Here is a 56,454-nt window from a genome sequence, read left to right on the forward strand (position 1 = left end):
ATGCTCGGGAGGAGCCGGACGGGCTCCCGACTGGGGTGGCTGCGCTGTGCTGGTCACGTGTAACTCCTCGGGCCACCCAATTCAGGGATGCGTCAGGGGGACGACGACTTGACGGACAGTGGTGGCGCTCACCCGTAGGAGACAGCGTCCGTACCGTGGTTGTGACACCGTCACACCGTCTCAGCGGTCTCCGCCACGCTCGACTGCCGATGTCACAAACGAGATGCCCGTCCGGTCAATAGGACGAAGCCGAGAGAACGGAGGACGCCGTGCGGGAGATCCTGATCGTGGGTGGCGGTTACGCGGGTTTCTACGCCGCGTGGGGCCTGGAGAAGAAGTTGCGCCGGGGCGAGGCGCGGGTCACCGTCGTCGACCCGCGGCCCTATATGACGTACCAGCCCTTTCTGCCGGAGGTCGTGGCGGGCTCCGTCGAGGCACGCCACGCGGCGGTGTCGCTGCGGCGGCACCTGCACCGGACGCGGCTGATCGCCGGCACGGTGACGGGGATCCGCCACCAGGACCGCACCGTCACCGTCCGCCCGGACAGCGGTCCCGACTACGAGCTGTCCTACGACGTCCTGGTGGTCACGGCCGGAGCGGTCACCCGTACCTTCGCGATACCCGGACTCGGCGAGGAGGCGTTCGGACTCAAACACGTCGAGGAGGCCGTCGCCATCCGCGACCGGCTGCTCACCTCGTTCGACCGCGCGGCGACGCTCCCGCGAGGACCCGAGCGGCGCAGGCTCCTCACCGTCACGTTCGTCGGTGGTGGCTTCTCCGGGGTGGAGGGTTTCGGGGAGCTGCTCTCCCTGGCGACCGCCCTGCTTCGGCACTATCCCGAACTGTCCGCGGAGGAACTGCGGTTCCACCTCGTCGAGGCGCGCGGCCGCATACTGCCGGAGGTCGGCGACGGGCCCGGCGCCTGGGTGGTGCGCTCACTGCGCAGGCGTGGGGCGCAGGTGCATCTCAACACCCAGCTCGTCTCCGCGGAACACGGACACATCGTGCTGTCGAACAGCGAGGAGTTCGACTCCGGTCTCCTTGTCTGGACTGCCGGCAACGCGGCCAACCCGATCGTCCACAATCACACGGACCTGCCCGTCGACGAGCGCGGTCTGCTGACCGTACGCGCCGATCTGCGGGTGGGAACGCAGGACGCTCCGCTGGAAGACGTGTGGGCCGCCGGTGACGACGCCGCCGTACCCGACCTCGCGGCGGGCCGCCCAGGGGCGCACACGGTCCCCAACGCCCAGCACGCGGTGCGCCAGGGCAGGCTGCTCGCGAAGAACATCCTGGCGACCCTGCGAGGACGAGCCGTCAAGGACTACGTGCACCACGGTCTGGGGGTGGTCGCGACCCTGGGCCTGGGGCGCGGCATCTTCCAGTACCGGCGTCTGGTCATCAAGGGCTTCCCCGCCTGGCTCATGCACCGTGGGTACCACGTACTCGCGGTCCCCACCTGGGAGCGCAAGGTCAGGGTGTTCGCCGTGTGGGCCACCGCCGTGCTGTACGGCAGGGATGTCGTGTCCCTGGCTTCGGTACAGCGGCCACGAGAGGCCTTCGTGGCCGGTGGCAACCCCCGCCGCGGGGAGCGGTCGGCCGACGTGCCGGTCCGGTGAAGCGGCCGGGAGCGACGCGGGCCTGGCCTCGACACTGATCACGCGCTGGAGGGCCATGCGCTGATCACCACGTCGACGGCGGCCCATGACCGGCGCGGCGTCGACGTGCTTGAGGTCCTCACGGCGCAGGAGGGGCAGATCGCCCGGCCGGCAGCCGACGGAATGACGAACTCCGAGATCGGTACCGCGCTGCCCGACCTCTGACGCAGGCAGTTGTGCACGGGGTTGGGCAACGCCTGGTGCGTGCAGTTCTGCCGGGGCTAGCGGGCGTCGCGCCGTCGGCGTGCGCGCTCGAACTCGGCGACATCCGACATCCAAGGGCCGTGCTGTTCGAGTGCGGCGCAGCCGCCGCGGACGAAGATGCTCACCAGCTTCCGGTACCCGCCGATCCCGTCGACCAGGCTGTACTCGACCCGGTACTCGGGATCCGACCCGCCCTCGCCCTCGCCCTCGCCCTCGCGCAGCGTCGTGATCCGGGCGATGGAGTCCGCGTAGAAGTGGAGTTGGATCCCTTCGCCCCTCTCCTCGTCCTCGATGGTGAACACTTCGTTGTCCGCGGCGGAGCGGTTGCCGACGAACTCCCAGAACTCCGCGGCGGCAGTGCGGGCACTGTCCCGTTGCCACTTCTTCTCGGCGCCCTTGTCGTCGGTGAACGACAGGGCCGTCTTCCTCGCGCTGCCGCCGAAGTCGGCGCGGTGGCCGGCGGTCTCCTCGTCCTCCTCCATGGGTGTGTTCCTGGCGCGGTCCGCGGCCTCCGAGCACATCAGGAAGCTCACGGTACGTACCGCGTCATCGACGAGTTCAGGGTGTGCGCGGCGCACGGCCGCTTCGACAGTCGTCTGCATCCGTTCCCAGTCGCGTTTGTCCGTGGCGCGGTGTCCGCGTCGCGGATCGCGGCTGATCCGCATCCCGGCGCACGCCCGCTCCGCGGTGGCGATCACCCGCATGACCTCGGGCAGCAGCACGGGGTCGACGGCATCGGGCAGCCGCTTCGGAACCGTCGCGCCGTGCAGATACTGGCCCGTGTACCGCAGGATCGCGGCGTCGAGTGGACCGAGTACCGTTCCGCGCTCGGCGCGACGGCGGTCCGCGTGGTACTCCTGAGCTCGTTTGCCGTTCGACGTCTCTGTCGCCGCGCGCATCGAGGCGCATATCCGGCCGCGCTCAAGCAGGCCGATGTCGGCCCCGTGGGCTATGAGCCGGCTCCTGTCCCACGGGATGCGCCGGAAGAGCGCGTCGACGTCCGCGGGGGCGGCGAGGAGGATCGGGTCCAGGAGCGCGGCGGCAGCGTTCTCGTCGAGCCGGCCCCGGGTTCCGGCGGCGTCGCACAGCGGAAGGACCGCACTCCACAGGAGCAGGTGTCTGGCCAGGTCCTCCTGGATCACCGCGAGATGGGCTTCGCTGATGGGGAACGTGAACGTACGGGGCTCATGGTTGGCGTCGGCCCCGGCGCCGAGTGTCAGCTTCAGTTCGCCGTCCTCGCGGATCACGTTCGGGATCCAGCCGCTCATGCGCGTGAAAACGATGTCGCTCATGGGTTCAGTCTTTCCTGGAACGGCTCCGGCCGGCATGACGGCGAGGGTGCGGCTGGTGCGGCCCCGTCCCGCACCATCTGTTCACGACCACCGTGCGAGTTCGACGTCGAGGCGTGTGTCGGTGCGTATCCAGACTTCGCCCCCGGCGGCCCCGGCCGGGGCGTCGACGCGTTCGACACCGAGGAACTCGATCAGCTTGAGCAGTTCGGCTCGTTCGGCTCGGTCGTCGTCGACACCGTGCGAGTCGAAGAACACATAGAACCGGTCGCTCGGGTCGACGCAGCCCGAATCCGCCCAGATCCGAGCGACCTCTTCGACCGCCTCGGCCTCCGTGGTGATCGTGGCGGCGCGGGCGGCCCCGCGAGTTTCCGGTGAGGCGTCGAGGTCGGTGAGGCCGGAGAACCACTGGCCGAAGCGGTCGAGGCCGGCATATCCGTTCTCGAAGAACAGCATGGCGCTCGGAAGGTAGCGGTTGGCCCTGTCGACCCGGAGATGTTCCGACCGAGGTGGGTCGGCATCCTCGATCCGGGAGATCACACCTTGCCCGGGCATGAGCACCAAGCTCTGCCGCGACGCTTCGTCCCTGATGGTGCAGGTGTCAGAAGCTCGACCACGGAAGAACGCGGAGAACGCCACGTAGGCTTCCTGCGGGTCGCTCACGGAGACCTGTTGGTCGTTGCCATCACCGGCAGCGAAGACGAACTGTTTCGGTCCGGGGTTGTAGGGGCGAGCCATATGCGTCCTTCGTTCACGTGAGATGGCCCCACCACCGTAGTCGAACGAGAGCGGACGGGGACCTGCCGTTCCTGACGAGCTCATCAGCTCTGCCGCGTCATGTGGTCGGGGTGCGCGGAGCTGACGTCGTAGTGCCAGAACGGTCGGACGAGCAGCGCTGCGCCGAGGACGACGACGAGGCAGAGCAGTGAACTGCCGCTCCATGCGAGGCCGAGACAGGTGGCTGAGGCCATCGCACCGGCACGCAGGTCACCGAGGCGCGGCCCGCCCGCGACGACGACGGTGAAGACACCCTGCAGACGACCGCGCAGGGCATCGGGTGTGCAGGTCTGCAGGATCGTCTGGCGGTAGACCGCGCTGACCAGGTCGGCCGCCCCGGCCGCGGCCAGCAGGACCACGGCGGCCAGGAGATGGTCGACCGTGCCCGCGAGGGCGACGGCCGCCGACCAGACGACCACCGCGAGGGCCAGCGCCCGCCCCTGACGGCGTACCCGGCCGATCCATCCGCTGAAGAGTCCGGCTGCGACCGAGCCGATCGCGATGGCCGAGTACAGCAGGCCCGCTCCGCCGTGGAACCGCAGTTGGGCGGCTTCCGGGAACAGGGCGGTCGGCATCGCCAGGGTCATGGCCGCGATGTCGACCGCGAAGGACATCCACAGCACGGGGGCGGCCGCGATGAAGCGCAGCCCGTCCAGGACCGGCCGCAGTCCGCCGGCGCGGATCCGGGGGCCGGTCGGCTTGACCGGAGGGAGGCGGAAGGCCGAGTACAGCAGGAGGGAGAACAGCAGGGCGTCGGCGCCGTACGCCCAGCAGTAGCCGTTCGGCAGGGAGATCAGCACGCCGGCCACCAGTGGTCCGGCGATCTGCCCGACGTTGCCCGCGGTGAAGTACAAGGTGTTCGCGGCGGGCACCAGATGGGTGGGGACGACCCGGGGGATGATCGCGCCCCGGGCCGCGGACGACATGGCGAACGCACCGGCCTGGACTGCCACGAGAAGCAGGATCAGCGGTACCGATCGCAGCGCCGCGACCGCCTGCACCAACAGCGCCAGCGTCGTCCCCCAGGTGACGAACGCCGACGCCAGGTACAGCACGCGGCGGTCGAACCGGTCCGCGACGACACCCCCGTACAGCCCGAGGACCACGAGCGGTACGAGTCCGGCCAGTCCGGTCAGGCCCACGGCCAGGGACGACTGCGACAGCGCGTGGACCTGCACGGGAATGGTGACTCCCGTGACCATGGTCCCGATGTACGCCGCGCTCTGCCCGATCAGCAGACGCCGGAAGACGGGATGCGCCAGCGGACGGGTGTCGAGCGCGGCGCCACGCAGACCGGAGGCGAGCCGTGTTCTCAGTGAGTGAGGGGCGACGGCGGATCGGCGGTCGGAGGGCGGGGTCTGCGGCGTCGTGGGCATGGTCGTCACGCTCGCAGGGCCGTACGGTGTGCCGCTTCCGTTAATCTGCCGTCGTATGTCGGAAAACGGTCAGACAGCCGAAAGGGACAGGGAGCCCAGGGATTCCACCCACGCACATCTCGCGGGTGAGGTCATCGGGCGTCATCAGCACGGCTATCACCAGCTCCTGTACGTCAGCGCCGGTGTCCTGGCGGTCCAGACGGGTGAGGCGTCCTGGGTGGCCTCAAGCGCCCGCGCCATGTGGATCCCGGCAGGGACCTGGCACCAGCACCGGGTGCACGGACACAGTTCCGTGCACACTCTCGGCTTCCCCGTCCATGACGTCCTGCTCGACGCCGGGACGCCGGCCGTCGTGGCCGTGGACGCCCTGGTCCGCGAACTGATCATCGCGTGCAGTGAACCGTCCCTGCCCGTGCCGGAGGCGAACCGCCTCCGCGCCGTCCTGCGGGACCGGCTGCGGCGCGCGCTCATCGAGCCGTTGACGCTGCCCATCCCCGCCCATCCTCTCCTGCGGCAGGCCTGCGCACTGGTGACCGACGATCTCCGGCACCCGCGCACCGCGGTCTGGCTGGCCCGGCGCATCGGTGTGAGCGAGCGCACCCTGGCCCGGCTGTTCAGAACCGAACTGGGCATGACGTACCCGCAGTGGAGGACCAATGTGCGGGTCTTCCACGCCATGGTGCTGCTGGCGGAAGGAGCCAACGTCAGCGAGGCGGGACAGCGCTGCGGATGGGCGACGACCAGCGCCTTCATCGACACGTTCAGCCGCACCATGGGGCAGACGCCGGGGACCTACCGCATCGCGTCCGGCGCCTGAGGCACATGAGACGGGGAGCGGGTGCGCCAGGGCCTGTCTGACAATTCCCGTCGTCGCCCGGCAGACGGGAATTGTCAGACAGGCCCTGCGCCGCAACCGGTAAGTGAGCGGGGCCCGAACCGGTGGGTGCTCGGGACCGGTGAAGGCGGGAGAACTTTGGCCTTCGTGTGGACAGAGTATGGACGAGTTCGGAGAAAGTCCCTACTGTGTCCGTCGCGACGGCACGAGATCTCATGCGTCCCGTACGCCACTCTCCGTATCCGGTGCGACGGCGCGCACCGGCAGCGGTGGATCTTCTCACTCGTCCATCTGCGCTCCCCCATGCCGGGAGCGAACAGGAGGCCACGTGTATCCACGGCTGTTATCAGGGCGACTCGGCAGACGCCTGGCCACGACCGTCATCACTTCGCTTCTGGCGCTGGGGCTGTCCGCCCCCGCGGGCTCGGCCGCCCCGACCGACCGTTCCGCCGACGCTCTTCCCCCGCAGGAGCCGGGTGTCACCCTGCGTGTCTTCGACATGCAGGTGCCGCTTGAGAAACTGTGTGAACTCAAGCCCGGTCAGACACCGAACGTCGACAAGCTGATGCCGGTGATCGACTGGTCCTCCGACGCGGACTTCGGCTTCAGCGCCAACTTCGTCTCGCAGACGATCGCCAATCTGAACGTCCCCACCGCCGGGACGTACACCTTCCGGCTCACCACCGACGACGGTTCCCGGCTGCTCGTCGACGACCAACTCGTCATCAGCCACGACGGGTTGCACGGCGCCGACCCGAAGGACGGCAACGTTGTCCTGACGGCCGGGTACCACTCGATCCGCATCGACCACTTCGAGAAGGACGGCGGGCAGCAGGTCACTCTCGCCTGGAAGCCGCCCTCCGCGACCGCCTTCACCGTGGTACCCAACTCGGTGCTCAGCACGGACGCCGACGTCGTCCGGGTCACGGCTCCGGGACGCAAGGAATGCGAACTGGCCGGCGACTCACCGGGCGACGGCCTGCCCCTGACCGGTGTGCACCCGAACTACACCCTGACCAACCTGCGGCCCAGCGGATTCGAACCGCAGGTCTCCGCCATGGACTGGCTTCCCGACGGCAGGCTCGCCGTGGCCACCTGGGGCGGCTCGGAGAACACGACCGGCGAGGTCTACCTGCTGAGCAACGTCACCGGAAACACCGGGCCGGACAAGGTGACGTACAAGAAGGTGGCCTCGGGGCTCAAGGAGCCCATGGGCATCAAGTACGTGGACGGCAAGCTGTACGTGTCGCAGAAGCACGAACTGACCGAACTCAACGACACCAACGGCGACGAGGTCACCGACACCTACCGGCGGGTCGCCACCTGGCCCTACGGCGGCAACTTCCACGAGTTCGCGTTCGGCCTGCTGTACAAGGACGGGTTCTTCTACCTGAACCTCTCCGTGTCCATCAACTACGGCGGAGCGACGACGAACCCGCAGCCCGCACCGAACCGCGGTACCACGATCAAGGTCAACAAGGCCACGGGGGCCGTCAGTTACATCGCCGGTGGGCTGCGCACCCCCAACGGCATCGGGTGGGGCCCCGAGGGCGACATCTTCGTCACCGACAACCAGGGCGGCTGGCTGCCCTCGTCGAAGCTGGTCCAGGTCAAACAGGACCGCTTCTTCAACCACTACACCAACCCGGCGGGCCCGTTCGACTCGAAGAACGTGACCAAGCCGGTCCTGTGGCTCCCCCAGAACGAGATCGCCAACTCCCCCAGTACACCACTGCAGTTGAACGACGGGCCGTTCGCCGGCCAGATGCTGTTCGGCGACGTGACCTACGGCGGCATCCAGCGCGGATACCTGGAGAAAGTCAACGACGAGTACCAGGGCGCCGTGTTCCGCCTCACCCAGGGCCTGGAGGTCGGTGTCAACCGGATCAGTGTCGGCCCCGACGGCGCCCTCTACATCGGCGGCCTCGGAGCGGACGGCAACTGGGGCCAGGAAGGCAAGCTCAAGTTCGGCCTGCAGAAGCTGACACCGTCCGGTACCAGTGCCTTCGACATCCGCCAGATGCGTGCCGTCAACGGCGGCTTCGCCCTCGAATACACCCAGCCCATATCGAACGAGACCGCCGCCGGTCTGGCCGCGCGCTACAAGGTCAAGCAGTGGCGCTACGTACCCCGGGTCGACTACGGCGGCCCCAAGGTCGACGAGGAGACGCTGACCGTCCAGTCGGCCACCGTCTCCAGCGACCGCAAGACGGTCACCCTGGCCATCCCCGGGCTCAAGCCCAACCGGGTGGTCCACGTCCGCTCGGCCCGCCCCTTCAGCTCGGCCGACGGCAAGCAACTGTGGAGCACGGAGGCCTGGTACACCCTGAACCAGCTCCCCGGCACACCGTCCCGCACAGGAGAGGTGAAGGGCCTCAGCAAGTGCCTGGACGTGGACAACGCCAACACGGCCGACGGGACCAAGGTCCAGTTGTGGACCTGCAACAGCACCGCGGCCCAGGAGTGGTCCCTGCTCGGCACCGGTGCTGTTCGCGCGCTGGGCAAATGCCTGGACATCGCCAACTCGGGCACTACCGACGGCACGAAGGTGCAGCTGTACACCTGCAACGGAACCGCGGCCCAGGTCTGGCAGCCACAGACCAACGGCACACTGCGCAACCCGCAGTCCGGTAAGTGCCTGGACGTCACCGGCGGGGCATCGGCTGACGGCACCGCGGTCCACCTGTGGACATGCGGCAGTCAGCAGAGCCAGAAGTGGGTCCTTCCGTAGAGGTCCCACCTGTTCGTGGAGATCCGCCTGGCGGCACCGCGGGAAGATGACGGTTCCACGGCGCCACGGTCGCACCTGCCAGGGCACCGTGTCCCTGCAGGCTTCTCCGGTATCGCGACCAGGTACGGCCGCTCGCATGACCTCGCCGGCTGGGCCGAGATGGCCCAGCCGGCGAGGCAGCGGAGGGAGCGGCGATGTCACCGTCGGCGACGGCACCAGCTTCCCCACCACTGCTTTCCTGGCCTCCTGGCCGGCCTCGACCCGTCCAGGAGTTCCTCACGACGTGGGCTCTCCAGTGAGGAGAAAGCCATGGACAGTCAGTCACTCGTCGCAGCGATTTGGTGAGGTGGCTCGACCTAGAAGAAGTGCTTGCGTCCACCGACCGCACGGCCGGACGCGCCCAGGACCCACAGGATGACGCCCACGAGAATGAGGATGCCGCCGATCGTCGTGAGCAGCCCCATGCCAACAAGCAAGCCGATAAGCAGCAGAATAAGCCCAAGGATGATCATTTCAAGCTCCTGTCGTCAGGTCCGACTCAGACGCATGTGCGTATGAGCGTCACAACGGCCCAAATTTCGCTGGACTGATAGGTCCCGGCTCCGAACCACACCAGGACCTCGGTGCGATAGCCCTAGTGCCCGGCGACGCGCTTTCCACGCACCTCCTCGAAAATTCATCGGGAAGCGGCTGCGCAACCGGGCCACTCCCTCCGGCCTCCAGCTGCCGGCGCGTACGCGGACATCGCCGTCAGGCTGTTGACGGGCTGGGTGCAGGCCTTGCTGGCACTGGCGCGCACGACGCGCAGTGCGCGCGGATTGCCTCGACCATGCCGCCACGGGCCTTCGGGGCGCCATTGCCGCAACCGGCGAGCCCCGGCCGATCGAGCCGCTCCGCTTCTTTTCCGCCTGCTTCCTGTCCCCGTCCACACCCATTCCCCCACCCTCCCGCTTCTGCAGCGATCGCTACAGAAGCGCTGGGCGCGCACGTGATCGGCTCATCGGCGACCGCGGTGACCGCGGTGACCGGCGACATCGCGGACCTGGACGACCTGGACCGGGTCTACGAGGCTGTCCGCGATCGGGGCCGCGGCCTGGACGTACTGTTCGCGGACGCCTCCATCGCCTCGCTGGTACCGCTTGAGGAGGTCACCGAGGAACACGTCGGCACGCTGTTCACCGTGCAGAAGGCGCTGCACCTGCTCAACGACGGCGCCTCGGTCATCCTGAACGGCTCGACCAACGTCGGCGACGAGGCACTCGGCGTGTACGCGGCGACCAAGGCCGCCACCCGCTCGTTCTCGCGGGCCTGGGCCAACGAACCCAAGGGCCGCGGCATCCGGGTCAGCACCATCACCCGTATCCGCGCATCGTTCGTGGTGTGTTGCGAGTCCTGTTCATTCCGTGCCCAGTTCGTGCGTGGGCAGGAAATACGCGCCGTCGGCTGAGGAGCCCTTCGGCGTACCCGGAAATATCCAGTAGCCGTTCTCTTCGCGGGGCTGGTGGAATCCGAGATATCCGACGACCAACTCGTCGCGGCCGTCGGCGTTCAGGTCGGTCAGGCTGACATCCCAGCCGAAGAAGTCGCTGTCCGCCTCGTGCCCCGGTCGGCCCGGCAGTTCGAGGACATGGCGGTCGAAGGTGCTCTGTGCAGCGTCTTGGAGTCCGAGCCCGCTGCCCAGGTGGACGGTGACCGTGCCGACCTGATGCCGGCGTCCGTAGCGCGCCTCGACCAGGTCGTCCCGGCCGTCGCCGTTCACATCGCCCACGGCCGCCGCCTGGATCTTGGGTGCCCGGCCGGTACGGCCTCCGCCGGCCAGGAAGCCCTTGCCGCCGAACCGTACGGCGGTGCCCTGCAGCACGTCGTCGGCTCCGTCCCCGTCGAAGTCGCCCACGGAGAGCGGACGGCCGGAGATCAGGTCGCCCCACGGCTTGATGCCCGGCGGCGGACCCGCGTGGGCGAAGCCGTGGGTCGTGCCGACGTACAGCTCCACGTGATCGGAGGTGGGAGGCTCGTCGCCCTCGTCCGACGGATCGGGGTCGCCGACGACCGACTCGGCGAGCAGATCCGTCAGGCCGTCGCCCGTGAAGTCACCCCACACCACCTGGCGAGTCGTCACCGTCTCTTCGAGGGACATGTCCACGGCCGTCACCCGATTCGGATCGCCGTTGTCGCCGAACGGCCCGCGCAGCACGAAAAGAGTGTCGCAGTGTGTCTCGCCCGACTGATCCCACAGACTGTCGGGCGGCCGGAAAGCGAGTACGTCACTGATTCCGTCGCCCAGCAGGTCGGTGGCTCCGGACATGTCGAAGACGGGCAAGGAGCGGGAGAGTACGGTCAGATCCCGAAGGCCCCGCTCACTGCCCCGGGCGAGATACTGGACGATCCGCTCGCGCCCTCCGTCCTTCTCGGTTCCCTGGACGATCACGTCCGCATACGTGTCGCCGTCGATGTCCGCGGCGGGCAGTGCCCCACCTGCTCCCGTACGCGGATTGCCGGGGCTCACCTGCTTCACCTCCTGGCCCTCATCAGTGAGCGAAGTCCCGTCGGACGGTTCGACCTGCCCGTTGCGTGTGCCGCGCAGAGCGGCAAGGTTCCGGCGCCAACCACCGCCGTCGACCGGCCGGTACCAGCCGTCCACCACGAGGTCCTGTACGCCGTCCCCGTTGACGTCCCCTCCAGCCACCGGCGCGGTGCGAGGGGTCTTGGGCGTGCCGGTCTCGGCCCGGGTGGCCTTCGGCGGCGACACGCATTCCTTCGGCACGGTGCGCGCGGCGTCGTCCGTCCCGTCCCCGCCGGTACAGGCGGATACACCGACCGTGAGGACGGCGGCGCTACAAAGGGCCAGGAGACGCAGAGGCGGTCGCATCGCAGCATTATCGTGCGGTTCGGCCCGGCCGCCCGCCACCCCGTGCCCGAAGCCCTTCACCTGCGGTCAGCACCGGGAACCCGTACCGCCTCGGTCCGCCCGTCCCGGCGAGCGCCCCATGACCTGAGCGGCGTGCCGCGACGCCCGGTTCCGTGCCCGCTCTGCCGGCTCGGCGAGCCGGACGGGCACGTGCGCCGGCCAGGGCGCTGCTCAGGCGGCGGGTGGGTGGTCCGGGAGGGGGACGGCGTACTGCGGGTCGCGGTTCGTGGTGATGCGGGCGTGGCGCAGGAGTTCGCGGATGATGCCCGCGTTGCCCATGGCCCAGCCGGTGGCGGGGGCGAGGTCACTGGGTATGTCACGGTGTTCGACGTTGGACCAGCGCACGCCCTCGGCGTCGGCCGTCGCGCGGGCCGCGAGATCGGCGACGAGGAGGTCGGCGAAGTCACGGCCGTCGCCGCGTTCGACCTGGCGGTCGCAGGCGAGGGCGAGGACGCCTGCGGTGCCGCAGCAACGGCCGTTGTTGTCCCAGAAGCCGGGGCGGATCCGTTGCGGGATGCCGGAGGTGACGAGGGTGTGCCAGCAGCGGTCGGTGAGGGCGGGCCAGGTGGGATCCTCGGGCTGGAACTGGGCCAGCAGACGGAACGCCTGGGCGTCGCCGGCCGGGCCGTGGCACCAGCCGTAGTTGTGGCGCTCGATCCGCTCGTGCTCCTGTTGCGGATCGGAGTACGGGACGAGGAAACCGTCCGGGCCGCCTTCGTTCCGGGAGACGACGTCGGCGGCACCGGCCAGTGCCAGGTCGACGAGGTCGGGGCGGTCGGCGGCCCGGCCGACGGCAGCGAGCGCGTAGACGATGCCGAGGGTGCCGTGCGACATGTGGAGCATGCGGTGGACCCGGCCGGTCTGGACCTCCCACTGCACACCGGCCGGGGTGGACTCGGCCGTGCGCGCGTAGCGGTCGACGGCCAGTTGGGCGAGGTCCGGATCGCCGCACTCCAGCGCGGCGAGCGCGATGCCGGCGTTGCCGACGACCAGCTCGAACCAGTCGTTCCACCCCGCGCCGTCGCTGTCGTAGCGGGACCGCAGGACGTCCAGCGCGCGGTCGGCGGACGCCCCCGCCGCGGTGTCACCGAGCACACGGTGCACGCCCCGCAAGGCGACGGCCATACCGGCCACCCCCGTGTAGAGGCCGCTGTCCTCCCAGCCCTCGACGGCGGCGGCGATGCCGCGGGCACCCCGCAGGGCCATGTCCGCGTACCGGTCGTCGGCGAAGTACCGCCATGCGTCGAGAAGAGTTGGCAGCACCCCCGAACTTCCGTTGTACAGAATGGGCGTGACCTGTTCGTCGGCAAGAGTGTTCGGCCAGGCCATACCGTCGCCGGTGTCCCGCGCGGCCTTCATCAGCCATGTGAGGGCCCCGACCGCGAGAGACTCCGCGTCATCCGACGCAATGGTGATCATCTGTTCAGCGTTCCACAGCCCCGAGCCGCTCCACGACCTACATCAAGCCGTCTCCGACGGTTACGACGTGGGACCCGCGCCCACCCGAGGCCGGCAGCTGTCCCGGCTCAGCTCGCACGAGCCGGGACGGGCCGTCAGGTCAAGGGGTTGGTGCACCCCGACGTCCAGAGGTGGGAGCTGATCACGTTGTTCGCGTTGGTCGACGTACTTCCCAGTTTGAGGACGTTGTCCCGCAGGTCGTCGACGTAGAGCTCGCCCCGGGCAAGACAGCCCCTCACGCCCTCGTGGCTCGCGTCCGCGTAGAACATGACGTTGTTGACGCCGCCGGCGTACGTTCCGGTGTTCAGCAGGGAGGTGGCCTTGTCGTTGGCCGGCTTCCGGAACGGGCCCGAGGCGTCGTTCCAGTTGCCATCGTCACCCTGGGCCTCACCGAGTCGCTCGTAGCAGTCCACCGCGTCGTACGCCCGCACGTATCCGTCCTCCTGATACGACCGGTACAAACTCGCGCAGTTGGGTCCTGCGACACGGTCGGGAGCGGCCTGTGCGGGGCCCGTGAGCAGCGTGCCCGCCGTCACGGTGAGGATTGACGCCGCCAGGGCCGTTCGGAACTTACGCATGTGTCTCCTTCGGTTTCCTAGTTTTGGTTTCCTTGTCTTGGTTTCCTGGTCCGGTTTCCTGGCTTCGGTCCCTGGCTGTTGGGCCAGGTGCCGGTGCAGGTGGATCAGTCAGGGGCACCGATGTGGTCGGCCCGCCGGAGGGCGGCCAGCTTCATCCGGTTCCTGGTGGCGATCTCGTCGGCGTATCGCTCACGCACGGGATCGCCGTACTCGCGGTCCAGTCGGGAGAAGATGCCGCGCAGCGAGGTCCGCCGGGCGCAGGTGGCATCCGCGACGGCGATGTCCGCCTCGATGGCCCGCGCCTGTGAAGCGCCGAAGCCCGCGGCCCGCTTGCGTACGTCGGCACGGGCCGCGTCCGAGTCGGCGTAGCTGCCGCCCGTCAGGTCGCGCATGCACCGGGACCACGCCTTCATGGCACCCGTGAAGCGCGGGTCGCGCATGACCTTGGGGACGTACACACCGGTGAGGTCCGTGGCGACCTTGTCGGCCCGGAAGAACGCCTCCGCGTCGCCGTACAACTCGTTCCGGGCGGAGTGCGTGCAGCCGCCGCCCGGGCTGCGAACCGTTCCTCCGGACGGCAGCGGAGCAGAGAGCATCGGTGTGTCTCGGCCGCCCTGAAGGGCGGTGGTGTAGCGGTCGCGCTCAGTCGGCGACAACCCCTTCTGGTACGAGAGGTTCCTGTCGCGCTTCTTCGCCTCGAAGAACGCCTGCCGCAGTCGCTCGCCGTAACCGTGCTCGCGCGACCACTCGACGTCGTCCTGGACGAAGCGGTAGGTGAAAGCGCGGAACGTGTCGGCGTCCACACGCGGAAACACCCAGTAGCGAAAGCCCTTGTCCGCCATGCACCTTTGGATCAGACGCTGTTCGGCCTGGTCCACCCGGCCCTGCTCAGCGGGGCTGAGTTCACGGGCCGGGCCCGCGGTCACCGTCGACGCCGTCGGTCTCGCCGGATTCGGCGTGCAGCCCGGCAGTACGGTGAGAGCGGATATCACCGTGGCGATGGTCATGGTGGTGCTCTGTCGCCCCCGTGGCACGCTGTTTCATTCCCTCCACTGTGGCTGCGCCTGAATGAGGGCTGGTTCCCCTCGTTCCACAGAAGAGGATGCGCGCCGTCCTGCGGCCTGTCGTTATGGGTGAGCGCACACGCCTTTAGTCTGCGCGCACTGTCGTACGCTGCCGGTGGAATTGGCTCGGGGAGGGACCACGGGCGCCGCGGAACGCCTGCCTGAGGGCCGGCAATGCACAGCGGCTGGGCGAACCACTGGTCCCCGCTGCCGATAGCACAGGCGTCGGTCCTTGCCGAGGTGGCGGGGTAGCCGCGATCCTTGACGTATTGCACGCGGTCAGAGGTCCTGGCCTGAGCGGCCGGAGCGACCAGCGCAACTCCCGTGAACACCATTGCGGATGCCGAGAGTGCAACCGCCGCTCTCTTCACTACGAACACTTTCTTGCCCTAGCACAGCCGGCCGTCACGACAGGTTGGTTTGATAGCCTGCGGCGATGGATGAGGTATTGGACGAGGGGCCGTTCTTCCATGGCACGAAGGCCGAACTGCAGGTCGGAGACCACCTCACCGCTGGTTTCCGTTCCAACTACCGGCCCGAAATCGTCATGAACCACATCTACTTCACCGCGTTGCGCGACGGCGCGGGACTCGCTGCCGAACTTGCCGCCGGTGACGGGGCTCCGCGAGTGTATGTCGTCGAACCGACCGGGGAGTTCGAGAACGACCCGAACGTCACCGACAAGAAGTTCCCCGGCAATCCCACTCGCTCCTATCGCAGCCGGGAACCGCTCCACATCGTTGGCGAGGTCACCGACTGGACGCGACAGACACCCGAAGCTCTCCAGATGTGGCGGGACCGGCTGGCCGCAATCCGTCTGGACGACCGCGCCGAAATCATCAACTAAATCTTCCGGACAGTGGCGCCCCGTTGCCTTCCGGGGGCCAGTGCCTCGCCGGCACGCTCGCCTCCCACCTGGTCGACCGCGGCGTACGCAGACTGCTCGTCGCGGGCGGCGAGGCCTCGGGCGCCGTCGCCATCGCCCTGGGAGTCCGGACCGTCCTCGTCCTGCACGCCGACGACAACGGCATCGCACTTCTCCCGAACACCACGTAGACGTCGACGACAGCACACCTACGGTCCGGGGCACACGGGCCCAACTCACGACGGGGTAGCCAGTGGTTCTGTAGACCTCCGGCTGATCGTTCGCGGTCACCGCGCTCGGCCTGATCGCCGCGATCCTTCTGGTCCTCCGTCCTCCGTCCGCCGTCCGCCGTCACACGGCACTGGAGGCCGCGGAGGGGTTGACGTCCTCAGTTTCGGCCCCTGCGGACGCATGAGGTAGGAAGACATCCATGACCGAACCGCCCCAGGCCGCCACCCAGCACGCGTTCCTCGCCCTCGCGCCGCCCGACGACGCGAAGAACGAGCTGGCGCACGCGCTGAGCCCGGCGTACGCCGCCTGTCCCGACCTGCGCTGGAACCGCATCGAGGACTGGCACATCACCCTGGTCTTCCTGGGCGAGCTGCCGGTGCAGGCCGTCCAGCGGCTTCGTTCACCCCTCGCCGACCTGGCGGCTGCTCGCCCCTCCCTCGAACTCGCACTGCTCGGTGGCGGACACTTCGACGAGCGCGTGCTGTGGAGCGGCATCGAGGGCGATCTCGACGAACTCCACGAGCTGGCCGAGGCAGTGCGGGCGCGGGTCAGGGACTGCGGCATCGCCTTCGCCGAACGTCCGCTGCGTCCCCACCTCACGCTGGCCCGCGCCCGCCGCTACGACAACGCGTCCGTGACGGCGGCGGCCGCCTGCCTCGAAGGCTTCACCGGCCGCCCTTGGCAGACCGAACGCCTTCACCTGGTCGGCAGCACGGTAAGCGGCCACCCAGGTCCGCGGCGCTACCAGGACATCGACGCATGGACCCTGACCATCGGTCGAAGGCATCCCGATCCATGCTCAGCTGACCATGCGCCAGCGCCAACAGCACAAGGCGGGAGCCAGGCTGATCCGTGTCCGTAGAACTACGCAATCGGCTACGGAATTGCCCTGCACGGAGCTGCGTGGGCGGGCGCGGGTCCGCGGTCTGTGTGACTCTGTGGCCGGCAGCAGTCTCGACGCAGGCAAGGTAATAACTCATGCGAATTGCAGGGAAGTTGTTCGTTCCGGCCGCTGCCGCAGCGGCGCTGGTCGCCGTCTCGGGGTGTTCGGACGATGAACCGGCGAAGGACAAGCCGGCCGCCCGGTCCTCGCCCTCTGAACTCGCTCAGTACACGGCCGCCCCCGACACGGCCACCGCGGCGCAGAGCCCGACGACGGACACGCAGACGGAGTGCGTGAAGACGGCGGGCATGAACGTCAAGAAGCTGACCGAATATCTCAAGGAACTGCCCAACAGCAGCGGTGCGTACCAGTCCCAAGGGCTGACCCTGGATTCCGACGGCCTGAACTTCACCCCGGACCCGACCCAGAGACCCTGCACTGCAGTCAAGGTGAAGCTCGCCCGCTACTGGGTCGACCTCAAGCAGACGAGGGAGGAGACAGCCGTCAGCCCGGCCCGCTTCGAGTACGAGTACACGCTGATCGATGTCACTTCCCGCAAGGCAGGCCCACAGGACGGGAGGGTCTCCAATTCCGCACCGCCTGCGGGCTCCGACTGCCAGGGCTCGGTCTCGGTGGTCTATCTGGGCGACGACATTCCTCTGCGATCGCTGCCGTCCGACTTGGAGCTGACCGACACGACTGCCCCGGTCCCGGTCGAGGTTAACGAGGACGGAGTGTTGTCCGCCCTCTACGTGTCCCCGGTCAGCGTGGTGTCCTGCTGACCGGCGATGTGCCGCCCTGGGGAGGCGGCTACGGAGGCGGAGGCGAGATGCGTGTCGGCGTCGGTGTCGGGGAGGTCAGGCGGGCTCCGTCGTTCCGGTCGTCGTGTCGCGCAGCTCCGACCTGGTCTGGAGGACCGCGAGGGCGGCTCGTGAAGTGACGCCCGTCTTGCGGTAGATGCGGCCGAGATGGGACTCGACCGTGCGAGGGCTGAGGAAGAGACGCGCGGCGATGGCCGGGGTGGTCAGGCCTGCGGCGACCATGGAGGCGATCTCGCGCTCACGGGCGGAGAGAGCCGCGAGTGGGGGCTGGGCCGGAGGCTGGGGCTGGGCCGGGGGTTCGGCGTACACGAGGGGATGGATCATGTCGGCCAGGCCTGTGAGCTGACGCGCGCCGCCGGTCGTGGCGAGCTGCCGGGCACGGGTCCACATGACGCGGGCGCGGCCCGGGTCTCCGACGGCCGCCAGGGGTGCGCCGAGCAGCAGACTGAACGCCTCCCACAGCACCGCTCCCCCGCGGACCGTCTTGTCCACAGCCTTCTCGAACAGCTCGGCGGCCGCTGCCGTGTCGCCACCGGCGGACAGACAGTGGGCGGTACTGCGCAGTGCCGATGCCTGCTGCGACGGCAGGTCCAGCCGGTCCGCCTCCTGCCGTGCGCGCTCCGCCCAGGCCACGGCGGCAGCCGTGTCGCCGGTCAGGACGGCGGAGTTGACCAGGATCTCCAGGATGAGCGGACGCATGGACGGGTGGAGCGCGTTCAGCTCCTCGCCTCCGCCACCACGCAGCACCGCGGCCCTGGCGCGCTGCGGATCGCCTGCGTGGAACGCCGCCTGGGCGAGTACGCACCAGGCGATGGAAGCCCACCAGTTGGTGCGCGTGCCTGCTGCCGCGACGGCTTCCTCGGCCACCGCCAGTGCGGACGGGTCGGCGGGCGGGAGCGCGAACAATTGAACGTACGCCTTGTTGGTCAGGACGAAGGCCAGCAGTTCGTCGCTGCCGATGCCGCGGGCGATCGTCTCGGCCTCGTCCGCGAGCTCCATGGCCGTCTCCAGCCGCAGGGTCTGCAGATGCACGTAGGACTTGCACAGCAACAGGTGCGGCAGGACGTAGAGCATGCCGCCGCGCCGGGCGATGACCAGGCCGCGATCGGCGTGCCGTTCGGCATCGGTGTACCGTTCCAGGAACGCCTCCGACCAACCGAGCCGGGCCAGCGGCTCGCACAGACCCGCCAGGTCGTGATCGGTCAGGGCGTCCACCAGCGCGGCGGCCCGGTCGGTGACCTCACGCGCGGCCCTCATATTGCCTTCGTACGTCTCCCCGAGGGCAGCGATCGCCAGGGCACCCGCCTGGGCGACCTCGTCGTCCAGGGACCTGGCCAGGTCGAGCGTCGCGACGACGTCGGCGCGCAGCTGCGGGTAGGAGGTGGCGTGCGGCGCGGACGAGCCGAGTTCCAGGCCGAGCTCCACCCTGTCGGCGTCGTTCGGGCCCGGTGTGCGGGCGAGTTCGCGGCGCAGCAGGGCGACCGCCTCCGCGTACCGGCCGAGGTGGCGTTCCATCACCGCGCACAGTGTCACCGCGGAGGCGCGCACGCTGTGCGCCGCGCTCTCCTCGTCGGGCGGTGACATGGCGATCACCTCGTGCAAGAGGTCGCGGCTCTCCCGTAGCCCACCGCACACCCCCAGGGCCCGTGCCCGTCGCAGCATCAGATCGCGGCGCAGCAGGGCATGCTGCGGCTGGTCGGGCAGGTGGGTGAGGGCGATGCCCAGCCAGTGGGCGCTGCCGGCGGGTGCGGTGGAGGCGAACCGCTCGGCCGCTTCGGACAGTACGGCGACGGCCTGCGGGTCCCAGCCGGTCAGCGACTGCTCGACGTGGTGGGCGCGTTCCGTGGCGGGGGCTCCGGCGGCGGCCAGCGCGTCCGCGGCGAGGCGGTGCATGCGCACGCGCTCCACCGGGTGGGTGTTCTCGTGCACGACCGCCCGCAGCACCGGGTGGCGTAAGGTCCACCGCCCGCCCGGCTCGGGGCGCAGGAGGTCACGGTCCGTCAGCACGGCGAGATCTGCGTCGACTTCGGCCTCGTCCCGGGTTGTCACCACGGCCAGCAGCGAGGTACTGCCGCGGTCGCCCAGGACGGCCACTGCTTCAGCGGTACGGCGCTGCGCCGCGGTCAGCGGAGTCAGTTCGTCCAGCAGGACGGAGCCGAGTCCGGTGGAGTGCGCGGGGACGTCCTGCCCAGCGTTCCCCCTTGCTTTTCCGGCTGCATGTCCGGCTGCTTGTCCGGCTTGCAGCAGAGCGAGAAAGTACAGCGGATTGCCGTCGCTCTCGGCATACAGTTCGGCGGCCCGCGCCGGCTGTACGGCGGGCGCCAGTCGAGGGGCGAGGACCTCGACGCAGGCCCGCTCGGGGAGGGGGCCGAGGTTCAGCCGCAGCACCGTGCCCAGGTCGATGCCCCGGGTGAGGGCGGCGTCCAGGGAGGCCGTGGTCTGACGGTCGCGGCGGGCCACGACGATGACGACAGGGGCGTTGGGGGGATGGCGGACTACGTGGTCGAGGAGCTCCAGGGACGCCGGGTCCGCCCAGTGCAGGTCGTCCATCGCGAGGAAGAGCCCCGGGCCGGTCCGGGCGATCCGCACGAACAGCTTCGCGATGGACCGCTGCAACCCGAACCTGTCGCCGCGCGCGTCCTCGACATCCGGTTCCGTCCACTCCATGTCGTGATCGGCGAGTGCGTCGCTGAACGGCCGGTACGGGATGTGCTGTTCGTACTCGGCGGCCCTGCCCCGCAGCACCGTCATGCCCCGGGCCTGCGCCCGTCGGCAGAACTCGGCCATCAGCCGGCTCTTGCCGATGCCCGCGGCCCCGGCGAGGTCCACGACGCACGAACCGCCGTTCTCCCCCGGAGTCCGGTCGAGCACCGCGTCCAGACGTTCCAGCTCTGTCGCCCGGCCCACCAGCGGAATCACATCGCCACCCATCTGCTCATGTCCCGCATCTGTCCCTGCCCCTGCCCCTGCCCCGTGCGGCCGTCCGGGGCATTTCCGTGACGATCTTACGTAAGGACGAGGCACGATTCTGCTGGCAGAGCTTGCCCCGTGGCCGGACGCCTCGGTGTGGATGCAGGGCAGCGAGTGTGCGGATGGAGTGCGCCCTGGAACGGGGCTCCGCCGGGCGGAGGTCGTGTCCGCCACCCGCCCGCGCGACTCGACGTGCGGAGGAGCGGCGGCTGATGAACAGTCGTACCAAGTCCCCCATCAGAAGGAGATCCTCATGCTTCGGCGTATCTCACTCGTTGCAGTCGGTGTGCTCGCGGTCGGCTTCCTGGCCGCGGCCCCTGCCGCCGCTCACCCGTCGGACGTCGAAGGCTGCTGGGCGTCCGGCGGCCATGTGAGGGTCGACGACGTCAAGGTCGCGGACTTCGAGGCCACCTGCTGGTCCGTCGACTGACAACGAACCACCGACGGACCTGGACCGGTGACCTTCCGCGTGTACACCTGCGGCAGGCACCGGTCCCAGTCGTCAGCCGCCCTCGACGTCGGTACCGTCCGCTGCCGCACAGCGGTGCGAGTCCCTCGGACTTTGAAACACCCCCGCAGACCTGCGGCCGAACCGTGCCGCCACAGCCGAGGGCTGTGCCCTGTGCTCTGTGCCCTATGCCCTGTGCTCTGTGTACGGCGGACGGTGCGGTCCGCGTGCCGAGCCGGGGCGCCGCTCGTAGGCTGGGGGGGGTCTCGGGGCCGTACAGGAGGTTCGTCGTGCCCCGAACTGTCTGGTCAGGTGCCATCTCGTTCGGCCTGGTGACCGTGCCCATCCACGTGGTGTCCGCGACCGAGAACCACGCGATCCGCTTCCACCAGTACCACCTCGAAGACATGAGCCGTGTCCGCGTCCGCAAGATCTGCGAGATCGAGGACCGCGAGGTACCCCAGGACGAGATCGGCAAGGCGTACGAGATCAGCAAGGACACCCTCATCGCGATATCCGACGAGGAACTCCGGGAGATCCCGCTGCCCACCGCGAAGGCCATCGAGATCGCCGCGTTCGTCCCCGCCGCCTCGATCGACCCCCTGCAGATCGGCGACGGCTACTACCTCCAGGCCGACGGCCCGGTCGCCGCCAAGCCGTACAAGTTGCTGCGGATGGCCCTGGAACGCAGCGCCAAGGTCGCCCTCGCCAAATACGCCTGGAGCGGCCGCGAACGCCTCGGGCTGCTGCGCGTGCGTGACGACGCGATCGTCCTGCACGCCATGCGCTGGCCCGACGAGATCCGCTCCCCCAAGGAACTCGCCCCCGCCACCGTGGAGGTGTCGGACGACGAGATCGAAGGAGCGCAGGCCCTCATCGACCACATGACCCGCGACGACCTCGAAGGCAGCGAGTTCGAAGACCACTACACCGACGCCCTCGCCGAAGTCATCAAGGCCAAACGCGACGGCCAGGCCCCTCCTGAGACACCGGCGTCCGAAGCACCGGCCGGGAAGGTCGTCGACCTCATGGCCGCCCTGGAAGCCTCCGTGAAGAAAGCCCGGAACTCCCGCGGCGAGGGCGACGCGGACGTCCACGAACTGCACCCGAAGAAGAAGACCCCGGCCAAGAAGACAGCGAAAAAGACGGCCACCAAGAAGACCACCGCGAAAAAGGCAGCCAAGAAGACGGCGGCGAAGCCCAAACGCAGCGCCTGACAGGGCGGGCCGCTGTCGCGCTTGCGCGGGACGCGGCCTCCGGCGCACTCGGGGTCGCTCGGATCACCCGCCAGTTACGCGACTGGGCCGTTACCTGACCCCGGCTGGTCCCGACTGATCCCGACGGGACGATCTGCTGGGATCCAAGCCGCTTGGTTCAGTCTCGGCGACGCCGAGCGGCGGCGCCTTGCGGCAGCGCCAGGCAGCGGCACCCGGCACGCCAAGGCGCGAACGGGTGACCGCAGCGGCACGTTGACCACTGATTCCGCGGCTGCGTCGCACTCGCCTCCTCAGGGCCCGCGGCGCTGCCCTTCCCCAGTTTCCCCAGCCTGCCGGGCTACGGCGACCCGCATGGGAAGTCCGTGGACGGTACGGCTTGAATACGGTCATGGACTCCCCTGTCTGGGCCAGACTGTCGGCCGCCGAGCGCTCCGCAGTGGACGGTCTGATCCAGCGGAACCACCGGATCGCGGCAGTCGCCCGTGTGCGTGAGGCATTCCGAGCCGAAACCAAGCCGGACCTGCATGAGACGCTCGATGTGGTGGCAGAGCGCTACCGGGAGCTGGGCCGACGGTTCGAGCCCTACCCGACGCCGCCACTGAACCTGGCGACGCTCACGGAGAGAGTTGCGGCGCTGCCCGGCCCGGCGGTGGCCATCGAGGCGCTGTGGGACGGTGACACCGACGGGTGGTACGTGGACCTGATGGCGCTCACGGATGTCCCGGTCGCCGAGCACTGGCTCGCCACCATCCGGCACGGTGGTGACCTGCGCCTGTTCAACGGCGCGGTGCCGCCATGGTCCGAGGCACAAGAAGCGGGGACGGTCGGCCGTGCCCTGGCCGAGCAGTTCGGCGTGCTGTTCCATTTCGCCAGCCCCGATCAGCCCGACGACGAGGCCCCGCGCTGGCGGGCCACCCAGGGGGCCTCTCACTGGGAAGAGCCTCAGGCGCAGTCCCAGCGATGAGTTTTCGAGGCGGCGCCGGTCCACCATTACAACGCACGCCTACCTAGGAGGAGGAGTCTGATGGCAAGTCTCATGGTGGACTTCATCATCTCACTCGACGGATACGCGTCCGCTGCCGGCTGGCCGGGATTCTGGGGCATGGAAGGGCCCGAATACCTCGCCTGGCTCGACAGCGACGGCGAGAAGCAGCACGTCAGCCTGATGGGCGCCACAACCTACCGGCTGATGTCAGGATTCGCCGCCCAGGCACCCGAGGACCAAGGCTTCGCCGAGCTGAACAACATGCCCAAGACCGTCTTCTCGTCGACCCTTGAGGCACCCCTGAGCTGGCAGAACACCGAGCTGGTCAAGGGAGACGCCGTCGAGGTCGTGCGGGATCTGAAGAAGAACACGGCGCAACCCCTGCGCACCCTCGGTAGCCTCACCCTGTGCCGGTCACTGCTCGCGGCCGGTCTCGTGGACCGCTACCGCGTCGTCGTCTTCCCGGTCATCACCGGCGCCACGGGCAAAGAACGGATCTTCGACGAGTACCCCGACGTCCGCCTCGACCTCGTCAAGAGCCACACCTTCGACGGCCGGATCCAACTGCTGGAGTACGAACCCACTGTCCTCGACGGACCGCCCGTCACCAGCAGCTGACGGCGGCGCGGGGCGCGCTGCTCACAGGTGGTCCAGCCCGGCGATGTGTCGGGACGTGGTCTTCGCGATGGCCGCGGCCAGCCCCGTCGCCTCGTCGGCCCGGCCCTGGTTCTGCTCGCCGGCACAGAGCACCCGTGACTGGGTGAAGTGGGCGCGCAGCGCGTCGGTGAGTATCCGGTCGAACGGCCGGCCCTTCGTGGCGGCTGCCTTGTCGAGGGTGTCGAGGCTGACCATGCCCGGCATGTTGTGCCCTTCGTGGGGGCGTGTGTCCGGTACGCCCGACAGTTTCAGTGCGGCGCGCAGACGGCGTAGGTCCGTACGCAGTGTCGAGCCGGTATTCGCCGCCAGCGTGACCACGGCCGGGTCCGCCGAGCGGGAGGGTGCCAGGTCGGTCAGCTGCCGGGCACGTTCGGCCATGGGGATCATCAGCAGGATCCAGGCGGTGTCGGTCGCGTTGAAGGGCGATGGGCGCGACGCGGTGGCTCGCGGCGGCGTACCGCTGGTGGTCGGCTGCGCGGTGCAGCCGACCACCAGCAGCGCCACAGCCGCGGCGCACACCGACCACAGGGTCAGAACGTGCCGGCGGAGTTGCACTTGGCCTTCTGGGTGATGCAGTCCTTCACGCGGTGTCCGAGAGCGGCGTTGTCCCAGGCGTTGAAGAAGTCGCCGTGGATGGACGACGCCATGCCCGAGGCCAGCCGGAAGCCCGCGCTGCTGCCGCTGGTCGGGTAGCTGACGACGAAGGAGAGGTTGGGGATGGCGACGGGGTAGGCGCCGCTGCACCTGCCGTCGTAGGTGAACGCCACGTGCGACTTGTGGTCGGGGCTGTCGAGGTTCTTGCCGTCCCAGCAGTCGGGGAAGACGAGTTGGTGGGTGAGGTGGGCCTTCGGGGCGCAGAGCGGCCAGTTGCCGTCGGCGCTGCGGCCGATCTCACCGCCCTCGCCGGAGCACCAGTACTGGCCGGTCGACCCCGCCGGGGTGGGCGTCTGCGCCTTCGCGTCACCCGCGATCATGCGGAATCCCTCCGGGAAGGGCACGGTCGCCGAGGGGTCGGGGAGCCGGGAACCGTAGTAGACGATCATGCCCTCGGCCTCGACGGCCCGGTCGCCCTCGTAGAGGGAAGGGATCCAGTACGCCGAGAGGTCCTCGGCAGGAGTGCAACTGGTCGGCCTGCTGGACAGCAGCGACTGGGTCGTGGTGAATGCGTCGGTGCTCTTGTTGCCGAAGAAGCTGTGCATGTGGGACGCACCGGGCAGGCCCGGCAGGACGATCGGGTCGTCCGGCTTGGAGTGACTGTAGGTGCAGGTGGCGTTGAACTCCGGAACGCGGACCACACCGCCGGGCACCGGTGCCGGTGTCATCGCACGGAACTGGCTCAGCTGGGCGTTCCACTTGGCCTGGTCGACGGGGACCCAGCCGGGCGCCGCACCGCCGCCTTCGCCGACGAAGGAGAACCAGTTGATGTTGACGAAGTCACCTGACCCCGTGCCGCGCAGTACGGCGAACACCGTCTGGGAGCCGGTGGGGTGGCTGGAGACCTCGGTCTCCCGGGTCGCCCAGGTCTGCCAGCCACCGGTCGGCGCGACCGGGACAACCGCGAGCAGTGGCCCGGTGAGGCTGCCGGTACGCAGCTCGACCGTGCCTGAGCCGACGGCGGAGGCGATCCGGGCCGACACCGTGAGCCGGCCGGCCGTCCCGAGGTCGACGTTGTCGAACCGCATCCAGTCGCCGTCGGCGAGGAACGCGGCGTTCTGCCCGCCTCCCATGTCCGCGGTCGCCTCCAGCGCGACGCCGGACTGGGCCGCGTAGGACTCGGCCTGGACGGTGACCGTCGCGGCCTGCGCCCGCTGGGTCGACACGGTCAGGCTCAGGGCGGCAGCCAGTACGACCACCAGGGCATTCACCAAGAGTGTGTACAGGGGGACGCGATATCTGCGCATCTCACTTCCTCAAGAACATCGGGGGGGAAAGCGGTCTCGGGCTTGCGGCTAAGGGCTCGCGACTTGCGGCTTGGAACCCAGGGCTACTGATAGACCCGTACGAAGTCGACGAGCATCTTGGACGGGAACGGAGTGCTCGCGTCCGTCGGGCCCGGCCAGTCACCGCCGACCGCGAGGTTGAGGATCATGTAGTGCGGGTGGTCGAAGATCCACGGCCCGCGTGTCTGCTCCACCTGGGCCTTGTCGAGGGAGAAGACCGTCCGGCCGTCCAGGCTGTAGGTGATGCCCTTGCTGTTCCAGTCGGCGGCCCAGGTGTGGAAGTCGTCGGAGAAGTCGGCGTTCCCGGGCAGGGTGTATGGCGAACCGATGCCGCCTCCGCCGTTGTAGGCGGGCGCGTGGACGGTCGAGTACGCCGTCTTCACGTCCTTGCCGAGGACCTCCACGATGTCGATCTCGCCGTTGTACGGCCACGGCCGGCCCGTCAGGAAGTCGGCGCCCATCATCCAGAACGCGGGCCACAGACCGTTGCCCTTGGGCACCTTGATGCGTGCTTCGACGCGCCCGTAGGTGAACTGGAACGTCGCTCCGGTGTTCATCCGCGCCGAGGTGTACTGGCAGGTGGTGCTGCCGCTCAACGGGTCGCGCGGGCACGACGATCCGGCGGTGGCCTCCTTGCGGGCCTCCATGACCAGGTGTCCCGACCCGTCCAGCGAGGCGTTGCGGTGGTCGGTGTAGTACTCCAGCTCGTTGTTCGGCCCGGTGCCCGGGTCGGCCCGCCACTTCGAGGCGTCGGGTTTCCCGCCCGCGGCGCCGTCGAACTCGTCGCTCCACACCAGCCGCGGCGGGTTCGCGGGGTCGCTCGGCAGGGGCGGTGGTGTGATCGGGGCGCCGCCGGTGCCGTACACCTGGAACTCCCACAGCGAGTAGCCGTAGGGCGTGGCGCGTTCCGTGCCGTACATGCGCACGTGGCGGCCGGAGCCGGAGACGGTCAGTGTCTGTTTGAAGCCGGTGCCGGACGTCGTCGAGTAGATCGGCGTCCAGTCGGTGCCGTTCGGTGAGACCTGGATCTGGAAGGACTTGGCGTAGGCGGGGTCCCACTGCAGGACGACCTTGTCGATCTGTGCCGTCGCGCCGAGGTCGATCGAGATCCAGCCCGGGTCGGTCCATCCGGTGGTGGAGCTGGTGGCCCAGCGGGAGGCGGGGTCCCGGTCGAACGCCCTGGCCGGTGTGCACTCCCAGCAGTTGCCGTCGCTCTGGGAGGAGGAGGCCGCGCCCGGCCTGCCGTAGGAGAGCAGTCCGCTCGGGTCGCCGCCTGAACCGCCGGCGGTGCCGTACACCTGGAACTCCCAGAGCGAGTAGCCGTAGGCGGTGGCGCGTTGTGTTCCGTACATGCGCACATAGCGGCCGGTGCCGGTCACCGTCAGGTTCTGCGTGCCGCCCGTGCCCGTGGCCGTCTGGTGGACGGTGGTCCATCTCTGCGCGTCGCTCGACACCTCGATCCTGAAGGCAGTGCCGTACGCGGCTTCCCAGTTGAGGACGACCCGGCTGATCTCGGCACTTGCCCCGAGGTCGATCTGGATCCACTGCGGATCGGCGAAGGCGCTGGACCATCGGGTTCCGGGGTCTCCGTCGACGGCGCTGCGAGCGGTGAAGTCCCCCTCGGTGCTTGAGGCGGTGGCGGTCTTCCCCTGCGAGAGCAGGATCTCCGCAGCCTGTGCGGAAGGTGCGGGCAGAGCGATGAAAGTGAGTAGTGAGGCCGCGAGTGTCAGAAATAAGGCCAAGCGACGCAACTGCGCATGCATGGGCGACTCCTCAGGCGGGGGGTGAGGTGAGGGAGCGCTCCCTGAAGGGGAGAATGGAGGCGTGCGTGACGGCTGTCAAGGGCTGTTTCACCTTGTAAAAACAGCGATGTAACGCGTGCGACTCTTTCAGGGAGCGGTCCCTCACGACGCTTTGGCCGCGCGTCGTGGCCGAGGGCGACACAGGGGGCGAAGGGCTCTTGGGCATGCTCATGACGCCCCGGCCTGCGGATACGCTGCTCACAACGTCATGACGCTGAGCCGGAGGTCGCCCTGATGAGAAAACCCGCCCCGCGCACGAACCCGGGCGGCGGCACAGGGGACGGACAGGGATGAAACGCCCCACTCTGGAAGTGGTCGCCGCCCGGGCGGGCGTGTCCAAATCGAGCGTCTCCCGCGTCATCAACGGCGAGACGACGGTCGCCCCGGAGATCCGGGACGTCGTCATGCGCGCGGTCCACGAACTGGGTTACGTGCCCAACGGGGCCGCCCGCAACCTCGTCACCCGGCGCACCGACACCCTCGCCGTGGTGGTCTCCGACCCGCCGCAGGGAGTCGTCTCCGACGACCCCCTCTTCTCCTCCGTGGTCCGCGCCGTCAGCAGAGAGCTGGAGAAGGCGGGCAAACGGCTCGTCCTCATGCTCGCGGAATCGGACCAGAGCCGGACCCGAGTGGTGCAGTACATCGCCGGCGGGCACGTGGACGGCGTGCTCCTGGTCGCCCTGCACGGTACGGATTCCCTGCCGGCCGCGCTCGCCCGGCAGGGTCTGCCCGTCGTGTCCTTCAACCGCACCTCCGCACAGGACGTCCCGTACGTGGCGCTGGACAACGCCGGCGGAGCGGCACTGGCCGTACGTCACCTTCTGGAGCGCGGCCGGCGCCGGATCGCCACCATCACCGGGCCGCTCGAACTCTTCGAGGCGCGAGAGCGCCTGGACGGCTACCGGCAGACGCTGCGTGACACCGGCCGTCGATCGATCGTGGCGCTGGGCGACTTCACGAGAGTCTCCGGCGCCGAAGCCATGCGCCAGCTCCTGGAGGACGATCCCGACCTCGACGCGGTGTTCGCGTCCAACGACCTGATGGCGATCGGGGCTCTGCGCACCCTCCAGAAGGCGGGCCGACGCGTTCCCGAGGACGTGGCGGTGATCGGCTTCGACGACATCGAGGCCGCGTCCTACACGAGCCCCGCGCTCACCTCGGTACGCAGCCCGATGGCGGACCAGGCGACCGCGGCCGTCCACCTGCTCCTCAATCTGATCGACGGCGGCCCCACGGACCCGGTGATCATGCCGAACGAACTGGTGGTACGGGAGTCGACCTAGCAGTTCGCTTCGGCAAAGGCTGTGGCTGTGGCTGTGGCTGTGGCTGCCGAAGCGATGACACCGAGCGGCGCGGCGGCTGTCGCGACCGTCAGTCCGTCGTGGCTGCGCTCAGTCGATACAGAATTCGTTGCCCTCGATGTCGAGCATCGGGATGCATGACTCGTTCTCCTCATCGGCGTACAGCGTTTGCACGTGCGTCGCGCCGAGCGCGACCAGCCGTGCGCACTCGGCTTCGAGGGCGGCGAGGCGCTCGTCCCCCACGAGCCCGGTGCCGACCCGGACGTCGAGATGCACGCGGTTCTTGACGGTCTTGCCCTCGGGGACGCGCTGGAAGTACAGACGTGGGCCCACGCCGGAGGGATCACTGCAGGCGAACCACGCATCCTGCTTCCCAGGGGGCAGGGTGCGGTTGACGTCGTCCCAGGTGGTGAACCCCTCCGGCGGCGGCGGTGTCACGTACCCCAGCACCTCGCACCAGAAGCGTGCGACGCGCTCAGGTTCTGCGCAGTCGAAGGTGACTTGGAACTTCCTGATCGCTGACATCGGCGCACCGTATCGCGTACCAGGGGGCTCCGCCGCTCAATTCTTCAGGCGGAGCCGCCCGTCGCCCCTCGCGCCCGGGGCCGACCGCGGACTCGGCGCCCTGCCATCCGCTCCGACGGCGTCGTGGCCCGGGCCGGTGGGCCCTCCCCCGACAGCGAAGCATGCGGGGAGGCCGCCACCTGCTGGTTCGCCGGCCCTGAGCCACAGAGCCACTGGCACGCCGCCCGACCGGCAGGCCACCAAGCCTGACTGTTACTTATCCGCGCACCCCTGGGGTGTGATTGTTTCGCGTTCGTAGGACGAATACTCTTTTCCGGTCTTGTGGCGTTGAGCTACGGCCGCTGCGAATTTCTGCCGGAACGGGGAGACGGGGAGACGGGGAGCAATGAACTCACTGTTGTTCGACAGCGACGACTTGAGCCTGACGGAGGACTTCCTCAGTCAGGCCTACGCCCGCCTGCACATCGGCCACAGCGGAAGCAGTGGCATCCGAACCCGTATGCGCCGCGGCATCATGCCGTCCGTCACCGTGGACGAACTCGACTTCAACTACGAGATGAGCTACGCGGTGACGCCGCTCGGCAGACTCAGTCTGTGCACGGTGCACGAAGGCACGGTCGCGGACAACACGTTTCACGGTGTCACCGACACCTACGGGCCCGGTGACATCGCCGTGCTGGCGCCGCCGGACCTGCCGTACTCGGGCCGCATCCGCAGTACCCGCTACAACGTGACGATGCTGGACACCCATCTGTTGAACCAGGTGGCCGACCCCGGGCAGTCCGGCGCCCCGGTACGGCTGACCAGTCATCGGCCGCACTCCCCCGCCGCCGCAGGTCAGTTGAAGCGCTTCATCGTGCACCTTCGCGATCACGTGCTCTCCGACCCGGCCCTCTGTGAGGAGCCACTGGTCGTCTCGGCCGGCAGTCAGATGCTGGCCGCCGGCATTCTGGCGGCTTTCCCGCACTCGACCCGTACCGACGCGGCCGCGCAGGACCGCAACGACGCGCACTCCCTGACCCTGCGCCGAGCCATCGCCCACATCGACGACCACGCCGAAGAGCCCATCACCGTCGCCGACATCGCCGCCGCGGCCCATGTCACCATTCGTGCTCTGCAGTACGCCTTCCGCCGTCACCTCGACACCACACCCACCGCGCACCTGCGCGGGGTGAGGCTGGCGCACGCGCACCGGGAGCTGCGTTCGGCGGACCCGGGCACCGGCGCCACGGTGACGGGTATCGCCGCCCGCTGGGGGTTCCATCAGCCCAGCCGTTTCGCCGCCGCCTACCGTGCCGTCTACGGCGTCCTGCCCTCCCACACCCTCCGTACGTGACAGCCACCGGGGAGTCACAGCGTCTCGCGCATTTTCCCGTTGGCTCCATGTCCCGTTGTCTGTAACCGGGCTCGTACCGCCGACAGCACGAGCCCGGCTGCATGTCCACACGACGTCGGTACGGACCCTGTGCTCGACGGGCGGCAGGGTCCAGGTCGCCCCGGGCCGAGCACTCCCGACCGGCAACATGATGTAGGTCGCCGGCCGAACGGGTCGCCGTACGGACGCCGCCGGCATGAGGTCAATGCTTCCTGCCGTACGGGCGTTGCGCTGCACAGCAGACGAAATGCGGGGCGAGGAAGGTCCTTTGAACGAAACCGGTGCGCGCCGGCTACGGCGCCGTCGTACCGGCGGGCATCAGGAGCGGCGGCCGAAGAAGGTCCTGATCTCGCGCAGGATGCGCCGGAGAACTGTTCACGCCACGCGACGAGGGCGTACGCGACGGCGCCGCCGGCGTCGTCATGGGCAGGTCGATGGCGATCACCGTATGACGGTGGTTCTCCTTGTCATGCCGGAGGTGGGCGCGGTCAGGCGTGCCGATTCAGGCGCCGGTGGTGAAGGAACTCCGGGCCGAGGCCAGGAACACCGCGGCGGCGACTTCCTCGGGGCGGCCGATGCGGGCCAGTGGGATGAGACTGCTCATCCGGTCCCGGACCTGCCGCCGCCCTGCGGCGTCGTGGGCTCCGGCCGAGACGTAGGTGGCGGGGGTGTCGACGGGTCCGGGGCTCAGGACGTTGACGCGGCTCCCGCGTTGACGAAGAGGGTGTCCAGCCGACCGTGGCGGTGCGTGATCGCGCTGATGACCTGGTCCACGGAGTGTGGGTCGGCGACGGCCGCATACGCGAATGCGACCGTCGAGCCGCCGGTCAGGACCTCCGGCTGATCCCCGCCGCCGGAGTGCCCTGCCCGCTTACCGGCGGCCGTCGCAGCGCACTCAGTCGCGGATCGGTCGGTCGTCGAGCACTCAGTCGCGGATCGGTCCGCTTCGCGGGCGGCCGAGCGCCCGGTACTCCCAGCCGGCCGCGCGCCAGCGGGACGCGTCCAGGGTGTTCCGGCCGTCGATGATGCGCTGCCCGGCCACCGTGACGCCCAGGGCGCGTGGATCGATGTCCTCGAACTCCGGCCATTCGGTGAGGTGGAGCAGGACGTCGCTTCCGACGGCCGCCTTGGTGACGGAGTCGGCGAAGGACAGCGCCGGGAACACCTTGCGCGCGTTGTCCATCGCCATGGGGTCGTAGACGACCACCTCGGCACCCTCCCGCTCGATGAGGTCGGCCACCGCGAGCGCCGGTGAGTCCCGTATGTCGTCGGAGCCGGGCTTGAAGGCCGCCCCCAGGACCGCGATCCGCCGCCCGCACAGGTCGCCCCCGCTCAGCTCCCTCGCCAGGCCGACCACCGCGTCACGCCGCCGCAGGTTGACCTCGTCGGCCTGGTGCAGAAACCTCACGGCCCGGCCGACGCCCAGTTCTTCGGCCCTGGCCGTGAAGGCGCGGATGTCCTTGGGCAGGCAGCCGCCGCCGAAGCCGACCCCCGGGCGCAGGAAGCGGCCACCGATCCTGGGGTCGTGGGAGAGTGCCTGCGCCAACGGCAGGACGTCGGCTCCCGCCGCCTCGCAGACCTCGGCCATGGCGTTGATGAAGGAGATCTTCATGGCCAGGAAGGAGTTCGCGGCGACCTTCACCAGTTCCGCGGTCGCCAGGTCGGCGACCACCAACGGCACCGGCTCGCGCTCTTCGGCCGGTTCGAGCAGCGGTGCGTAGACCTCGCGCAGCAGCCGCTCCGCCCGGTCCGACGTGACGCCGAAGACGAGCCGGTCGGGCCGCAGGGTGTCCTGCACCGCGAATCCCTCGCGCAGGAACTCCGGGTTCCACGCCACTTCCGCGCCCTGTCCCGCCGGTGCGAGCTGTGCGAGCAGCGCCTCCAGGCGGGCGGCCGTGCCGACCGGGACGGTGGACTTGCCCACCAGCAGGCAGGGGCGTGTCAGGTGCGGGCCGAGTGCCTGAACCGCGCCGTCCACGTACCGCAGGTCGGCGCCCGGCCCGTCGGTGCGCTGCGGGGTGCCGACGCACAGGAAGTGGACGTCGGCGAAGGCCGCGGCCTCCTCGTAGGACGTGGTGAACCGCAGTCGTCCGGTGGCGAGTTGGTCGCGCAGGAGGTCTTCGAGGCCGGGTTCGTAGAACGGGAGCCGGCCGGCCGAGAGGGCGGCGACTTTCTCGGCGTCCACGTCCAGGCCCAGCGTCTCGAAGCCGAGTGCGGCCATGCAGACCGCATGGGTGGCTCCCAGGTATCCGGTGCCGATCACGGAGAGACGGCGGGCACGGGGTAAGGGGGGTGCGGCAGTGACTGTTGCGGTCCTGCTCTGCGCGGACGCGGACTTGCTCTGCACGGACTTGCTTAGCACAGGGGGCTCCATGGTGTCGTCGGTTCGGCGGCGTGTCAGTCACTCTTCGGGGGTACGCAGTTCCGCCCGGACGGGCTGCGCGGCGGGCGCGCGCTTCCTGCGCCGTGCGCTCTGCCGGTCCTGCTCGCGCAGCGCGTCGGTGCTCAGCAGGGCCAGCGCGATCCAGATCAGGACGAAGCCGCTCCACCGCGAGGCCGGCATCTCCTCGTGGAACAGCACGACGCCGATGAGCAGTTGCAGCACCGGCGTCAGGTACTGGAGAAGCCCGATCGTGGCCAGCGGCATCCGCCGGGCGGCTGCCGCGAACAGGAGGAGCGGGGCGACGACCGTCACGCCGCCCGCGGCGAGGAGCACGGCGTGCCAGGGGGCGTCCTGGGTGAAGGTCCCGTGCCCGGTGGCCGTGTAGAAGGCAAGTCCGGCCGCGGCGAGGGGGGCGAGGGTGAGTGCCTCGGTGGTGAGCCCGGCGAGCGCTTCGACGTCCTCGCCGACCTGTTTCTTGATCAGCCCGTAGAGGCCGAACGAGGTGGCGAGGATCAGCGCGATCCAGGGTGGCCGGCCGTAGTCGATGGTGACGACGAGCACGGCCAGGGCTCCTGTGGAGACCGCCGCCCATTGCAGAGGACGCAGCCGTTCCCGCCGTACGAGCACGGCCAGCGCCACGGTGACCAGCGGGTTGATGAAGTAGCCCAGCGACGCCTCGATGACGCGGTCGGCGTTCACGGCGTACACGTAGCAGCCCGAGTTCACCGCGAGTACGGCGGCCGCTCCCGCGAGCGCCGACACCCGCCGGCCCCGGCGCAGCAGCGCGCGCAGCCGGCCCACGGTGCCGGTGGCCGCGACCACCAGCAGGCAGACCGGCAGCGTCCACAGGAGTCGCTGCAGCAGTATCTCCAGGGTGCTGGAGCTTTCCAGGAGCCGGAAGTACAGCGGGAACAGGCCCCACAGCACGTAGGCGGCGACCCCGTACAAGCCTCCTCGGCGTGTGTCGTTCACCGTGCCCCCGGCCCGCTTCTGTCCGCCTCCACGAAGTCGCCCACCACGAGGCCGCCGCGGGGCCGGAAGCGGCGTATCCGCCGGCAGGCCTCCTCGATGACCGCGTCCTCCTTGGCGAAGCAGAACCGCAGCAGGTTCTCGCCGGTCGTCCCCTGGTAGAAGGCGCTGCCCGGGACGGAGGCCACGCCGCCGTGTTCCAGCAGTGCCGTCGCCGCGCCCCGGGCGGTGCCGAAGCCCCACTGCGAGACGTCGGCCAGGACGTAGTACGCCCCCGTGGGGACGATGGGCGACATGCCGGCCGCGGCCAGCGCGTCGCACAGCCGGTCGCGTTTGCGCTGGTAGTCCGATCGCATTCCGGCGAAGTAGGAGGGCGGCAGGGCGAAGCCGGCGAGGACGCCGTGCTGGAGCGGATTGGGCGCGCAGACGTAGTACAGGTCGTTGACGAGGGCGATCGCCCTGGCCAGCGGCTCGGGTGCGAGGGCGTACCCGAGACGCCAGCCGGTGATGCTGAAGGTCTTCGACAGGCCCGTGATGGTGACCGAGCGCGGCCACAGGTCCCCCACCGTGGCGGGCGAGAGGTGCGGGCAGTCGTCGTAGCGGATGTACTCGTAGATCTCGTCGCTGATGACGAGCAGGTCCCGCTCGTGCGCGACGCGCGCGACCGCCTCCAGCTCGGCCCGGTCGAACATCTTGCCGCTGGGGTTCGACGGCGTGCACACCACGATGGCCCGGGTGGTGGGCCGCACCGCCGCGCGCAGCGCCTCCTCGGTGAGGGTGAACTCCGGCGGCGCGAGGGTGAGGAAGTGCGGTTCGAGCCCGGCGACGACGGCGGCGTTGACGTGGTAGCCGTAGTACGGCTCCATGATGAGGATGCCGTCGCCCGGGTCGAGCAACGCGTTGACCGCCGCGGTGTATGCGCCGGTGGCGCCGACGGTGACCACGACCTCCCCCTCGGGTACGACCGTCAGGCCGTTGTCCCGTGCCGCCTTCTCGGCGATCGCCTGCCGCAGCGCGAGGTGTCCCTCGGGGTAGGTGTAGGTGCTCTCGTCGGCGTCTATCGCCGCCTTGGCCGCCTCGGCCACGACCGTGGGGGTCGGCAGGTCGCAGATCCCCTGTCCGAGGTTGATGGCCCCGAGCCGGTCGCTCTCCCGGCTCATCCGCCGTATGTCGGACTGGGCCAGGCCGCGCAGGCGGTTCGCGGCCGGGAAGAAGGCCGTCCCGGCGGCTGTCCTTCCTCTCATCGACGGGCCCCCTGCCGCACCGCGACGGGCTCGGGACGCTGCCCGCCCGTCACCGTCGTCCTGGCGGAGAAGTCGGCGATCGTCCGGCGCAGCCCGTCCTCCAGGTCGACCTTCGGCTCCCAGCCCAACAGCGTGCCGGCCCGGGAGATGTCGGGGCGGCGGCGGGTGGGGTCGTCCTCGGGGAGGGGCCTGAAGGCCAGCTCGGACGGCGAGCCGGTGAGCCGCTTGATCTGCTGGGCGATCTCCTCGACGGTCGTCTCCTGCGGGTTGCCCAGGTTCACCGGCCGGGCGTCGGTATCGGCCGCCATCAGGCGGACGACGGCCTCGACGAGGTCGTCGACGTAGCAGAAGGACCGGGTCTGGCTGCCGTCGCCGTAGATGGTCAGCGGCTCCTCGCGCAGCGCCTGCACCGCGAAGTTCGACACCACCCTGCCGTCGTTCTCGTGCATCCGAGGACCGTAGGTGTTGAAGATCCGGCCGAGCCGCACCTCCACTGCGTACTGACGGGCGAAGCTCACCGCGAGCGCCTCCGCGCAGCGCTTGCCCTCGTCGTAGCAGGCCCTGACTCCGATGGGGTTGACGTGCCCCCAGTAGTCCTCCTGCTGCGGGTGGACCTCGGGGTCGCCGTACACCTCGGAGGTGGAGGCGATGAACAGCCGGGCGCCGGTCTCCCGGGCCAGTTCGAGGGCGTTCAGCGTGCCCTGCACACAGGTGCGGACGGTGCGCACCGGGTTGCGCTGATAGTGGACCGGGGAGGCCGGGCAGGCCAGGTGGTAGATCTGGTCGACCTCGGCGTGGAAGGGCTCGGCCACGTCGTGGCGCTCGAACTCGAAGTGGGGATTGCCGAGCAGGTTCGCTATGTTGCCGCGCCGCCCGGTGAAGAGGTTGTCCAGGCAGATGACCTCGTGGCCGTCGTCGACCAGCCGCTCGCACAGGTGCGATCCGATGAACCCGGCACCACCCGTGACAAGAACACGTGTACGCATATGGGTAAAACCCTCCCTGGAATCATGAGGAAACAGGGGGCGGCCGCGACACCTACCGCATCGCGAGGCCGCCGTTGCAGTCGACCGTCTCCCCCGTGACGAAGGTGGCGCCGACCAGGTATTCGATGGTGCGGGCGACGTCCGCCACCCCTCCCGCGCGTTTCAGCGGGGTGTTCTCGATGAACTGCCGCATCTTGTCCTTCGACGTCACGCGCTCGTGGAAGCGGGTGTCGATGATGCCGGGCGCCACCGCGTTGACCCGGATGTCCGGCGCGAGTTCGGCTGCGGCGCCGCGCGTGAAGGAGTCCATGGCGGCCTTGGACGCGCCGTACGCCGTCGCGGTCGGCGCCCCGTGACGCATCGCGATCGACGTCACGTTCACGACGCAGGGGTCGTTGCGGCCCCGGCGCAGGAGCCCGGTGCACAGGCTGGTCAGCCGCATCGCGGAGAAGGTGTTCAGTGCGAACGTGGCGGCGAGGTGATCCCATGTCAGGTCCCCGACGGACTGGCGCTCGATCATTCCGCCCGCGTTGTTGACCAGGACGTCCAGCGCGTCCGTGCGCCTGCCGACCTCCTCGAAGAACGCCTCGCAACCCGCGTCCGTGGTCAGGTCGGCCTCGACCACGTCGACGCCGGCACAGACCGGCGCCAGCTCCTCCCGCAGGGCCAGGGCACCCTCCTTCGCCGCGTGGTAGTGCAGGATCAGCCGGTTTCCGGTGGCCAGCCGCCGCGCCGTCCCGGCCCCGATGCCGCTGCCGGCACCTGTGATCAGAATGTTCTTCCCGGACATGCCTGCATCCCCTCCGGGCCGCCTCTCACGGCCCACGTTCTCGGCAGGAACCCGCTGTGCCGCACCGGCCGTGCTCACCGCGCGACCTGCCGCGCGCCCGACCGGTCGACGGTGTCGCCGAACCGCAGGGCGAGGGCCTCGGGCACGTTCATGTTGACCGCGTGCTTCCTCGCCCGGGAGGTCAGCAGTTCCGGCTCGCCCGCCCAGTCGGGCGGCGTCTCCCAGCAGGTACGGGTCGATCCGGCGAGGATCTCCTCGGCTTCGTCCGCGTCCACGTTGCCGGCGGCCCGGGAGTGCTCCAGCGCCAGAGCCAGCTCCTTGCGGCCGTTGACGGCGCACATCGTCCACTTGGGCAGTACGGTCATCGTGGCACCGGAGTCGACGCCGAAGACGCCGATGTTCCGCCGCATCCGCGAGTCCGAGACGGTGTTGATGGCGACCTTGAGGTAGGTCCCGAGGATCTGTGACCGGCGCAGCTCGGGGTAGAACTCACGCAGCCGGCTCACCGTCCGCTCGGCGCGCTCCTGCATCTCCGGGTGGCCCTCGGCGAGGTGGCGCGCGTACGGGGCGGCGCCGGTGACCGGGTCCATCACCAGGTTCGTCACGTGTCCGGCCGGTGGGTGGTAGATCATCGCGACGTGCTCGTTGAGCGGGCTGAGCATGCCTCCGTAGGCGTCCTCCAGTTTCAGGCAGGTGAAGTTCTTCTCCGTGCCGTCGGGGAGGTCGACGTAGAGGATCTCCCGCAGCGCCATGAACAGCCGGGGGAACTCGATCCGCGGATTCAGCGCCTTGGCCAGGCCGAACGCCGCGGTCGCCGCGCACAGGCTCACCTGGTCCGCGACCAGGGTGCGCACGGTGCCACGGGCGTCGGTGTGGACGACGTCGTACCGGCCGTCGGTACGGCGCTCCACCGTCCGTACGTTGCTGCCCTCGCGGAAGTCGACACCGCACTGCCGCATTTCCCAGTCGAGCACCGTGGACACGAGCACGGGGTTCATCCCCCGCTGCGGGGTCAGGAACGCGGCAGCCACGTCGTGGACGCCGTCCACGGTGGGCACCTCGCGGCAGACCTCCGACGGGTCGCCGAAGACGGCGTTGGCCGGATTCTCCTCGCACCGCCGTGTGTAGTGCGCGCGGATGACGTCCATGTTCGTGCGGCACTGGCCGACGATGTCGTGGCCGTCGTCCATCATGCTCCGGGAGGCGATGATGCGGCTGTTCGTCTTGCCGCCGTAGATCGTCTCGGGAAAGAAGCGCTCGTTCTCGATGCGGCCGTCCAGGCAGTCGCGCGCGCTCTGCGGGTCGAAGGGGTACTCGGCGCCGCTGTGGTTCTCGCTGACGATGTTGCTGGTCTGCGTGCAGACGGGGTACGTGTCTTCGGAGCGCGCCCGCTGCCCCTCCAGGACGACGACGTCGTACCCCGCGCGGCTGCGGGTGATCGCGGCGACGCAGCCGGCGATTCCGGCGCCGATCACCACGTGCAGTTCCCTGTGCTTCATTTCCCGCCCTCCCCGTTCCCGTCGGTCGCGTAGGCCGCGGGGGTCGCGTAGGTCGCCTGGACACGCTTGAGCGCGGCGGCGACACCCCGGATGTCGTCCTCGGTGTGGTTGGCCGCGATGCACAGCCGCAGCTGCGCGGACTTGCGGCGGACGATGGGGAAGAAGACCACCGACGCGTAGTAGCCCTCGGCCAGGAGTTCCTCGCCGGCCTTGAGGGCGTTCGCCTCGTCCCCGATCGGCACCATCCGGATGGGGCTGAACGGCAGGGACTGGCCCATCAGTTCGTCGAACAGCGCCACCCGCTCGCGCAGGGTCTGCTGGAGGGGAGCGATCGCGCCCTCCTCGTGCAGTTCGACGACGGCGCGGCACGCGTAGACCGCCTGGAAGGTCTGCGCCGCGGAGAACGCGTAGACCTGCCCGTAGGAGCGGATCAGCTGCTCGCGCCACTCGCCCTGGACGAGCAGGCCTCCGCCGTAGGCGCCGAAGCCCTTGGACAGCGAGTAGGTGAGGATGACGCGCTCGGGGATGTCGCCCTCGATCTGGCTGAGGAGCTGGCCCTCACCGCGCTCGCCGAAGATGCCCAGGCCGTGGGCGTCGTCGATGTAGAGCCACAGGTCCAGCTCCTCGGCCAGGTCGAGCAGCTCGCGGGCCGGGCACAGACCGCCCATCGAGTAGATGCCGTCGGCCACGTAGACCGGCACCTCACCGCGTGCCCGTGCGGCCGTGGCCTGCTTGCGCAGATCCTCGAAGGAGTTGTGGGGAACCGTCTCCACCGTCGCCTCGGCGGCGAGCACCGGTTTGAGGTACGCCATGGAGGAGTGGGCGAACTGGTCGAAGATCAGGCACGTCCTGTGTGCCGTGCCCTCCTCGAAGAGCACTCCGCTGGCGAGGAGCGGCATGAGAGAGATGTGCGCGGTGGTCGTCGAGGGAAAGGTGATGGCCCGTCCGCGGTACAGCGCGGACAGCTCCTCTTCGAGGAGTCGCTGCGGCTCGAAGGAGAAGCGCGAGCGGGCGCAGCAGAAGTTCATGCCCCATTCCTCGTCCACGGCCTTCGATGCCGCGATCACGCGGGGGTGCAGGTCGAGCCCGAGGTAGGAGCAGTTGACGAACTCGACCACCCCGCGGCCGTCCGGCAGGAACACCTGCTTCCCTTTGCGGCCGGTGATGCTCACCTGCATCAGGCTGCTGTCGACAGCGCGCTCGTACTGAGCGGACGACTCCTTGATGACGAAGGGCGTGTTCCTGAGCCGGACGGATTGCGAAGACGACGCCATGTCTACCTCGATAACGTAGAGAATACAGTGGCTATTGACGGGATTTCGCGAACACTCATCACGCTTTTCCTGTTCGGGAAACTCCGGACCACAGCGGACCGGACAAGGGAAAGTAATTCTTGTTCTCCGGCTTTCTTTTCGACATGCCGGATCGACGGGGCCGGACGATCATCGAATCCGGCCGGCCGAACTCGCCACGGAAAGGGCGCGGACCATGCGCCTTCATGGGGCGGTCCAGCCGAAGGACAGGCTCCGGCCGGCGCGGGTGTTCAGCGTGCGGCGCCGCTCCCGCGCGGTGCCGCAACGAAACTCAGTGGCGCTCTCACGGGGCTCACCCCGGATCCGGCCCCACAGAGACACACCTTGTGGCCGGTGACGCTTTCCCCCGTCAGCACAGAGGCCGCTGCCGCGATCAAAAGCGCGTGCTTGACCTTGCTCACTATCTCCCCCAACTGCGGACGGCAGCGGGCCAATACGATGCCCCTACGGTGCCATTTCCACTGGCCCCGTTTGCCGTCCATCCCCCGTGGATGGAATTAATAGAACAGTCCACTACCGGCCCCTGTCAACACCTGACGACACCGTTCGGATTTCTCCGTCACCCGGAAGATGAAACGGAATACCGACGACACCGCGATGATGTGCGGACATCACCCACGACGGAATCGAACTGGCAGTGATCCCGCACAGGGTAAACAAAAAGGAAAACGTGGTGCCGAGCAGGGCGAAGACGCCGACGCCCTGCTAATTGAGATCTGCGCCACACTCGCGGACGGGTCCGTACCGGTACACCCTCGACCGCCCACGCGGGCGTGGCGATCCCTCGCCGCCGCCCGGTCCGGCGGAGGGTCCGCGGCACCACTGCTCCGCGAGCGAGGATGCGCTACTGGCGGTCGTGGCCCGGTTCCTGTCGACGCCCCTCGGTAGCGAAGACCCCCCATAAGGGCGGTTTACCGCCTTTTGAGGTCACCCCGCAATGGGCCGGGTAGTGCGTTGAGAGGCGCACCGTACGCGGATGTCGCGTACGTACGCCCGGTGTTGAGGGGGAAGCACAGCGATGACCACTGCGGATACAGATATCGGGACGGCGTGCCCGTTCCGCCACGACGACGCGCTGGAACCCGATCCGTTCATGACCCGGATGCGCACCGAGGCGCCCGTGACCCGGGTCCAAATGCCCTACGGGACGGGTACGTGCTGGCTGGTGACACGCTACGAGGACGTACAGACGGTGACCTCGGACCGGCGGTTCAGCAGGGCCGCGCTGGTCGGCCGGGACTTTCCACGGATCACCCCGGTGCCCATCGCGCAGTCCGAGGCGATCAACCTGATGGATCCGCCCGCGCTCAACCGGGTGCGCCGGCTGGTCATCCACGCCTTCACCACTCCCCAGGTCGAGGCGTTGCGTCCGTGGACGCAGCGGACCACGAACGCGCTGCTGGACGCGATGGCCGAGCACGGCGCACCGGCGGACATCGCCGCACACCTGGCCAACGAGCTGCCGCTGATGACGATCAGCCAGCTGATGGACGTACCGGAAGAGGACCGCCCGCAACTGCGCCGGTGGGCGACGGCCATGATGTCGATGAGCGCTGCCGACCGCACCTCGGCCGTCGAGGCGAAGTCCGCGCTGCGTGACTACTTCACCGCACTGACCACAGCGCGGCGCCACGCCCCTGGCGACGATCTGATCAGCGCGATGGCCGCCGCCCGCATCGGGGACGAGATGCTGGAGGAGGGAGAGCTGGCCGTGCTGGCCATGCTCCTGGTGGTCACCGGACACGACACCACCACCTACGACATCAGCAACATCGTCTACACCCTGCTGACCCATCCGGCCCACCTGGCCCAACTGCGCACACGGCCCGAACTACTGCCCCAGGCGCTGGAGGAGCTGCTGCGTCACATCCCCTTCCGCCAGGGCGTCGGCATTCCCAGAGTGGCCCTGGAGGACGTGGAACTCGGCGGCCAGCTCATTCGGGCGGGCGACACCGTGCAGGTGTCGTACCTGACCGCCAACCGCGACAGCCTGGTGTACGAGCGGCCCGACGAGCTGGACTTCGAACGGCAGGCGCCCGCAGGGCACATGGCCTTCGGATACGGCAGCCACCACTGCCTCGGCTCCCACCTGGCCCGTATGGTCCTCCAGGTGTCCATCGGCACGCTGCTGGCCCGTTTCCCCACCCTGCGACTGGCCGTGCCCGAGGACGAGGTGCGGTGGAACACCGTGTCGATCTGGCGCTATCCACTCGCTCTTCCGGTGACCTGGTAGGGGACGGACATGGCCACACTGTGCAGGCCCGCCATCGCCGTGCCCGAACACATCATCACTCGTGAGCAGACCCTCGACCTCGCAAGGGAGCTGCACGCAGGCCACCCACAACTACCGCTCGCGTTACGTCTGATCGCCAACACCGGCGTACGGACACGTCACCTGGTGCAGCCCATCGAGGAGACCCTGCGCCACCCCGGCCTCACCACCCGCAACGCCCGGTACGAGACGGAAGCCAAAGCCCGGGTACCCGAAGCCGTGCGCCGCGCCCTGTCCCACGCCGAACTCGCCCCGCGCGACATCGACATGATCGTCTACGTGTCCTGCACCGGATTCATGATGCCGTCGATGACCGCCTGGCTCATCAACACGATGGGCTTCCGCCCGCAGACCAGGCAGTTGCCGATCGCGCAACTCGGCTGCGCAGCGGGCGGCGCCGCCATCAACCGCGCGCACGACTTCTGCACCGCCTATCCGTACGCCAACGTGCTGATCGTGTGCTGTGAGTTCTGCTCGCTGTGCTACCAGCCGACGGACCTGGCGGTGGGCAACCTGCTGTCCAACGGGCTGTTCGGTGACGCCATCGCCACCGCGGTCGTCCGCGGCCGGGGCGGTACGGGCGTACGACTGGACCACAACGGATCCCACCTGGTGCCCGGCACCGAGGACTGGATCTCGTACGCGATCCGCGACACCGGCTTCCACTTCATGCTCGACAAACGGGTCCCCGGCACCATGGCCGACCTCGCCCCCGCCCTGCGCGACATGGCCGCCCTGCGCGACTGGAACATCTCCGACCTCGCCTTCTACATCGTCCACGCCGGCGGACCCAGAATCCTCGACGACCTGTGTACGCACCTGAACCTGCCACCGGCGATGTTCCGCTACAGCCGGGCCACCCTCACCGAGCGCGGCAACATCGCCAGCGCCGTCGTCTTCGACGCCCTGGAACGCTTCTTCGACGACGGCGGTGCCGACCACACGGCACAGGGGCTCATCGCGGGATTCGGCCCCGGGATCACCGCCGAGATCACCCTGGGCACCTGGAACACGACCGGGGAACCGGACCGGCCACCCACACACCGACTGACGGCCTTGCCCGGCGCACCGGCCCACGCGTGAACACCGAACACACCACCACTCGCTGTGGGTGTCATGCGTCCCGCTTGCGCAGCTTCAGGGCTGCGAGCAGGAGAAGCGCCGTCGTGTAGGCCCCGACCAGCAGCAGGGACGGCCAGGGGCCGAGACTGCCGACCGTCTCCGCGGTCGCGTCCGAGGTCTGGGTGAGTTTCTGCAGTGCGGCAGTCGGCGAGAGGCCCGCGACCCAGCGCTGGGCGTCGCCGAAGAGCGGGCCGAGGAGGGAGGGCAGGAGCAGGACGCCGACGACGGCGGTGACAGCGCCGGCGGAGTGGCGGACAAGGGTGCCCACCGCCAGGCCGAGGAGCGCGGCCACGGCGAAGGAGAGGGCGACCCCTAACAAGGCCGGGAACGGGTCTCCTTGGGCATACGTGTCGTCATCGAGCATCATGTCCTCGACCAGGTAGGCGAGGGTGCAGGAGATCAGCGCCACGGTGCAGGTCAGGCCCGCGAGCAGCACGGCCTTGGCGGCCAGCACGGTGCCGCGGCGCGGGGTGGCGACAAACGTGGTGCGGATGGTGCCACTGCCGTACTCGCCGGTGATCACCAGAGCGCCGACGACCGCTGCCAGCATCTGGGCGGTGACCGAGAGGGTCAGGGCGGCGCCCAGCACCGTGTCGTCCGGTCGCAGGCTCCCTGTCCGGGCGACGAAGACCGCGCCGAGCACGGGGACGACGGCGGTCGCGAGAGTCGGCCGGACCAGGGAGCGCACACTGCGGAACTTGATCCACTCGTGGATCAGGGCCTGCCGGAGCCCGGCTCGTGCGTCGGTGGGGCCGGTCATCGCCGGACCTCCCGCCGCGTCCGGTACTCCGCCGCCTCGTGCGCCAGGGCCGTGTAGACCTCTTCCAACGAGGAGTGTGCCGGGCTGAGTTCATGGACGGTCAGGTGATGGTGGCTGACCAGGTCGCCGATCGAGGACGCGTCGACGCCGTGCACTCGGAAGCCGCCGCGAGCGTCCAGGCGTACGGTCGCGCCCTCGGCCTCCAGCAGGGCACGCAGTTTTTCGGGTTCCGGGGAGCGGACCAGCGTATGCGTGTGGGAGTTCGTCTCGACGAAGTCCCGCACGCTCGTGTCGGCGAGCACCCGGCCACGGCCGATCACGATCAGGTGGTCGGCGGTGAGCTCCATCTCGCCCATGAGATGGCTGGAGAGGAAGACCGTACGGCCCTGTGCGGCCAGGGACTTCAACAGGGTGCGGATCCAGCGGATGCCCTCGGTGTCCAGGCCGTTGACCGGCTCGTCGAGGATCAGCACCGCCGGGTCGCCGAGCAGGGCGGCCGCGATGCCGAGCCGCTGGGACATGCCGAGGGAGAAGCCCTTCACACGGCGTCCCGCGACATCGGTCAGGCCGGTCAAGCCGAGGACGTCCTCGACCCGGTGCTGCGGGAGGCGGTTGCTCGCCGCCAGCCCGGCCAGGTGCTGCTGGGCGGTGCGGCCGCCGTGGACGCCCTTCGCGTCCAGCAGCGAGCCGACCGTACGCAGCGGCGCGGGCAGCTCGGCATAGCGTCGGCCGGCCACCGTGGCCGTCCCCGAGGTGGGTGTGTCGAGGCCGAGGACCAGGCGCAACGTGGTCGATTTTCCGGCGCCGTTGGGACCGAGGAAACCGGTGACCCGGCCGGGCGGGACGCTGAACGTCAGCCGGTCCACGGCCGTGCGGTCTCCATAGCGTTTGGTGAGTTCGCGCACTTCGATCATGCGGATGACGATAGGAAGCCCCGCCGGTCCGGGCATCCTCCGAAGGGAGTCGGCGACTGCTCCCGGCGAAGTAGCCGCCGGCCCGCGCCCGTTGGGCACGCCGCTCCCACCCCGGCTGCTTGCTCACCGTTCGCCCGCCCTGACCAGCCCTGTCTCGTATGCCAGTACCACCAGTTGGGCCCGGTCCCGGGCGCGGAGCTTGGTCATGGCACGGCTCACATGGGTCTTCGCGGTCAGGGGGCTCATCAGGAGCCGGCGGCCGATCTCCTCGTTGCTGAGTCCGGCCGCGACCAGGGCCATCACCTCGCGCTCCCGTTCCGTGAGGACCGCCAACCGATCGGCGCCGGCCGCTTCCGGGCCCTTCAGCCGGGCGAACTCCTCCACGACCGAGCGGGTCACCGCCGGTGCGAGGAGGCTTTGACCGGCTGCGACCGTGCGGATCGCCGCCCGTAGCTCGTCCGGTTCGATGTCCTTCAGAAGGAACCCGGCCGCGCCGTGCCTCAGTGCCTCGAAGACGTAGTCGTCGACCTGGTACGTGGTGAGCACGACCACGCGCACGCCGTCCAGGGCGCGGTCCGCGGCGATGCGGCGGGTGGCCTCGATGCCGTCGACTCCGGGCATGCGGATGTCCATCAGGACGACGTCGGGCCGGGTCAGCCGTACCGCCTCCACGGCCTGCCGTCCGTCGGCCGCCTCCGCGACCACGACCAGATCGTCGGTCAGGTCCAGGAGTGCGCGAAAGCCAGCCCGTACGACGGTCTGGTCGTCCGCGAGCACCACACGCACCGTCATGGTCCCTCTCCCCCTTCGCCGCCGAGGGCCGGGAGCTCGGCCCTCACCCGGAAGCCGCCGCCGGGCACCGGTCCGTAGTCGATCGTGCCTCCGGCCGCCGTCGCCCGCTCCCGCATCCCGACCAGGCCGAAGCCTCCCCCGGCCGGCGGCGGGGCGGGCGAGCCGTCGTCGACGACCTCCACCGTCAGCCTTCCGTCCACCCGTACGACGGACACCGCCGCGCGCCGGGCACCGGAGTGCCGGGCGACGTTCGTCAGCGCCTCCTGGACGATCCGGTAGGCCACCAGCCCCACGACCGGCGACACCCCCTCCCACTCCCCCTCCCGCCGGAGCGCGATCTCCACGCCACCGCCCGCGAACCGGTCGATCAGCTCGTCGAGTCGCCCGATGGCGGGCGCAGGTTCCGCCGGGTCGCCCGCCGGCTCACGCAACACGGTGACGGTGGCCCGCAGTTCCCGTACCGCCTCCTTGCCTGCCTCCCGTACCTGCCGCATCGCCGCCCGTGCCACCTCCGGCCGCACGTCGTACGCGTCCAGTGCCACGCCTGCCTGCACGGTCATCGCCGTGACCGTGTGGGCGACGACGTCATGCAGTTCACGGGCGATCCGCAGCCGTTCCTCGTGCACCCGACGCGCCGCCTCCCGCTCCCGGTCCTCCTCGGCGCGAGCGGCCCGTGCGGCGTACTCGGTCTGCAACTGCCGCCGCGTGCGCACCACTTCGCCCAGCAGCAGCGGTACGAGCGGCCACAGCATCTCCAGCACCGCGAGGCCCTGGGGGTTCACCACGTCGTTGCCCACGCGCAGCGCGACCGCACCCGACACGAGGGAGGCGATCAGCGCGGTCCGCAGGGTGCGGGGCCGGTCGCCCTGCACCGCGACCGTGTACAGCGCCACGATCACGGGCAGGTTCAGCAACTCCCCGATGTGCCCGTACAGCGCCCAGCCCGCGCACGCCGCCCCCGTCACCAGGGTGGCGGCCACCGGCCATCGCCGCCGCCAGAACAGTGCCGGCAGGGAGATCGCCAGCAGCAGCCAGGTGAACCAGTCCGCCTGCCGGTAGTCCGGTTCGTTCGACCACGCGTCCAGCCCAGTGACCCAGGCGACGCCGGCCACCACGAGGAGATCCACGGACCGCGGCGAAAGACGGCGCAACGAGGCGGTGAGGCGATCGACGGACGTCACCTGCTCACCGTACGAGGGACGCCGCCGCGGCGTGTACGCCAGCGGGAGTAGCGGGTGCTTCCGGCGCGGCTGCGCCACCGCTGCCGACGCGGGCCGCAAGGGCAGCCCCGACCGGCTCCTCCTGCCGAAGTCTCAGTCGGCGAGGGCTCTTCGACCGCCGGCACGTGGATTCACTCCGCCACGGAGACGTAGCGCTCGTCGGCGCCGTCGTCGTCCAGCTCCGCCTCGCCCCGGTCGACGTCCACCTCCACGCCCGCGTTTCCGAGCGTCTCGCATATCCGTTGCCGGAAGGGTTCGCTCAGGAAGTTGTGGTGCAGGTCCAGCTTCTTGAGGTGGGTGAGTGGCTGGCCCGCGAGGAGGGCGGCGGCGCCGTCGTCGCCCAGCGTGCCCATGGACAGGTCGAGCACTTCGAGCCGGGCGACCACCGGGGCCGAGGCGAGGGCGACAGCGATCTCGTCCTGGATCTCGCTGTTGCGCAGAGCCAGGTGCCGCAACCGCGGGAACCGGTCGCCGTACAGGATCGGCTCAAGGTCCGCGACCGCGCAGTCACCTCCGTACTCCGAGACGCCCAGCCACAGGTCGAGGTGCTCCAGCGCTGGCAGTTCACTGGCCCCCACACCACGGACGACATCCACCGGCAGGCCACCGCTCTGCACGGTCAGCCTGCGCAGCGCGTCGTGGCGCAGGGCAGGGAACTCCAACCGCTGCACCCTTCCCATGGAATTGCTCTCTCCCGCGCGCACACCGAATTCCTCCAGCGCGGGAAACCCGGCCAGCAGCGGAGTGACGTCGGTCTGGCTGATCATCGAGATCTCGCACTCCTCGGCCACGATGTCCCCGAGGAACAGCGACCGCAGGGCAGGCAGCCGGTCGCGCGCGGCCAACAGCGCCTCGATGGCCCGAGAGGGGTCCATGTCGAGGGGGTCGTCCCAGCTTCCGACGATGAGGGCACGGACCCGCGTGGTGTCGACCTCGGCGCAGAATCGGTCGAGTGCCTCGTCCCAGCACTCCTCTTCGGGTAAGGGCTCCCCTACGGTGCTCCGCCAGACCACGGCGTCGGGCTGGCCGTTGATCCGCCAGGCCACGGTGTCGGGGGCGGGCAGCGTCGTCGTCGCCTCCCGCGCGGGAAACGTGTAGGCGGGGAGGCCGTACAGCTCCTCCATCCGGTCGTAGAAACTCATCCGGGCTGCTCCTGTCCTGCGATGCGCGGTGAATCGGAAAAGGGGAAATCTGCTGGGGCTCACTCTGACAGGGGGGTCTGTCCGGGTGCTGACGGACCCTCGGTCGGTGGTCGGCCGTCGGTGGTCGGCCGTCGGCGGTCGGCGGTCGGCGGTCGGCGGTCGGCGGTCGACCGTCGGCGGTCGGCCGTCGGGACCACAGCCGATGGACGGGGTGGTCAGGAGGCACGGCGGAAGGCGGCGGCCGGGCCGATCGCGCCGGGTCCGAACTTCCTTCGGATACGGTCGCTGACCGCCTCCGCGACCAGCCGGTCCTCCCGCGCCCGGTCCAGACTGATCTGCTCGGCCACCTGGTCGGCGTCGACCAGGTCCTCACCCCTGAGAACGAGGCCGGTCAGCCGCCCGCGCTGCAGGCCCGCGGCATCGATGAGCCGGTACGCCATCGTGCGCAGGTCGTCCTCGTGCGCGGACGCCTCCGGCAGACGGCGCGTCTTCTCCCACGATGTCCCGCCGGAGAACCGCAACGCGAGGGTGAGGCCGCGTGCCACCTGGCCGCGGTCGCGCAGGCGGAGTCCGAGCCGGACGACCAGTTCGAGCAGGGCGCCGCGGACCTGGGCGCCGTCCAGGGTGTGCCGGCCGAAGGTGTGGCGCACGCTCGTGGACGCGGGCAGAGCACGCGGGGCGACAGGGCGGGGGTCGATGCCACGGGCCCGGTCCACGGCGATCCGCCCGGCCGTGCCGCCCAGCAGGCGCTGCACGGTGGCTGCCGGGATGGTGGCGAGCAGGTCCACGCAGTGCACGCCGTACTCGCGCAGGGCCGCCGCCTGCTTCGGACCGATGCCGTGCAGGGCTTCGACGGGCAGCGGCCCGAGCCAGTCGAGGACCTCCTCCCGCTCCACGGCGAGGACTCCGCCGGGCGCGTCGATCTGTGCGGAGGCCGTGGCCGCGACCGTGATCGTGGGGCCGATCCCGACGCGGACATCGACGCCGAGCCGCGACAGGGTCCGCACCCGCAGCACCTCTCCCAGATGCCGGGCGTCGGCACCGTGATAGAGCAGTGCGCCCTTCAGCTCCACCAGGGCCGCGGCCGGCGGGAGTGCCTGCACGGTGGAGGAGAGCTCCGCGCACTGCTCCAGGACCTGCCGGAACACGTCCTCCGGCAGCCGGTCCGGACAGCGCACATGCATCACACTCGCCACCCGCACCTGGGCTTCCGCTGCCGCCATGGCACCCCACCTCCTCCAGACGCAGACTATCGAACTAGTATTCGAACACGCGAATGATGGACACACCGGACCGCGAATCCAGGAACGAGGCCAACCCAGCATCGGCATCAGTCGCCATCGGTATCGGCATCGGCATCGGCCAAGGACGCCGGTGCGGCCTACACCGCCACGGCGCGCTGACCGGCCCGTACGCCGTTCTGCCTCTTACGCTGCGTCCGCGGTGACCCGCCACCCTCACCCGGAACAGGACCCCTGATGACCGCGACTCCCCCGCCACCGATCAGCGAACCGGACCCTTCCACCTTCACCATCTCCAGCAGTTACGTCGGCCCCTGCTCCGGCTGCCAGCGGCCCACGCACAAGTACGGCAGCGGCGGACTGCCCCTGTGCCGGTGGTGTCTGTCCCCTGTACGGGAGAACTGGGGATCAGCCGTGCACTTCACCAGCACTCGCGCCCAGCCCGGGTGACCAGCCCGACCGGCCACTCGGACAGGAGAAGGATGCGCCTCGAACGCCCCGAACGGCCCGACCGGCACGAAGCGGCTGCCGGACCGCGGCGCTGCGCGAACAGCTGCGGCATGTCCACTGGACAGGCGGCGGGAGCGGTGCGGGCAAGTCGACGCTTGCACGCCGCTTCGCGGATCAGTACGGGTGGCAGGCTCGACCTCACCTCTCACCTTGCGCCTCGGTCCGCATTCACCCCGACCTGATCACCGGCATCCGCCTCACAGCCACCGGCCGGCCCGGGGGGCCTTGGAACCACGCGAGCAGGGCACTGATCGGGGAGTCGGTCACCAGTCGGCGTCGATGGGGAGGAGTGGCCGGGGTGTGCGGCCCGCATGCTGCCGACGACCTGGTCCAGGGTCTGCTGGGCCCCTTCGTGCTCGCTGTTGCCCATGGGGACGGAGGCGGGAGGGCGAGGGTGCCACTGCCAGGCGTGCACCACGCTCAGCGGGCTCCGCGGCGCACGGTCTCCCCCTCGCGCCGGAACGGGCCCGTGCGGAGGGCGCCGAAGGACCTCGGCCGAGTACCGGGTGGCCCGGTCATGGGGCCGGGTGGCCCATGGTCCCGGCGAGGACCCGGGCAGGACGCTGTGAACGCAAGGACCGCATGCACCCATGGAGGCACCCCATGAACGATTCCGTCACGTCGAGCATGCTGCGGGCCCTGCCCGCCGCACATCGGCAGCGGTTGCTGGAACTCGCCCGCCAGGTGTCGTTCGAGGCGGGCTCCCGTCTCTTCGAGGAGGGCGGACGGGCCGACCGGTTCTGGATCGTGCGCACCGGAACGGTCGCCCTCGACATGCGGGTGCCCGGCCGGCGGGCAGCGGTCATCGAGACACTCGGGCACAACCAACTCGTGGGTTGGTCCTGGCTGTTCGCGCCGCACACCTGGCACCTGGGCGCCGAGGCCACCACTCCCGTACGCGCCCACGAGTTCGAAGCCGCGGCCGTACGCGCTCTGTGCGGGAGCGATCCGGCGTTCGGCATGGCGGTCACCCAGTGGGTCGGTGACGTACTGGCCCACCGGCTGCGCGCGGCCCGCACCCGGCTGCTGGACCTGTACGCCCCCTACGGCAGCGGCAGCGGCAGCCGCGTGTGACGCCCCCGGCCGAAGCGTTCAAGTAGGCATCTTTCAGCCGTGCGCCACCACGGCGACGGGGGCCGTGGCGTGGTGCAGGACGGCGGCGCTGCCGGCCGGGGCCCTGCTTCCGCCGCTGGTTCTGGCTCGCGCCGGACGGCGGCACCGTGTTCGGCGCGGCCTTCTGCGTGTGGCTGATGAGCCAGGCACTGTACGAGATCGGTACCAGGTGACCGGCACCGCCCAGTGGAATCCCGTGACACCGGCGACGACGCTGCGCGGGGCGGGGCGCGGGGCGGGGCGCGGACGATTCCGTGCCGCAGGTTGCGACCTGACCGTCGGCATGCCGATCGCCACCCGCTGGTGGAGCTGCTGGGGCTCACCGGTTGAGCGTGGCCTGCGCGATGACCTGCCGGATGGCCTTGAGGGCGAGGTCGGGGCGGTCGACGTGGATGTAGTGCCCGCTGCCGGCGGCGGTGCCGACGCGGCTGCGGGCGGAGAGGGCGCGCCACTGCTGCTGGCCCTCGGACCACATCCGCTCCAGCGCGGGCCCGTAGGTGGGGACCTCGGCGAACTGGGACTCGTGCTTGATGATCCGTACCGGGATGCGCCCCGCCGAACGGACCGGCGCGTCGGCGATGAGGAACTGCTCGGGGTTCTGGCCCTCGTTCACCGCGATGGTCTGGTCGCGCAGTTCGGCCGCCGTGCCGGTCGCGGACTCGGGGATCGCCTTCCGGATGCCGGCGGTGAGGGCCGGGATCGTGGCGTCCAGCAGGACCAGGCCCGTGATCCTGTCCCGGTGGTCGGGGGCGTACCGGGCGGCGATGTAGCCGCCGAGCGAGTGGCCGGCCAGGACGACTGGCTGGTCACCGGCGATCCGGTCGAGCACGCCCGTCAGGATCCTGCCGCTGTCGGCGACGGTCTGGAGGCCGTTCGGCTGATCGCTCGCTCCTTCCCCGAGCCGGTCGTAGGAGCAGACCCTGCCGTCGCCGCCGAGGGGCCGCTGCAGCCCGGCCATCGTCTCCAGTCCGTCGCCGCCCCCGGCCATCAGGACGACGACGGGCTTTCGGGCCACGGTCCGGCCGGAGCACGAGACGTTGACCGAGTATCCGTCGACGCGGATCTTCTTGGTCCCCGTGAAGGCATCCCCATGACCGTGGCCGCGGCCGTGACCGTCGCCCGGCCGCGCGGACATGGCGGTCGCGGTGGTCGCGGCCGCGGTCTGCGCGGTCCAGGACGTCGGCTGGGCCTGCGTCGCGACCTGGCCGTAGCCGACGACAGCGGCGCCTGCCACCGCGCAGAACGTCGTTGCCAGAGCGGTGGTCCTGAGGGTGCGGTTCACGTGGATCTCCAAAGCGACAAGGGAGGGCACAGGGGCCGGCCGGAAGGGGAAGCCGCGCGTTTCGCTGTACCGCGGCGACACCGAGGACGCTACGGTTCCGGCGCCCACGGATCGTCACCTGTCAGAGGTCACCTGCGCGTAGCTCGCACGGGGGACAGCGGCTCCCCTACAGGACGGGCTTGCCCTTCGTGAACAGCCATGTCCGGAAGAGGTCGTCGAGCTGGCGGCCCGAGATCTTCTCGGCGAGCCGGATGAAATCGTCGGTGTTCACGTTCCCGTACCGGTTCTGCCGGGTCCAGGTCGGGAGGAGCTCGAAGAACGCCTTGTCGCCGATGCGCTCGCACAGGACCTGGAGCGTCATCGCGCCGCGCTCGCTGGTAGACGGCGGAGGCGAACATCGTGTCGCGCTGCGGATCGCCGACGACCGTCTGCCAGAAGGCCGACTCGGCGGGCCGCGCGTTGTAGCCCGCGAGGAAGGCGTCGTGGGCGCTCTGGGTGCCCCTGTGCTCGCTCCACAGCCAATGGGAGTAGGTCGCGAAGCCTTCGTTGAGCCGTATGTGCTGCCACTTCTCGACCGTGACGGAGTCGCCGTTCCACTGGTGGGCGAGCTCGTGGAAGATGGTGCCCTCGTTGCGGACGGCGGAGTAGACCGGCTTGGTCTGGGTCTCCAGGCTCTACCCTCCCCCGAGCGGGCGTGTGCATGACCTACTGCCGGATTTTTGCCAAGTCATCATGTTCTGCTGGTCAGTTGACGCCCGAACCTTGACTCATTTCAGTCCTCCGACGCGTCGTCAAAGTGCCTCAACTGGTCGAGAAAGCGGACCGCTCGGGGACAAAGACGAGTTTGGTGTGGAACGTTCCGCAACCGGATCCGGCCGGTTGACACCACGTGAGCCGCTCGGTTTACTCCCTGCAACGCCAACATCAAGACTCTTGGCGCCAGAGGTACGCCCAGCCGGTAGTGCGGTTCTCTCCACCGCAAGTCCGGACACAGTCGCCAGGACGGACGCATTCAAGCGCAGTCCGAGGCGGGGACGTACCCCCACCTTCTGGAGCTCCACATGTCCCACACCCATCGTGTGCGATCCCGCAGGCCCGCCGTCGTGGCAGCGTCCCTGACGTGTGCCGTCGTCGGAGGTCTGCTCGTCTCGTCGAGCGCGAACGCCGCCGCTCCGGCGGTCGAACTGCCCCCGGCCAACGCACCCTTCGACTACCAGATAGGCCAGGCCTACACCCCGGCGTCCGGCGTCAAGGTGGTCTCCCGCGACCACACCGCGTCCCCGGCCGCCGGTCTGTACAACATCTGTTACGTCAACGCCTTCCAGGCTCAGCCGGGAGCCGAGGAGGAATGGGGCGACCTGCTGCTGACGGACGCCGACGGAGAGGTCGTCTACGACCCGGACTGGGACGAGGCCTTCCTCGACATCCGCACCGCCGCCAAGCGCCAGCGGGTCGCCGCGAAGGTCAACGCCTGGGTCGACACCTGCGCCGACAAGGGATTCGACGCCGTCGAGCCCGACAACCTCGACTCCTTCACCCGGACCGACCTGATCAGCGAGGACAACGCCAAGGCGTTCGTCAGGCTGCTCGCGGACCACGCCCACGACAAGGGCCTGGCCATCGGACAGAAGAACACACCGCAGCTCTCCACCGAGCGCTCCGCGACCGGCCTGGACTTCGCAGTCGCCGAGGAGTGCGGCGAGTGGAAGGAGTGCGGCGACTACACCGAGGGCTTCAACGACAACGTCATCGTGATCGAGTACAAGCAGAAGTACTTCGACGAGACGTGCGCCCAGTGGGGCGGCCGCCTGAGCGTCGTCCTGCGTGATGTGTTCGTCACCGCCCCCGGCGACAGCGGATACGTTCGCAAGGCCTGCTGACGCCTGTTGAGGTCGTCTGAGGTCGTCTGAGGTCTGCTGAGGTCTGCTGACGCGGCCGGATGGGCCGGCTCCCTTCGCGAGCCGGCCCATTCCCTGCCGATCGGCGCATTACGCTCCGGCGCGGGCCAGGGTCTCCAGGGGGCCGACCAGGATCTCGGAGAAGGCGAGTTCGGCGGCTCCGATGAGCACCGCGTCGTCGCCGAGTTCTCCCACGCGCAGCCGGAGGTTCTCGCGGGAGGCTCTGAGAGCGATGCGGTTGATACGGCTGCGGATCTGGGCCGCCGAGCCGAGGAACACCTCGCGGAGCGTCCCGCCGAACACGACCGTGCGCGGGTTGAGCACATTGACCAGGTTGGCGACGCCGATGCCGAGCCAGTCGCCGATGTCGTGCAGGGCGGCGCGGGCCGTGATGTCGCCCCGGTCGGCCGCTTCGACGACGGCGTGCACGGCTTCCCGGCCGGTGGCCGACGGGTCGCGCCGCGCGGCCTCCAGCAGGGCGCGCTCCCCCGCCTCGGCTTCGAGGCAGCCGTTCGCCCCGCAGCCGCAGGGCCTGCCGCCGCGCGGGTTGACGACCATGTGCCCGATCTCGCCGCCGTATCCCTGGTCGCCGGACAGCAACTGGCCGCCGGTGACGACACCACCGCCGATACCGATGTCGCCGTGCAGGTACAAGAGGTCCTGGCAGCCGGCCCCGGCTCCGCGCAGATGTTCCGCGAGCGCGCCTAGGCTGGCCTCGTTGCCCACCGAGACCGGCAGGCCGAGCCCCAGCAGGCGCATGAGGTCCTCGCCGAACTCCTCGTCCTCCCAGCCGAGATGGGGGGCGGCACGGACGAGGCCGTCGGGGCGGCGCACCATCCCGCGGACGGCGGCGGCCACACCGACGCAGTAGGTGCCGTGCCCTGCCGCGTCCACCATGTCCAGCGCGGCCCCGGCGAGGACCTCGGCCACCTTGCCTGCGTCGCGCCGGCCGGCAGGTACCGAGATCTCCCTGCGGTCGAGGAAGACCCCGCCCAGACCGATGCGGGCGGCGGCCAGCCGGTCGACCCCCACGTCGAAGGCGAGGACGTACACGCGGTCGGACTCGGGCCGTACGACCAGGGACGGCCGGCCGGCCCGGCCGGTGTCCCGGGGCAGTTCCTCGCGGACCAGGCCGGCCGAGCCCAGCTCGCTCACCAGTCCCAGGATGGTGCTGCGGTTGAGTCCCATGCGCTCGGCCAGGACGGCACGCGACATGGATCCGCCGATGTGCACATGACGGAGCAGGGTGCCGAGGTTGTGCCGGCGGATCTCCTCCTGCGAGGGACCGGCTTTCATGGCACCCCAGACATCATCGTCGTACGGCCCGGCGACGGGACAGCGCATCCACGCCTGCGGCCACCAGCAGAACCGAACCCGTGACAGCGTACTTGACCCCTGAGCTGTACCCCATGAGACCCATGCCGTTCTGGATGACCGCGACGACCATCCCGCCGAGCACGGCGTCGAGGACCCTGCCCCGGCCGCCGAACAGGCTCGTCCCGCCGATCACGGCGGCGCCGACCGCCAGCAGCAGCACGTTGCTGCCACCGGTGTTGGGGTCCACCGAGTTGCCCCGGGACGCGGCGATGATGCCGCCGACCGCGGCCAGGGAGGAACAGATGACGAAGGCGGAGATCCGGATGGCGGCCACGTTGATGCCGGCCCGGCGGGCCGCCTCGGCGTTGCCGCCCACCGCGTAGATGTGCAGGCCGAACGAGGTGCGCTGGAGCAGGAACGTACCGGCGACCAGCAGGACCGCGATGACCGGGACCACGATCGGCACCCCTTTGAGCGAGTCGACGATGACGTTGCGGCTGCGCTCCTGGTTCAGCAGGTGGACCGCGATCGCGCCGAGCACCGCCAGGCCGCCGATCCTGACCGCGAGCAGGGCGAGCGGGGCGGGGGCGAGCCCGCGCCGCCTGCGGTTGCGGCTCTGCCGGAACTGGATCGCCGCGTACCCCCCGACACCGACGGCGAGGAGGACCCAGCCCAGCGCCGGGGACAGGTTGTTGTTGGCGACGGCCAGGATCGTGTCGTCCCGGATCGAGATGTTCGTGCCTTCCTTCAACAGCATCAGCACGATGCCCTGGAACCCCAGGAAGGCGG

48 protein-coding genes and 2 pseudogenes (1 of these 50 only partly in view) are annotated in these 56,454 nt (G+C 69.6%); 19 read left to right on the forward strand and 31 right to left on the reverse strand.

From position 1 onward, the window contains the following. The first annotated feature begins 269 nt into the window (after positions 1 to 269). Entirely contained in the window at positions 270 to 1,619 is a 1,350-nt protein-coding gene (locus tag C6Y14_RS14000; protein ID WP_107016985.1) for an NAD(P)/FAD-dependent oxidoreductase, read from the forward strand. A 260-nt stretch (positions 1,620 to 1,879) separates the two neighbouring features. Here C6Y14_RS14000 and C6Y14_RS14005 read toward each other — a convergent pair whose 3' ends face one another. The 3 genes from C6Y14_RS14005 to C6Y14_RS14015 all read right to left on the reverse strand — a co-directional run bounded on the left by C6Y14_RS14005 (position 1,880) and on the right by C6Y14_RS14015 (position 5,304). Beyond that, on the reverse strand, positions 1,880 to 3,154 hold the full coding sequence (locus C6Y14_RS14005; RefSeq protein ID WP_107016986.1) for a DUF6357 family protein: 1,275 nt from the start codon (positions 3,152 to 3,154) through the stop codon (positions 1,880 to 1,882). An 81-nt stretch (positions 3,155 to 3,235) separates the two neighbouring features. Continuing rightward, positions 3,236 to 3,706: a hypothetical protein gene (locus C6Y14_RS14010; protein WP_225891064.1), complete on the reverse strand. Its 471-nt coding sequence runs from the start codon at positions 3,704 to 3,706 to the stop codon at positions 3,236 to 3,238. 266 nt (positions 3,707 to 3,972) lie between these two features. Continuing rightward, positions 3,973 to 5,304 (reverse strand): MFS transporter, encoded by a 1,332-nt coding sequence (locus tag C6Y14_RS14015; protein ID WP_107017369.1) that lies wholly within the window; start codon positions 5,302 to 5,304, stop codon positions 3,973 to 3,975. 55 nt (positions 5,305 to 5,359) lie between these two features. On the opposite strand from C6Y14_RS14015, the gene C6Y14_RS14020 reads away from it, so the two are divergent. Further along, the gene (locus tag C6Y14_RS14020; protein ID WP_107016988.1) at positions 5,360 to 6,121 is read left to right on the forward strand and encodes a helix-turn-helix transcriptional regulator; all 762 of its coding nucleotides are present in this window, start codon (positions 5,360 to 5,362) and stop codon (positions 6,119 to 6,121) included. A 385-nt stretch (positions 6,122 to 6,506) separates the two neighbouring features. Continuing rightward, a complete protein-coding gene (locus C6Y14_RS14025) occupies positions 6,507 to 8,870 on the forward strand; it encodes a ricin-type beta-trefoil lectin domain protein (protein WP_404828796.1) in 2,364 nt (787 codons plus the stop codon). Positions 8,871 to 9,226: 356 nt separating this feature from the next. Here the strand turns inward: C6Y14_RS14025 and C6Y14_RS14030 are convergent, their stop codons facing one another. Beyond that, on the reverse strand, positions 9,227 to 9,382 hold the full coding sequence (locus C6Y14_RS14030; protein WP_107016990.1) for a hypothetical protein: 156 nt from the start codon (positions 9,380 to 9,382) through the stop codon (positions 9,227 to 9,229). 461 nt (positions 9,383 to 9,843) lie between these two features. Between C6Y14_RS14030 and C6Y14_RS44995 the strand changes: the two are divergent. Then, positions 9,844 to 10,227 (forward strand): annotated as a pseudogene (locus C6Y14_RS44995) (SDR family NAD(P)-dependent oxidoreductase); the annotation flags it as partial. Between the two features lie 39 nt (positions 10,228 to 10,266). On the opposite strand, the gene C6Y14_RS14040 reads toward C6Y14_RS44995, so the two are convergent. The 4 genes from C6Y14_RS14040 to C6Y14_RS44080 form a co-directional block, all read right to left on the reverse strand. Continuing rightward, on the reverse strand, positions 10,267 to 11,739 hold the full coding sequence (locus C6Y14_RS14040; protein WP_107016992.1) for an FG-GAP repeat protein: 1,473 nt from the start codon (positions 11,737 to 11,739) through the stop codon (positions 10,267 to 10,269). Positions 11,740 to 11,949: 210 nt separating this feature from the next. After that, positions 11,950 to 13,197: a lanthionine synthetase LanC family protein gene (locus C6Y14_RS14045; RefSeq protein WP_225891065.1), complete on the reverse strand. Its 1,248-nt coding sequence runs from the start codon at positions 13,195 to 13,197 to the stop codon at positions 11,950 to 11,952. A gap of 134 nt (positions 13,198 to 13,331) precedes the next feature. After that, on the reverse strand, positions 13,332 to 13,814 hold the full coding sequence (locus C6Y14_RS14050; protein WP_107016993.1) for a hypothetical protein: 483 nt from the start codon (positions 13,812 to 13,814) through the stop codon (positions 13,332 to 13,334). A 104-nt stretch (positions 13,815 to 13,918) separates the two neighbouring features. Continuing rightward, on the reverse strand, positions 13,919 to 14,821 hold the full coding sequence (locus tag C6Y14_RS44080) for a hypothetical protein (RefSeq protein ID WP_159074241.1): 903 nt from the start codon (positions 14,819 to 14,821) through the stop codon (positions 13,919 to 13,921). 493 nt (positions 14,822 to 15,314) lie between these two features. Between C6Y14_RS44080 and arr the strand changes: the two genes are divergently transcribed. The 4 genes from arr to C6Y14_RS14075 all read left to right on the forward strand — a co-directional run bounded on the left by arr (position 15,315) and on the right by C6Y14_RS14075 (position 17,639). Further along, positions 15,315 to 15,725: an NAD(+)--rifampin ADP-ribosyltransferase gene (gene arr / locus C6Y14_RS14060; RefSeq protein ID WP_107016994.1), complete on the forward strand. Its 411-nt coding sequence runs from the start codon at positions 15,315 to 15,317 to the stop codon at positions 15,723 to 15,725. Positions 15,726 to 15,748: 23 nt separating this feature from the next. Next, positions 15,749 to 15,934: a nucleotide-binding domain containing protein gene (locus C6Y14_RS45505; protein ID WP_263973072.1), complete on the forward strand. Its 186-nt coding sequence runs from the start codon at positions 15,749 to 15,751 to the stop codon at positions 15,932 to 15,934. Between the two features lie 239 nt (positions 15,935 to 16,173). Beyond that, a complete protein-coding gene (thpR, locus tag C6Y14_RS14070) occupies positions 16,174 to 16,836 on the forward strand; it encodes an RNA 2',3'-cyclic phosphodiesterase (RefSeq protein WP_107016996.1) in 663 nt (220 codons plus the stop codon). Between the two features lie 116 nt (positions 16,837 to 16,952). Then, positions 16,953 to 17,639 (forward strand): hypothetical protein, encoded by a 687-nt coding sequence (locus C6Y14_RS14075; RefSeq protein WP_159074242.1) that lies wholly within the window; start codon positions 16,953 to 16,955, stop codon positions 17,637 to 17,639. A gap of 75 nt (positions 17,640 to 17,714) precedes the next feature. Here C6Y14_RS14075 and C6Y14_RS14080 read toward each other — a convergent pair whose 3' ends face one another. Continuing rightward, positions 17,715 to 20,609 carry a helix-turn-helix transcriptional regulator gene (locus C6Y14_RS14080; RefSeq protein WP_199854730.1) on the reverse strand — a complete coding sequence of 965 codons (2,895 nt, stop codon included), beginning with the start codon at positions 20,607 to 20,609 and terminating at the stop codon, positions 17,715 to 17,717. Positions 20,610 to 20,901: 292 nt separating this feature from the next. On the opposite strand from C6Y14_RS14080, the gene C6Y14_RS44085 reads away from it, so the two are divergent. The 4 genes from C6Y14_RS44085 to C6Y14_RS14100 all read left to right on the forward strand — a co-directional run bounded on the left by C6Y14_RS44085 (position 20,902) and on the right by C6Y14_RS14100 (position 23,916). Then, a complete protein-coding gene (locus tag C6Y14_RS44085; protein WP_159074243.1) occupies positions 20,902 to 21,078 on the forward strand; it encodes a hypothetical protein in 177 nt (58 codons plus the stop codon). Positions 21,079 to 21,386: 308 nt separating this feature from the next. Then, on the forward strand, positions 21,387 to 22,313 hold the full coding sequence (gene ku / locus C6Y14_RS14085) for a non-homologous end joining protein Ku (protein ID WP_107016998.1): 927 nt from the start codon (positions 21,387 to 21,389) through the stop codon (positions 22,311 to 22,313). A gap of 388 nt (positions 22,314 to 22,701) precedes the next feature. After that, positions 22,702 to 23,277, forward strand: coding sequence for a hypothetical protein (locus C6Y14_RS14095; RefSeq protein WP_107016999.1), 576 nt, complete (start codon positions 22,702 to 22,704; stop codon positions 23,275 to 23,277). A 60-nt stretch (positions 23,278 to 23,337) separates the two neighbouring features. Further along, entirely contained in the window at positions 23,338 to 23,916 is a 579-nt protein-coding gene (locus C6Y14_RS14100) for a dihydrofolate reductase family protein (protein WP_107017000.1), read from the forward strand. Positions 23,917 to 23,937: 21 nt separating this feature from the next. Here C6Y14_RS14100 and C6Y14_RS14105 read toward each other — a convergent pair whose 3' ends face one another. From C6Y14_RS14105 to C6Y14_RS14115, 3 genes are all read right to left on the reverse strand, one after another. Further along, positions 23,938 to 24,474: a DUF305 domain-containing protein gene (locus C6Y14_RS14105; RefSeq protein WP_159074244.1), complete on the reverse strand. Its 537-nt coding sequence runs from the start codon at positions 24,472 to 24,474 to the stop codon at positions 23,938 to 23,940. An 11-nt stretch (positions 24,475 to 24,485) separates the two neighbouring features. Continuing rightward, positions 24,486 to 25,820: a DUF1996 domain-containing protein gene (locus C6Y14_RS14110; RefSeq protein WP_225891066.1), complete on the reverse strand. Its 1,335-nt coding sequence runs from the start codon at positions 25,818 to 25,820 to the stop codon at positions 24,486 to 24,488. 119 nt (positions 25,821 to 25,939) lie between these two features. Then, a complete protein-coding gene (locus C6Y14_RS14115) occupies positions 25,940 to 27,658 on the reverse strand; it encodes a discoidin domain-containing protein (RefSeq protein ID WP_107017003.1) in 1,719 nt (572 codons plus the stop codon). A 329-nt stretch (positions 27,659 to 27,987) separates the two neighbouring features. On the opposite strand from C6Y14_RS14115, the gene C6Y14_RS14120 reads away from it, so the two are divergent. Further along, on the forward strand, positions 27,988 to 28,980 hold the full coding sequence (locus C6Y14_RS14120; protein ID WP_107017004.1) for a LacI family DNA-binding transcriptional regulator: 993 nt from the start codon (positions 27,988 to 27,990) through the stop codon (positions 28,978 to 28,980). Between the two features lie 108 nt (positions 28,981 to 29,088). On the opposite strand, the gene C6Y14_RS14125 is transcribed toward C6Y14_RS14120, so the two are convergent. Beyond that, a complete protein-coding gene (locus tag C6Y14_RS14125; protein WP_107017005.1) occupies positions 29,089 to 29,523 on the reverse strand; it encodes a VOC family protein in 435 nt (144 codons plus the stop codon). Between the two features lie 385 nt (positions 29,524 to 29,908). Between C6Y14_RS14125 and C6Y14_RS14130 the strand changes: the two genes are divergently transcribed. Beyond that, the gene (locus tag C6Y14_RS14130) at positions 29,909 to 30,859 is read left to right on the forward strand and encodes an AraC family transcriptional regulator (protein ID WP_107017006.1); all 951 of its coding nucleotides are present in this window, start codon (positions 29,909 to 29,911) and stop codon (positions 30,857 to 30,859) included. 541 nt (positions 30,860 to 31,400) lie between these two features. Here C6Y14_RS14130 and C6Y14_RS45695 read toward each other — a convergent pair. The 8 genes from C6Y14_RS45695 to C6Y14_RS14170 form a co-directional block, all read right to left on the reverse strand. Further along, entirely contained in the window at positions 31,401 to 31,706 is a 306-nt protein-coding gene (locus tag C6Y14_RS45695; protein WP_107017007.1) for an SDR family oxidoreductase, read from the reverse strand. Between the two features lie 117 nt (positions 31,707 to 31,823). Then, a complete protein-coding gene (locus C6Y14_RS14140; RefSeq protein WP_263973073.1) occupies positions 31,824 to 33,161 on the reverse strand; it encodes a UDP-glucose dehydrogenase family protein in 1,338 nt (445 codons plus the stop codon). Between the two features lie 138 nt (positions 33,162 to 33,299). Next, positions 33,300 to 34,229, reverse strand: a complete 930-nt coding sequence (gene rarD, locus C6Y14_RS14145; RefSeq protein WP_199854731.1) for an EamA family transporter RarD — start codon at positions 34,227 to 34,229, stop codon at positions 33,300 to 33,302. 20 nt (positions 34,230 to 34,249) lie between these two features. Continuing rightward, positions 34,250 to 35,494, reverse strand: a complete 1,245-nt coding sequence (locus C6Y14_RS14150; RefSeq protein WP_107017010.1) for a pyridoxal phosphate-dependent aminotransferase — start codon at positions 35,492 to 35,494, stop codon at positions 34,250 to 34,252. Beyond that, positions 35,491 to 36,480 (reverse strand): UDP-glucuronic acid decarboxylase family protein, encoded by a 990-nt coding sequence (locus C6Y14_RS14155; RefSeq protein WP_107017011.1) that lies wholly within the window; start codon positions 36,478 to 36,480, stop codon positions 35,491 to 35,493. The genes C6Y14_RS14150 and C6Y14_RS14155 overlap by 4 nt, the downstream gene beginning before the upstream one ends. Before the next feature lie 52 nt (positions 36,481 to 36,532). Next, entirely contained in the window at positions 36,533 to 37,270 is a 738-nt protein-coding gene (locus C6Y14_RS14160; protein WP_107017012.1) for an SDR family NAD(P)-dependent oxidoreductase, read from the reverse strand. Between the two features lie 74 nt (positions 37,271 to 37,344). Then, positions 37,345 to 38,769, reverse strand: coding sequence for an FAD-dependent oxidoreductase (locus tag C6Y14_RS14165; RefSeq protein ID WP_107017013.1), 1,425 nt, complete (start codon positions 38,767 to 38,769; stop codon positions 37,345 to 37,347). Next, positions 38,766 to 40,043, reverse strand: coding sequence for an aminotransferase class I/II-fold pyridoxal phosphate-dependent enzyme (locus C6Y14_RS14170; protein ID WP_107017014.1), 1,278 nt, complete (start codon positions 40,041 to 40,043; stop codon positions 38,766 to 38,768). The genes C6Y14_RS14165 and C6Y14_RS14170 overlap by 4 nt, the downstream gene beginning before the upstream one ends. Before the next feature lie 1,057 nt (positions 40,044 to 41,100). On the opposite strand from C6Y14_RS14170, the gene C6Y14_RS14175 reads away from it, so the two are divergent. Next, positions 41,101 to 42,315: a cytochrome P450 gene (locus C6Y14_RS14175; protein ID WP_107017015.1), complete on the forward strand. Its 1,215-nt coding sequence runs from the start codon at positions 41,101 to 41,103 to the stop codon at positions 42,313 to 42,315. 9 nt (positions 42,316 to 42,324) lie between these two features. After that, positions 42,325 to 43,437 (forward strand): type III polyketide synthase, encoded by a 1,113-nt coding sequence (locus tag C6Y14_RS14180; RefSeq protein ID WP_107017016.1) that lies wholly within the window; start codon positions 42,325 to 42,327, stop codon positions 43,435 to 43,437. 31 nt (positions 43,438 to 43,468) lie between these two features. On the opposite strand, the gene C6Y14_RS14185 is transcribed toward C6Y14_RS14180, so the two are convergent. The 6 genes from C6Y14_RS14185 to C6Y14_RS14210 all read right to left on the reverse strand — a co-directional run bounded on the left by C6Y14_RS14185 (position 43,469) and on the right by C6Y14_RS14210 (position 49,527). Continuing rightward, a complete protein-coding gene (locus C6Y14_RS14185) occupies positions 43,469 to 44,236 on the reverse strand; it encodes an ABC transporter permease subunit (RefSeq protein ID WP_107017017.1) in 768 nt (255 codons plus the stop codon). Then, positions 44,233 to 45,150: an ABC transporter ATP-binding protein gene (locus tag C6Y14_RS14190; protein ID WP_107017018.1), complete on the reverse strand. Its 918-nt coding sequence runs from the start codon at positions 45,148 to 45,150 to the stop codon at positions 44,233 to 44,235. The genes C6Y14_RS14185 and C6Y14_RS14190 overlap by 4 nt, the downstream gene beginning before the upstream one ends. 123 nt (positions 45,151 to 45,273) lie before the next feature. Then, the gene (locus tag C6Y14_RS14195; protein ID WP_107017019.1) at positions 45,274 to 45,942 is read right to left on the reverse strand and encodes a response regulator; all 669 of its coding nucleotides are present in this window, start codon (positions 45,940 to 45,942) and stop codon (positions 45,274 to 45,276) included. Continuing rightward, positions 45,939 to 47,123 carry a sensor histidine kinase gene (locus C6Y14_RS14200; protein ID WP_107017373.1) on the reverse strand — a complete coding sequence of 395 codons (1,185 nt, stop codon included), beginning with the start codon at positions 47,121 to 47,123 and terminating at the stop codon, positions 45,939 to 45,941. Before C6Y14_RS14200 ends, C6Y14_RS14195 begins: the two co-directional genes overlap by 4 nt. Before the next feature lie 170 nt (positions 47,124 to 47,293). Next, positions 47,294 to 48,304, reverse strand: a complete 1,011-nt coding sequence (locus tag C6Y14_RS14205) for an STM4015 family protein (RefSeq protein ID WP_107017020.1) — start codon at positions 48,302 to 48,304, stop codon at positions 47,294 to 47,296. A 215-nt stretch (positions 48,305 to 48,519) separates the two neighbouring features. Beyond that, positions 48,520 to 49,527, reverse strand: coding sequence for a DNA polymerase Y family protein (locus C6Y14_RS14210; RefSeq protein WP_107017021.1), 1,008 nt, complete (start codon positions 49,525 to 49,527; stop codon positions 48,520 to 48,522). Between the two features lie 255 nt (positions 49,528 to 49,782). On the opposite strand from C6Y14_RS14210, the gene C6Y14_RS14215 reads away from it, so the two are divergent. Both C6Y14_RS14215 and C6Y14_RS14220 read left to right on the forward strand, forming a co-directional pair. Further along, positions 49,783 to 49,995, forward strand: a complete 213-nt coding sequence (locus tag C6Y14_RS14215; protein ID WP_107017022.1) for a hypothetical protein — start codon at positions 49,783 to 49,785, stop codon at positions 49,993 to 49,995. Between the two features lie 663 nt (positions 49,996 to 50,658). Next, the gene (locus C6Y14_RS14220) at positions 50,659 to 51,129 is read left to right on the forward strand and encodes a cyclic nucleotide-binding domain-containing protein (protein ID WP_107017023.1); all 471 of its coding nucleotides are present in this window, start codon (positions 50,659 to 50,661) and stop codon (positions 51,127 to 51,129) included. A 358-nt stretch (positions 51,130 to 51,487) separates the two neighbouring features. On the opposite strand, the gene C6Y14_RS14225 is transcribed toward C6Y14_RS14220, so the two are convergent. Both C6Y14_RS14225 and C6Y14_RS14235 read right to left on the reverse strand, forming a co-directional pair. Further along, positions 51,488 to 52,450, reverse strand: a complete 963-nt coding sequence (locus C6Y14_RS14225) for an alpha/beta fold hydrolase (RefSeq protein WP_225891068.1) — start codon at positions 52,448 to 52,450, stop codon at positions 51,488 to 51,490. 166 nt (positions 52,451 to 52,616) lie between these two features. Continuing rightward, positions 52,617 to 53,124, reverse strand: a pseudogene (locus C6Y14_RS14235) (M1 family aminopeptidase); the annotation flags it as partial. Positions 53,125 to 53,511: 387 nt separating this feature from the next. Here C6Y14_RS14235 and C6Y14_RS14240 point away from each other — a divergent pair. Further along, on the forward strand, positions 53,512 to 54,330 hold the full coding sequence (locus C6Y14_RS14240; protein ID WP_107017024.1) for an endo alpha-1,4 polygalactosaminidase: 819 nt from the start codon (positions 53,512 to 53,514) through the stop codon (positions 54,328 to 54,330). Between the two features lie 108 nt (positions 54,331 to 54,438). On the opposite strand, the gene C6Y14_RS14245 is transcribed toward C6Y14_RS14240, so the two are convergent. Beyond that, positions 54,439 to 55,644, reverse strand: a complete 1,206-nt coding sequence (locus C6Y14_RS14245; RefSeq protein WP_107017375.1) for an ROK family protein — start codon at positions 55,642 to 55,644, stop codon at positions 54,439 to 54,441. Positions 55,645 to 55,657: 13 nt separating this feature from the next. Then, positions 55,658 to 56,454 carry the 3' portion of a sugar ABC transporter permease gene (locus tag C6Y14_RS14250; protein WP_107017025.1) on the reverse strand. It continues 484 nt past the right edge of the window, so 797 of the gene's 1,281 nt are visible here — the last part of the coding sequence; its start codon lies off the right edge, out of view — the gene reads right to left on this strand; the stop codon is at positions 55,658 to 55,660.

It is taken from the genome of Streptomyces dioscori (assembly GCF_003024195.1).
Lineage (GTDB): Bacteria > Actinomycetota > Actinomycetes > Streptomycetales > Streptomycetaceae > Streptomyces > Streptomyces dioscori.

What these genes read in the sequence shown, in the direction of transcription:
- C6Y14_RS14020 (WP_107016988.1), top strand. Translation starts at nt 5,360, where the DNA reads ATGTCGGAAAACGGTCAGACAGCCGAAAGGGACAGGGAGCCCAGGGAT.
- C6Y14_RS14180 (WP_107017016.1), top strand. Translation starts at nt 42,325, where the DNA reads ATGGCCACACTGTGCAGGCCCGCCATCGCCGTGCCCGAACACATCATC.
- C6Y14_RS14175 (WP_107017015.1), top strand. Translation starts at nt 41,101, where the DNA reads ATGACCACTGCGGATACAGATATCGGGACGGCGTGCCCGTTCCGCCAC.
- C6Y14_RS14240 (WP_107017024.1), top strand. Translation starts at nt 53,512, where the DNA reads ATGTCCCACACCCATCGTGTGCGATCCCGCAGGCCCGCCGTCGTGGCA.
- C6Y14_RS14170 (WP_107017014.1), bottom strand. Translation starts at nt 40,043, where the DNA reads ATGGCGTCGTCTTCGCAATCCGTCCGGCTCAGGAACACGCCCTTCGTC.
- C6Y14_RS14185 (WP_107017017.1), bottom strand. Translation starts at nt 44,236, where the DNA reads ATGACCGGCCCCACCGACGCACGAGCCGGGCTCCGGCAGGCCCTGATC.
- C6Y14_RS14010 (WP_225891064.1), bottom strand. Translation starts at nt 3,706, where the DNA reads ATGCCCGGGCAAGGTGTGATCTCCCGGATCGAGGATGCCGACCCACCT.
- C6Y14_RS14130 (WP_107017006.1), top strand. Translation starts at nt 29,909, where the DNA reads ATGAACTCACTGTTGTTCGACAGCGACGACTTGAGCCTGACGGAGGAC.
- C6Y14_RS14030 (WP_107016990.1), bottom strand. Translation starts at nt 9,382, where the DNA reads ATGATCATCCTTGGGCTTATTCTGCTGCTTATCGGCTTGCTTGTTGGC.
- C6Y14_RS14155 (WP_107017011.1), bottom strand. Translation starts at nt 36,480, where the DNA reads ATGCGTACACGTGTTCTTGTCACGGGTGGTGCCGGGTTCATCGGATCG.
- C6Y14_RS14150 (WP_107017010.1), bottom strand. Translation starts at nt 35,494, where the DNA reads ATGAGAGGAAGGACAGCCGCCGGGACGGCCTTCTTCCCGGCCGCGAAC.
- C6Y14_RS14210 (WP_107017021.1), bottom strand. Translation starts at nt 49,527, where the DNA reads ATGGCGGCAGCGGAAGCCCAGGTGCGGGTGGCGAGTGTGATGCATGTG.
- C6Y14_RS14015 (WP_107017369.1), bottom strand. Translation starts at nt 5,304, where the DNA reads ATGCCCACGACGCCGCAGACCCCGCCCTCCGACCGCCGATCCGCCGTC.
- C6Y14_RS14045 (WP_225891065.1), bottom strand. Translation starts at nt 13,197, where the DNA reads ATGATCACCATTGCGTCGGATGACGCGGAGTCTCTCGCGGTCGGGGCC.
- C6Y14_RS14120 (WP_107017004.1), top strand. Translation starts at nt 27,988, where the DNA reads ATGAAACGCCCCACTCTGGAAGTGGTCGCCGCCCGGGCGGGCGTGTCC.
- C6Y14_RS14040 (WP_107016992.1), bottom strand. Translation starts at nt 11,739, where the DNA reads ATGCGACCGCCTCTGCGTCTCCTGGCCCTTTGTAGCGCCGCCGTCCTC.
- C6Y14_RS14190 (WP_107017018.1), bottom strand. Translation starts at nt 45,150, where the DNA reads ATGATCGAAGTGCGCGAACTCACCAAACGCTATGGAGACCGCACGGCC.
- C6Y14_RS14220 (WP_107017023.1), top strand. Translation starts at nt 50,659, where the DNA reads ATGAACGATTCCGTCACGTCGAGCATGCTGCGGGCCCTGCCCGCCGCA.
- arr (WP_107016994.1), top strand. Translation starts at nt 15,315, where the DNA reads ATGGATGAGGTATTGGACGAGGGGCCGTTCTTCCATGGCACGAAGGCC.
- C6Y14_RS44080 (WP_159074241.1), bottom strand. Translation starts at nt 14,821, where the DNA reads ATGACCATCGCCACGGTGATATCCGCTCTCACCGTACTGCCGGGCTGC.
- C6Y14_RS14005 (WP_107016986.1), bottom strand. Translation starts at nt 3,154, where the DNA reads ATGAGCGACATCGTTTTCACGCGCATGAGCGGCTGGATCCCGAACGTG.
- C6Y14_RS14100 (WP_107017000.1), top strand. Translation starts at nt 23,338, where the DNA reads ATGGCAAGTCTCATGGTGGACTTCATCATCTCACTCGACGGATACGCG.
- C6Y14_RS14160 (WP_107017012.1), bottom strand. Translation starts at nt 37,270, where the DNA reads ATGTCCGGGAAGAACATTCTGATCACAGGTGCCGGCAGCGGCATCGGG.
- C6Y14_RS14125 (WP_107017005.1), bottom strand. Translation starts at nt 29,523, where the DNA reads ATGTCAGCGATCAGGAAGTTCCAAGTCACCTTCGACTGCGCAGAACCT.
- C6Y14_RS14050 (WP_107016993.1), bottom strand. Translation starts at nt 13,814, where the DNA reads ATGCGTAAGTTCCGAACGGCCCTGGCGGCGTCAATCCTCACCGTGACG.
- C6Y14_RS14095 (WP_107016999.1), top strand. Translation starts at nt 22,702, where the DNA reads ATGGACTCCCCTGTCTGGGCCAGACTGTCGGCCGCCGAGCGCTCCGCA.
- thpR (WP_107016996.1), top strand. Translation starts at nt 16,174, where the DNA reads ATGACCGAACCGCCCCAGGCCGCCACCCAGCACGCGTTCCTCGCCCTC.
- C6Y14_RS14215 (WP_107017022.1), top strand. Translation starts at nt 49,783, where the DNA reads ATGACCGCGACTCCCCCGCCACCGATCAGCGAACCGGACCCTTCCACC.
- C6Y14_RS14075 (WP_159074242.1), top strand. Translation starts at nt 16,953, where the DNA reads ATGCGAATTGCAGGGAAGTTGTTCGTTCCGGCCGCTGCCGCAGCGGCG.
- C6Y14_RS14195 (WP_107017019.1), bottom strand. Translation starts at nt 45,942, where the DNA reads ATGACGGTGCGTGTGGTGCTCGCGGACGACCAGACCGTCGTACGGGCT.
- C6Y14_RS14080 (WP_199854730.1), bottom strand. Translation starts at nt 20,609, where the DNA reads ATGGGTGGCGATGTGATTCCGCTGGTGGGCCGGGCGACAGAGCTGGAA.
- C6Y14_RS14205 (WP_107017020.1), bottom strand. Translation starts at nt 48,304, where the DNA reads ATGAGTTTCTACGACCGGATGGAGGAGCTGTACGGCCTCCCCGCCTAC.
- C6Y14_RS14115 (WP_107017003.1), bottom strand. Translation starts at nt 27,658, where the DNA reads ATGCATGCGCAGTTGCGTCGCTTGGCCTTATTTCTGACACTCGCGGCC.
- C6Y14_RS14245 (WP_107017375.1), bottom strand. Translation starts at nt 55,644, where the DNA reads ATGAAAGCCGGTCCCTCGCAGGAGGAGATCCGCCGGCACAACCTCGGC.
- C6Y14_RS44085 (WP_159074243.1), top strand. Translation starts at nt 20,902, where the DNA reads ATGCTTCGGCGTATCTCACTCGTTGCAGTCGGTGTGCTCGCGGTCGGC.
- C6Y14_RS14165 (WP_107017013.1), bottom strand. Translation starts at nt 38,769, where the DNA reads ATGAAGCACAGGGAACTGCACGTGGTGATCGGCGCCGGAATCGCCGGC.